Raw genomic sequence first — 57,216 nt, 5'->3', positions numbered from 1 at the left:
TGCAATTGAGCCAAAGGAGAAACAGTATCGGGTTGATGAAAAGCAAGAGAAGATTTCACTATATTCGTGCTTTCATTTTCAACAACACTTAGCATCATATATGCCGTTGTAAAGCGTCCGCTTTCTGGGACAAAACAGAATATTTTTTGTCCCGATCGCAGTTTCCCAGAATGAAATAATTCTTCCAGCATGAGATAAATAGAAGCACATCCCGTGTTTCCCCGAGTGTACAAATTGGTAAACCATTTCTCTTCTGGAATCATACAATCTGCTTTTTCTAAGAGTTCAACAATTTGACCGCGAAAGAAATGCGAGGAATAATGACACAATAACCAATCAATTTCTTGAGGATCGACTTTTCCTAATTCAATCAGTCGCAACCAGCCTTCTACTCCTAATTTAATTACATTATCCAAGAGGCGAATATTCTGCCGCAAATCCATTGCACCATCTCTTGCAGCATCAAGATAAGATGAATAATCTAACCAGCTTTTATTGGTGCTTTCTTTCTCAACTCCTGCATACATACAGAGAGGATAAGCATTAGCATGGGAAACCAGTTCTATCCATTCAATTTTAATACTAATTCCTGTTGTATTGGGGCGATCTTGAACTAAAAATGCTCCTGCACCATCGGAAAGCATCCAGCGCAAAAATTCTACATCAAAAGTAAGAGATTTATTATTTTTAATTGCCGTTTCGTCTGCAAATTTGGTATGCTTGAATAAGCGAGAGGGAAATTCTGAAGCCACTGCGATCGCCGTTTTTCGTTTCCCTAATTCGAGTTGAGAAACAGCATAGTTTAATGCCGAGATACCAGCACAACAAACTCCCTGAGTCGAAACAGTTTCCAATGGCAATAATTCCGATAATTCTCCATGTACCATACTGGCAAAACCTGGCACGAGAAGATCGGGCATTGTGGTTCCACAGGCTAATAAATCGATAGTTTGGGGGTCTAAATTTGTTTGTTTTAAAATGTCTCGAACTGCATTTGCAGCCATCTGACTGTTGGAATAACGAGTCTTTTGGTCGCGATCGATCGCATAGTATCGTTGCTGAATGCCATTGCTGTTGAGAATGCGTTTTCTGACCTTAGAAGGGCGAGAATTAACTTGTCCGAGGTATGCCTCCATTTGGTCGTTATCAATGGCTTCTCCAGGTAAAAACTTCCCGATCGAAGTGATGTAAGCGCTATTCATAAAATTGTAAATTCTCTACTCTTTACATCTTATTCTGAGCCTGACTTTGGCAATAGTTCCGAAATGCTTGACAGTTGTTCAACTGTCCAGATTGAGCTTTGGCGATCGCATTAGTATCGATAAGTACAAATAATGTAGAAAAGATATTCAGGTTTCGATTGAGTATTTTTGCAAAGCTGAGATGCACCCAAAATTCCGTTTATTCTTGATATTTGAGTTGAAAGGATTTATAATCGAGCAGTATAGGTAAATCTTGCCATTTTTGCAATATTGGTTAATACAGTACGATAAAACGATGAAAAAAACAGCTTTATTTTTACTTCTCCCTTGTACTCTCTCTTTCCTCCCTGCATTAGTTTTTCCCAATAAAGCCCAAACTCAAGCCCAAACTCAAGCCCAAATCGAGACTGAAACCCAAAGAAAAATTTCCCCAGAGATGGAAATTGATGTCGGAATTGTACAGCGTTTTGGCGATGAAGCTGGCGATCGCCTCACTCTCTCCAGTACCGAAGGAGACACCCTAACCGTAAAATTTCAGGACGGAAACGGACAGCTAAAAACAGAAAATGTTAGCAATATTGTCTTAGAAATTGCCCCTAAATCAGTAGAATCCCCTCTCCTACAAGAATGGATAGTCTTGAGCGATGTAGCGACCTTTGAAACCGCAGAAAATAGCGCTCTAGAATGGCAAGAAAAAGGCATTGAAGTTGAAGTGGTACAACCTGGACGCTGGCAAGTTTGGGCCAAGCGAGAAACTTATAATACTCCCATTCTGCGACGAATGCTGTTAGAGAATTTACAAGAACGAGGAGAAACTAATCCTTATTTACAGTCGGAAGTTTTAAATACTGTTCCGATTGTCTCTTTTGTTATTAATGGTTTTCGCTATAATCGCAGTAACTTAGAAATTACCAGTAATAAAAATTTAATCCGCGTCAAAGAGAAAGATAATACAATTCTTTTTGGCGGGAGTTTGCGAGTGCAACCCAATTCTTACGGTAACTTTACCCTCGTCAATGAAGTTCCCATCGAAGTCTATTTGCGAGGAGTTGTACCTCACGAAATTGGACCCAATGCCCCTTATAATTCCGTGGAAGCGCAAACCGTAATTGCTCGTACTTATGCTCTCAGAAACTTGCGCCGTTTTCAAGCAGATAATTACGAACTTTGCGCGACAGTTCACTGTCAAGTTTATAAGGGTTTAACTGGAACAGTTGCGAATGCCGATCGCGCGATTCAAGCCACGCGAGGATTAGTTCTTACCCACAATGATGAGCTAGTGGATGCCCTTTATTCTGCCCATACAGGGGGAGTAACGGCACAGTTTGAAGATATTTGGGATGGGAAACCCCGACCTTATTTGCGAGCAAGAATTGACGGCGCAAATCCGCAATGGAATCTCGCTCAACAGCCTTTAAATAATGAAGCGAATTTCCGTCGCTTTATTAGCTCAAAACAAGGATTTAATGGGACAGAAAGTCCAGTTTTTCGCTGGAATCGGCAAAGTAGTATTGCTCAACTCACTGAAGATTTGAATAAGTATTTAGAGAAAACCAAACATCCTTTAGCAGGGATCAAAAAAATACTGCGTATGGCAGTGACAGAGCGATCGCCATCGGGAAGAATTCTTCTTTTTACCATTGAAACCGATCGCGGTGTTGTAGAATTACAAAAAACAGAGGCTCGAAGTGCTTTTGGCCCCCCTCGCAGTACGCTATTTTACATCGATCCCATTCTTGATGCTAGTGGCAATTTAACGGGTTATAAGTTTATTGGTGGCGGTTTTGGTCACGGTGTCGGCTTAAATCAATATGGGTCTTATACCTTAGCAAACTTGGGCTGGAAATACGATCGCATTTTGCAATTTTACTATCCCGGAACTGTACTGCAACAACTGCGAGAAGGCATTGTTTTTTATCCAGAATCTTAGTTAATTAATTAAAAGCAGGCAAATTAAAAGAAAATGGAGAGAATTTTTATCGCGATCGCGGCAATTTTTGGCGGTTTAGCCGTCGCAGGAGGAGCCTTTGCATCCCATGCCCTTAAAGACAAATTAAGCACCAGTGCATTAGCCATATTTGAGACAGGAATCAAATATCAAATGTATCACGCCCTGGCTCTTTTATTGGTGGCCATTCTCCTCAGTCGCATGGATATGTCCCCAGGATTCCTGACAGCTACAGGAGTTGCTTTTATTGTAGGAATATTCATCTTTTCTGGCAGTTTATACACCCTCAGTTTAACTGGAATTAAATGGTTAGGAGCAATTACACCATTAGGAGGCGTTGCTTTTCTGGTAGGTTGGGGATGTCTGGTTGTAGCAGCTTTAAAGATGAAATGAAGAGGAGAAAATGATCGCGATCGGCACAATTCTGAATCTAGATTATTTCTCCTGCATTTTAGCTGATTAACTACGTTGTTGAAGTATTTTTTTCATTCCTGCTTTTGCGGCTTCAATTGCTTCTGGAGAAGGTGTTGTTTTTTGCCAACTTTCTCGCTGTTGTAATGTCTCGCACCATTTTGTAATTTTAGGATATTCTGACAAAGAAATCCCAAAGAAGAATAAAGTCGGAACAGTTGTTCCCGCAACAACATCAGCCAAAGTTAGGCGATCGCCTAGAAAATAGGGTTGATTTTCGTCGAGTTGGTCTTCAAAAAATTGTAAAACATTTGCAACCTGCTTTTGGGATTTTTCTAATTGTTCGTCAGGAACTTCAAAGTCTAAAATCTTTCGCATTAAGGGAAAAGTTGGGGGAATAAGTTCGTTTAGCGTAACCAATTCTATCATGCGAACTTTAGCAATACTTTCGGCATCTGTTGGCATGAGTTGAGGATGAGGATATTTGGCTTCTAGATAGTCAAGAATAGCCAGAGATTCAAACACTTTAAAGCCATCATCAATCAGAACGGGAATATGATGAAACGGATTAATTTCTAGAAATTCCGGTGTAAATTGTTCGCCTTTGTTAAGTTGGATAAATATCTCCTCAAATTCTAGATTTTTCTCAAGGAGTGCAACCCAAACGCGGCGAGTATTGGAGGAAATATGACTATTGTAAAGTTTTATCATTGCATTAAACTGAGAGAGTGGCTTTTATCTGTTATAATCGTCGATATTTGTGATAGAAAAGTAAATACTATCTAATGCCTATTCTAAGGTAATCTTTCACGTTTGACTATTTAACCCGAGTTGCTAGTTACAAATAGGATACGTTTCGATCCCCCCCAGCCCCCCTTGATAAGGGCAGGGACTATTCATCGGAGGAAGAAAAACTGTAACCCCCAACGTGCCAGCCCCCTAAATCCCCCAAGTTTGGGGGACTTTGACTCCGGTTCCCCCCAGATTTAGGGGGATCGAATCAATAACTAGCAAGTTGAGTTATTTAACTCATCATTCATAACCTGTAACTCATGCGCCTTCCTCTACCACAATTTACCAGTAGCGATCGCAATCCCGATCGCATTGCCGAAGTTATCGAAACAACAACGGTGGAAATTTTGGCACAGTGTTTGGATCCGGAAGATTTAAGTTTTCCCGTTATGCCTCCTTTTGGCAGTTGGGTTAAGTCCCAAGATGAGGAATCGGGAAATAAGGTTTTGGGGGTTGTAACTTACGTGAAAACCTCACCTATTGATTCCGTGCATCGCGCGAGGGCGTTGGGATTATCTTTGGAAGAATTGCGAGAACAACAGCCGCAGATTTTTGCCATGTTGAAAACAGAGTTTCAAGCAGCATTATTGGGCTTTGAAACCCCTTCTCGGGGCAATAATGGCAGCAGTCGGGGACAGATTTTTCAATATTTGCCACCGCGTCCTCCGCAAATTCACCAAGCGGTTTATCGCTGTGCGCCAGAAGAAATTATCGCATTTAGTGAGGAATTGGGATTTTTAAGAACTCTTTTGCAAGTGAGCAATGTTCCTTGTGAGGCTTTGGTTGCGGCTTCTTTACGAGAGATTTATCGATTCAGGAAAGGCGATCGCCCTTGGTTGGTCAAAGCGGGACGAGAGTTAAGTTTACTGTTGAAGGATGATTACGATCGACTGCGCTATATTCTCAGTCAAATTCATTGGTGATTTGTGTAGAACTTACGCAGCTAGGGAGCGAGACGCTCCCACTACCGTATCCTACTGTTATGGTAGTGCGGGCATCTTGCCCGTTAATGCGTAAGTCCTATTGCTTTGGGTTATGCGATCGCTGCCTCATTTTCCGTACACCGGGGGATATCATTATCCCTATTAGGGATTGAAACAATTCTGTTTTCGAGATTTTGTTGCAGAATGCAGCAGGTTTCAATTACACTTAATCCCTATTAGGAATTGAAGCACCATGACCACCATTAAAGAACAACTCCTCTCCGCGATCGCAACTGCACCAGACTCACTATTAGCAGAACTATTAGAATACATCCAAACTCGAACAACTACATCAACCCAGCAAAGAACATTTATTCCTAATCCACTGCGAGAAATGCAACCCTATTCCTATTTAGCCGATCCCAACGAACCTACAATGGTAACTGTAGATGATAAAATACTCGCTTATCCTCATGTCAAGAAAATCATGCCCTAGCTATCACGTCTCTGGTAAAAATATCAATCTTGAATGTATTCTTCTCCCTTAATTAAAGCCATTTCTGCACGCACGAATTCTCGTCCTAAATACAAAGCATGATCCAAATAAGATAAAGGACAAGGTTTCGTTTCTTCTGTAATTTTCATGCCAATTTCCTTTGCAGTTCTTCCCGTAAAAATCGCGGTGGGGGTTCTCTCAACTTTTCCACGTACTGGGATGGGTTTTCCTGTTTCTGGATCCACAGCTAAACCTTTTTCATTAATTTCATTGCTGTAATGTTTGGCACAGATCAGCCCATTTTCTCGATCTAAGTAAATAATAAAATAGCCAGCCGGATCGAGTTTGATAAACCGCTTAGAGAGTTTATTATCAATGGTAGCAAGTTCTTGTTGGGTAGGATTTTTCATGCTTCATTCTTTAGCTTTTTTTCATCGTAGAAACTGGCGATCGCCGCAATTCCCAGCCACCAGAGAACATTAATTTGGGGACGATACCAAACAGTATCAAATAAACCGTGAACTAAAAGCCCAACGGTAGAGGCGATCGCGGCCATCAGCCAAAATGCCTGTAAATTACGATTATCTCGTAACCGTGCCAATTGTTGCAAACCTTGGCCAAAAGTGCCGATAATGAACCAGAGAAAACTGATAAATCCCACGTAACCAATTTCCACAATATGCTCTAAAAACACCGAATAGGCACCGAGAGCATTATCATATCCGGACTGGGCATAGAGAGGGTAAATTTGCTTAAAAGCATCATTTCCCGGACCGATACCAACAAGGGGATAATCTTTAATCATCTTGAACACGGTTTCCCAAACATTAATGCGATAATTGTTGCTACTGTCTTCCCGTCCTGCAAAAATACTCATCACTCGCAAGCGCAAAGGTTCGACAAAAATAACCGCAGTAATAACTAAAGCCGCGATCGCCCCTATCATCAAAGGAAGAAACCAAAGTCGCCAAAATGTCGGTAAATATTTAGCCCACCAATAGCGCAGTAAAAGCGCAAAAACAAAAAAGAGTGCCATCATCGCGATCCAACCCCCGCGACTATCGGTATAAAATAGACAGGCTGTATTTGTGAGAAACATAATTGCGGCCAGTGTTTTTGGCAACCAACGCTTCCAGATGAAAAAAGCGGCTAAACTCAAAGCAACTGCGGGAATGAGATAACTCGCCAACAGATTGGGATTGCCTAAGTAACTGTAAACGCGGGTATCTTGAGCGAGTTTTGAGGTGGGATCGTTCCATGTGGCCAGTTGTTCGACTCCTTTAAATTCCCGGCGAATGCCGTAACCGCTTACCAGTAGGGAAATATGGAGAAAAACCGTCATTATTCCATTGCGAAGACGAGGCGATCGCAAGACTCGTGCCGCTAAAAGGAATAATAATAATAAGAGGCTAAATTTAATAAATCCCGATAAAGCGGCTTTTTTAACGGGAGAAAATGCCGTCGAAACCGCAGAAATTCCCCAATAAAGGCTGACCCAGAGATGAATAGGAGTCATGCCAATTTTGAGGTTATCAGCAAGGGTCAGTAATACCCAAAATGCACCGCAAGCAAACAATAATAAACCAATGAGGGAAGTAGAAGCAAAAGGCGAAATAACCAGAATAATACAAATGAGAAGTGCCGCGATCGCCTCTCCCCATTGTAGGAGAAAACTGCCATCCTGCCATCGTCCCAAAAGTCCAACTAATCGATGTAAATAACTGCTACTGCGCCAGCGAGAAAGAGGAAGATCAAAAAGCATTGTAAATTAGAAATAAATAACTATCAACTATTTTCTTGTTGTTGAGAAATTTGATAGGCAACAGCTTGAAGAATGACCATTGGATCGTCAGAATTGACCCCAACTTGTTGCGCGATCGCCTGCCTAAAATCAGCATCTTCTTTCAATTTTGCATGGAGTTCTTCTAAAGTAAAAACAACGGTTTGCGGTTCAGGTGTGACGGCATCCACAGCCAGATCGGGTCCATCATATTCCCAGACTTCTCCTTTTGCCACTTGTTGCGATAATTGTTGAGAAATTGCCAAAGAAACCACCCCAATTTCTACAATTTTGGGGAGATGTTGGGTTTGTCTGGCTAGTAAATCGAGCCTTCGTGCCAATTCGAGATCGGGTTGGGGAGCATAAACCTTTTGTCTGCCAAATTGTACCAACCAATTTACCCATTGTTCGAGGGTAATGCGATCTTCTGTTTGCTCAAAAAATTGTTTGATACGAGGTGCTTGCCAACCATGTGCTACTCCTTCTAAAACTTGATCGAAGAGAAACTCGTAATCGCGATCGCCTAAAACAGGAGAAGGGGTATTTTCAGGAGAATTACTAAGAGAAGAAGCGATCGCCTCCAGTTTGGCAGGCTCGGGACGAGGAGAAAATATTCCCACTAAATTTTTTAACCATTGCCATAATTTTTTAAACATAAGTAGAGCGATAATAAAAGATAAATTTGCCTGTTCTCTAATCCCTAATCATCATTTGTATAGTCCATCAATGATGACAGAGAATGACGCTTGCGGAGATCTAATTGTTCGAGAAGATTGCCATCATTTTGAGGAGAATCAAGAGGAGAAATAGCCTCCGGTGGCAATACGGTCACTCTGGGTTGCGTTTCCGCGACAATTGGTGTTTCATAGGGAACGGCTCCGAATTGGGTTTGAAACCGAGGGGTACTCGCAGAAGGCAAGTCCCGTGAGGTTTTGGTTGATTTTAAGCGCTTCACGGGAGTTTGAGAGAGGCTGAGAGACTTTAAGACTAAGGTGACAAAGAACGAACCCGCAGCACAACTCAAAGCGATGAATCCCATTAACCACAAGGGAAATAAGGTTTTGGGTTGAGACGGCGATCGGTCCCTATCTTGGAAATAAACCGCTTCTGGACTATTTTGAGGATCGACCTCAAACTCTCCTTCATCTCTGGTCTCGAGGGAATCTTCCCTTAAAGTTGGAGGGAGATCGAGGCTTTCTTGGGTTAGAAAAAGTTTGCCATGCAGGAGTCCAGCCGTTACTCCCACCGTTATCGATAGCGCGATCGTCCAGATTCCCCCCCAAAACAGCAGGGGATGGCTAGTAATCCAAGCGATCGCGGGATGAGTTGAGGGGCGATCGTGACCCCGATCTGATTCGTACATGAGCTAATTTATTAATCCTTTTGAGCAATGATTAAATCCTGACCTCATCACTCCAAACTTAAAACAATTAAATTACGATTTTTGAAATTTAGCTAACCCTATCATAATAATGAAAGATTGGACAGTTGAGGATAGTGAAAAACTCTATCAAATTCAGGGCTGGGGTCATCCTTATTTCGCTATCAATGCTGCGGGTCGCGTCTTGGTTTCCCCTCAAGGCGATCGCGGCAGTTCATTAGACCTTTATGAATTAGTGGTGTCCTTGGGTCAACGGGATCTCGACTTGCCGATACTCATCAGTTTTCCCGATATTCTTGCCGATCGCATCGACCGTTTAAATACTTGTTTTGCGCGGGCGATCGCTCATTATGGCTATCCTAACGTCTATCGCGGGGTTTATCCCATCAAGTGCAATCAACATCGCCATCTTGTGGAAGCCTTGGTTCAGTTTGGCAAACCCTATCAATTTGGTTTGGAGGTGGGGTCTAAACCCGAGCTTGCTATTGCTTTAGCGACCTTAGAAACCCGACAAAATCCTCAAAATGATTCCCAAGTCCCTTTATTGATTTGCAATGGTTATAAAGACCGAGAATACATTGAAATGGCCTTATTGTCAATGCGCTTGGGACATTGTTCTATTCTTGTGATCGAACAGGTGGAAGAGTTAGCGATCGCCATTGAAATGAGTAAAATTTTGGCAATTGAACCAATATTGGGAATTCGTGCCAAACTCGGAAGTAAGGGATCGGGACGATGGGGAAATTCTACGGGAGATCGTGCCAAATTTGGTTTAAGTGTGCCGCAAATTCTGGATGTTATTACTGAATTAACCCGTCAAGAAATGTTGTCTTGCTTGCAATTACTTCACTTTCATATCGGTTCGCAAATTTCCGCGATCGGTACGATTAAAGATGCCATTCGCGAAGCCAGTCAAATTTATGGAGAGTTGGTTAAATTAGGAGCAAATATGCAATATCTTGATGTTGGAGGCGGTTTAGCTGTCGATTATAATGGCTCAAAAACAAAGTTTCAAGCCTCCAAAAATTATAATATGCAAAACTATGCTAATGATATTGTAGCAGAAGTTAAAGAAGCCTGTGAAGAACGCAATATTTCTGCTCCTATTATTGTCAGTGAAAGTGGTCGGGCGATCGCTGCCCATCAAGGAGTATTGATTTTCGATATTCTCGGGACAAGTCAAGCAACAATGGCAGATATTTCTCAAATAGAAACACTGCCGGCGATCGCAGAACAAGAGCATCTCATTCTTCGCAATTTATGGGAAACTTACACGACAATTTCTACGGATAATTATCAAGAAGCATATCACGATGCTATTCAATTTAAGCAGGAAGCAATTAGCTTATTTAATTTTGGTTACTTGAGTTTGCAAGAACGAGGAAAAGCTGAGGAAATGTATTGGCAATGCTGCCAAAAAATCCTCGAAATTACTCGAAATCTCGGTGATATTCCTGACGATCTCGCAGATTTGGAGAAAACTATGGCAGCGATTTATTATGCGAATCTGTCTATTTTTCAATCAGCACCCGATACTTGGGCGATCGAACAGCTATTCCCAATTATGCCGATTCATCGTTTAGAAGAAGAACCGACAGAACGAGGAACTTTTGCAGATTTAACTTGTGATAGTGATGGTAAAATAGATCGTTTTATCGATAGACATGAAGGGAAAGAACTTTTAGAATTACATCATCTAAATACAAGGAAACTGACGACGGGAGAGAGGGCGATCGAGCCTTATTATTTAGGAATGTTTTTAGTTGGAGCATATCAGGAAATTATGGGCAATTTACATAATTTATTTGGGGATACCAATGTTGTTCATATTAAAATGACTTCCAAGGGATATCAAGTGGAACATATTGTGCGAGGAGATACGATAGCAGATGTAATTGGTTATGCTCAATATAATCCAGCAGATTTACTAGAAAAGATTCGCTGTCTTACCGAACAAGCAATACAAGATAATCGCATTACTTTGGAGGAGTCCCAGCGTTTATTGAAAAATTACAAACATAGTTTAAATAGCTATACTTATTTGAGTACAAATACCACCGAGATTCTCGATTGAGAAGAAATTTATTTAGCCATTTATCTAGAATTGTGTATAATTGAGATAATATTTGAGACAAGGAAAATGGCTAGTCAAACAGTAACAGATATTGAAGAACTGAGACAGTTAATTCTGGCTTTAGATACCAAGCTGGATAAACGGATAGATGATGTAGAGATGGCGATCGGTAAACGAATTGATACTGTAGAGATCGCGATCGGTAAACGAATTGATACTGTAGAGATCGCGATCGGTAAACGAATTGATAAATTAGACCAAACTGTTGCAGTTGGATTTACCGAAGTCAAAGGAAATATCAAAAGACTCGATGAAGGAATAAAGAACGTAGATAAAAGATTAGATGAAACTCGTTCAACTCTGGAAAAACAAATCGAGGCCACAAATTCACGTTTGAATACCATTACTATTGGCTTTTTTGGTATTGTGGGAATTTTAGTTACGGGAATTTTAACCGTATTGGGAAAGTTAGTGTTTTTCCCCAATTCTCTATCTTGAAAGAAGAAGCGCGATCGCAATATCTCGATCTGTGTCCCCTTTTTTTGCTATACTTATTAATAGTTTTTTTCATTTTTTAGCTTGTCCTAGCGTGAACAATCCAATCCAAAAATGGGAATATACCGTTATTCAGGAAACCATCTTCCCTCTCAACCCCTTGAGAATTACAGTAGAATCTGAAGACAAAGAATTAGTAGACGTTTTGCAAGGACGAACGGTTTTAGGTACTCTTAACTATCTCGGAGAAATGGGTTGGGAGTTGGTTACAGTGACAACGGGACTGGAGAAAAATTCTCAAGTTTTTTATTTTAAACGATTGATTACAACTCATTCCTAACTTATGCAAAGTCTTTATATTGCTATCACAAATCATGGATTTGGTCATGCAACTCGTGCTGCTTCTGTTGCAGGAATGGTCAAAAAACTTAATCCTGATATTCTACTTATTCTCGTAACAACGGCACCGAGATGGTTGCTTGAATCTTATATCGAAGGGGATTTTATTCATCGTCCCCGTGCTTTAGATGTGGGGGTAATTCAATCTGATAGTCTGACGATGAACAAACAGGAAACACTGACAAAATTAGAAGAAATTCGCACCGCACAATATCGCATTATTGCAGGAGAAGTTAACTTTATTCAGACTAATCGCATTAGTTTAATTTTAGGTGATATTCCTCCTCTCGCTGCTCCGATCGCCAAAACTGCGGGAATTCCTTGCTGGATGATGAGCAATTTTGGTTGGGATTTTATTTATCGCGACTGGGGAGAAGATTTTGCTGAAATTGCTGCTTGGATCGGAGAATGTTTTGGTCAATGCGATCGCCTTTTTCGCCTTCCTCTACACGAGTCCATGTCAGCATTTCCTCATATTTCTGATGTGGGACTCACGGGAGGGACTCCACGTTTCTCAGAAGAGGAAATCAGAACCACATTTAATCTTATTCAACCCCAAGAACGAACAATTTTATTAACATTTGGGGGGTTAGGATTGCAACAAATCCCCTATCATAAAGTCGAGGAGTTTCCCGATCGCCAATTTATCACCTTCGATCGCCATGCTCCAGATTTTAGCAATTTAATTAAGATTCGCGATCGCCAATATCGTCCTGTTGATTTTATGCCTTTTTGCGATCGGGTGGTTTCTAAGCCAGGTTTTAGCACCTTTTCTGAGGCTTTACGCTTAAATATTCCCATTGTTTCTTTAAGCCGAGAAGGGTTTGCAGAAGCGTCATTATTGGAGTCAGGATTAAGAAACTACGGACACCACCAAATTATCTCTCCTGATGCTTTCTTTCAAGGTAATTGGGAGTTTCTCTTGCGATCGCCAAATCCTCCTCAGCAAACCTCTACTCTAGCAACAGATGGAACCGAAACAATTGCTCGCGCGATCGTTGAGTATTTTGCTAAACTTATTCTCTGACCTTCCCAGTTAGATTTTGTATTCTTGTTTGCATTTCTCTCTCAAATTCTGGATGTCTGGACAAATTCAAATCTCGCAAAAGAATATTAATCGGAGTTTGAGAAACAGGAAAACGAAAAAATGCCGCGATCGCCACTCGTCTGATCTGCCAAGATAAGGGAAATTTTTTCAGAAATACTTGACCTGTTTTAGGAATAATTCCTAGCGATCGCTCTTTTCCTCCGCTTTTCAATTGCAGATCGTAGATAAAAATTTCCTCTATATCTTCCCAAGCGATCGCGCCAATTTTGGAAAAAAAGGTATTGTCCCAAATTCCTTTATCATCGATGGTTAAAACAGATTTATTTTGATATTTTAACAAATAGAGTGAGTAATGAAATGTTAAATAGCCAAAATAACAAGCCAGTAAACTTCCCACTACATAATCTAAAAATCTTGGTTCTTTATTGGCTAAAGAAACAACAACTAACCAGAAAGAAAATACCAGAGAAAGTGAGACTATCAGAAAGGCGATCGCGATTCTTTTCCTATTGGCATAAATTGTTAAGTTTTCTTGCTTCTTCTTGACAAAATCCATTTTACTATCCTTTTTCTTTACAATATTTCTAAAACTGCTTTCGGGGATAATTTATCTTTAAACCAAATAACTTTTGCGGGGACATCCTCCATTTTAATGCCAGACTTTTCTAAATTTAAACGCTCGGAAATTGCTAAAATTAAATTATCAACATCAGACTGACGAACTTGCGAGAACTTTTTGCGTAAATACTCAGGTCGCCAATAGCCAACAATTTCTAGAATATAATCTTTTCCGTCAGGATGTACCAAACGAAAATCAGGAATCATCACACTGCCTGGAATAGGAATCAGATTCACTTCTCTCTCTAAAACCCACTCAGTTTTTGTTTTTTCCCACCGTTTCGCAAAAGATTCTTCAATCATGCTATCATAAGGCTTTCCAGGAGGATAATGAGTGACTAAATTGCAGCGATCGTCCAATTCAAAAACCCCCTTCTTTTTTGCTCCCGTGTAAAAATCTTTATGCTGCAAAACAGCTTTTAAACTCCATTTCGTAACATGAAGAAGAGCAGGCAGCATTTTTGCAAAAGCTAATCCATAGCGCGTGCTAGACTTAAATAAACTGGTAGGTCCATCTAGGGTAATTGTAAATCCATGCTCTACATCTCCTTCAATATAAAACATGAGTTGAAACAGTTTTAAATAGCGGAATAAGAGTTTATATTCTCCAGGAACATTACGATGGGCATTGAGAGTGACTTCGCTGGCACGATAGAAAATACCTTGAACTTGAGACAAATTGTAACGATGCAGTAATGTATCCGGGGCAGGAGTTTCAAATTCAGTTAAAATACGATTTTCTTGTAGATCGGCGTAGAGTCCCTTTTGAATCTCAACCGGTAAAACTTCTCGATTCAGTTCTTTTGATAAAATACTGGATAAAGATTCTAAACTTGGGTTACGATTGTTAGGGAGAGGAGGAGTCGCTGCGGCATGAGAAAAAACACGCTGTCGTAATAATTGGGGTTCGAGAGGACTAACAATTTCAAAAGTTGAAAAACTATTTCTCAGGAGGTGAGCCAGTCCCCGCTTTACGCGATAATCAGGACTATCCCCTTCTAAGTCTCTAAGTTGGCGATCGAGTTCTCCTTGGGTTTTTCCCAGACAATTTTGAAAGCATTCAATTTGTTCTGCTGCAAGGGCGATCGCATTGGCATCTAGGTTTAAGCGTTTGGGGGCGATCGCTTCCCCATTCATACGATAACTAAGAAGGTCAGTTGGTAACATTGCTAACGGATTTTTAAAACAAGATCGGGTATCAACGATTAATTAGGATACTGCTTAAGGACTGCGATCGCGAATAAATCTTAAAAATAATGATGATGAATTATCCCAGCGAACGATTATTAGAAGCACAATTAGAACACTATCAACAGTGGTACGAACAGGCACGAGAACTGCACGATCGCAGTTATTATGAGGAGGCTTTAATTTATTATGATAAGGCATTAGAATATCAACCCGATGATTATTGGGTATGGTATCATCGTGGCGGGGTTTTGGAGAAAATGCGGTATTATGGAGAGGCCTTGGAGAGTTATCATAAAGCCTTGCAAATTAATTCTCATTCTTATTGGCCTTGGTATGAAATGGGCTGTATTGCTTTAGAGGAATTACAAGAATACGAACGGGCGATCGCTTATTTTCAGAGTGCCTTAGAAATCAGACCGGAAGATTATTGGAGTTATTACAAACAAGGAGAAGCCTGGCGCAAAAGCAAGCATTATGAAGATGCGATCGCCTGTTTTGAGAAAGCATTAACTATTCGTAGTGATGATTTTTGGTCGATTTATCGCCAAGGAGATGCCTATCAAGAAATTGGCAATTTAGAGCAAGCATTGTGCTTCTATGAACGTGCATTACACATTAAACCTAATGATTGTTGGTCATGGTATCAACGGGGAAATATTTTGCAAAAACAAGGATGTTTATATGCTGCTATATCGAGTTACCGTCGCGCTTTAGAGTTTGACTGTGAAAATGATATATTTTGGTACGAACAAGCAGTTTGTTATACTCTACTAGGAGATATTAATGGTGTCATCAGAACTTTAGAACAAGCAATTTTTCTGATTCCAGATAAATATATTACTCTAGTTGAATCCAAAATTATCTTTGCAAAAATGAGAGAAAAAGAAGAGTTTAAAAATTTCTTGCAAACCGCAAAAAATCTCTTATCATCGCCTAAGAATCAATAACAATCAATGAATTTTTAATATGAAACTGCTCTGTAATTATTCATGTACTGGGGTTGACAAAACCCTCGGTTTATGTATTCTGTAGGGGCGTTTCATGCAACGCCCCTACTCTTTCAACCAAGCAAATATCTCACCCAGCTTAAGCTGAAACACTCCAGCAAACTCTGGCATTGGTAACACTACATTTATATCCTCAAATACGCGCACCGATCGATCGATCCCATAGACAAAGATTAATGATTCTGCTGGGTCCAACAACCACCCCATTTCAGTCCCATGATCGAGACAATAGAGAATGTTGCGAATAACCTTGCTTTGGCTCTGCTGAGGCGATAAAATCTCAATAGTCCAATCTGGATGGAGATGGAATAAATTGGCCACTTGTCCATCGCGATCGCGGGGAATTCTTTCTGTACGAAAAACGGAAACATCTGGAACAATCGATCGCCCACCAAATGTACACCGTAATTCGGGAAATGCTTGGGCAATTTTTTCGGTTTTCAAGGCAAGTGTTAGCGCAAAACTCAATTCCCGTTGCAGAATACTGTGCTTTCCTTGAGGCATTGGTTTTTGAATGATTTCTCCGTTAATATATTCATTCGCAGGTTTTGTCTCTGGTATGTGCAAAAATTCTTCCAGTGACAATAATTTTGTTGGTATTTTCAACATGGAATTATCCTTTACTTTTAGAATTTTATGGGTTTCGGGTTGGGATAGTTTTATAATTGTATAATTGTGAAAGAGGTAAAATACTTGCCAACGACTCAACAGGCGTTCCAATGCTTTCAATTGTGCCAGAACCTCACCAATATGTATCTTTCTGTGGATATGGTTCGTTTGGATGCCAGAACGGGGAATGCTATCATTCTAACAGGAGAAGAAATTTTAATCGAGATTTATCCAAACGGAAATTGGAGGTTTGTCAATGAAATCTGACTTTCAAATAATGACAATGAAAGAACTAAAAAAGTATGTTCTAGACCATCGACACGATCAAACTGCATTTCAGGTATTAATGGAGCGTATTGATTGCCAACCTCAAGACAAAGTTTATGGGGAGGTAAATACCGAACAGTTTTCCGCACTACTCGAACAACATCGCCGTTTTCAGAAAGAGCGATATTATGAGTGAAAAATCGCCAAATTATTTTGATGCCATTCCTCCTAATTCACGAAACTTTTCAACAAACCATCCAAGGTGAAGGCTATTGGATCGGAACACCTTGCGACTTTATTCGCCTTTATGGATGTCCCGTAAAATGTCCTTGGTGCGATACGGGTTATGCTGACGGAGGAGGGGCGATCGCAGCCCAAAAAGTAGACATTGCCGATTTAATTGCCGAACTGAAAAGCGATCGCGTGGTTATTTCCGGAGGCGAACCTTTTTTTCAAACCAATCTTAAACCTTTAACCGAGGCAATTCTGAAAACAGGCAAAAAAATCTCCATCGAAACCTCGGGATCTCGCTGGCAGTTACTATCAGAAACAGTGTGGATAACCCTAAGCCCTAAAGAACATCTTAACCCTGAATTTCCTGTTATTTCTGAATTTTGGCAGCGTGCCAATGAAATTAAAATTGTTATTAGTGACGGCAAAGAACCTTATTTTTATCAACAGTATTTGCAAGCAGAATCTCCTCTCTTTTTTCAACCCGAATGGAACGATCGCGATCGCACCATTCCTCTCACCCTAAATTTATTAAGAGAATTTCCCCACGCTCGATTATCCCCCCAATTGCACAAATACTTGCATATTTTCTAAGTTAATTCCATCTTTTAAATGTAAGGCATTTCTAAAGGAATTTGTCCCATAATACCCTTGCGAAAATCATTTAAAAGCAGAACAGCCACCCTTTCTACGTCACCGTGATAGCGATCGCCCCCCAACTGATAAATATATTCTTCTCCTGTCCTATCCGTCGGATCGAGGCCGTAGCGAGAAGTCAGCACTTCACCATAGTCACTCGCCTTTAAAAGATCGACTAAAGTTGCAGCAACCCATTGATTTTCATAAGATGCCTCGCCAATATCCTCACAAATGGCTAATTTTAGCGCATCTTCTTGATTATCCAAACGCCAAGGAATAATTCCAGGTGCGTCTAGAAGCTCGATTTCTTCGGAAATTCGCACCCATTGTAACTGCCTGGTCACCCCCGCACGCCTGGCACTTTTCACCGCTTTACGCCCCACCAAACGGTTAATGAGAGCAGATTTGCCCACATTAGGAAACCCGATCGCCACCGCACGAACGGGACGAGGTTTCATGCCGCGATCGCGCCGTCGTTGGTTAACCCCCGTCTCCATTTTTTGGGCAGCTTTGGCGATCGCATTAACGCCTTTTCCCTGTTTGGCATCCGTAAGATAAAGAGTTTCGCCCCGCTCCTCAAACCACTTGCGCCAAGTATGATGTAAGGAAGCAGGAATCATATCCATACGATTGAGAATGAGGAGACGGGGTTTATGCTGAATCCATTCTTTCACCTGGGGATGTTGCGTCGCTAAGGGAATTCTCGCATCGAGGACTTCTAAAACCACATCCACGCGCTTGAGATTTTCTTTCAGTTGTCGCTCGGCTTTGGCGATGTGACCGGGATACCATTGAATAGCAGGACTCATGTTTTCAATTTTCAACGATCGACAGTTGGGTTAAACGTTGCAAGTTCGTTGTTCCGTCCCCCAACCTTAATTCTCAACTCTTCCTAAAATAACAATCGAGGTATAATCATTAAGATTTGTTGCAAAAACAAACCAAATAACCCGAAAAATAACCTCTTGTCTTGAGGTTCAACCGATATATGGCTGAGTCTTCAACGGAAAAATTCAATGATTGGCAAACAAAAAACGTTGTTAGAAGTATTGCCTCCCGATCTCGATCGCGATCGCCTGCCCAAGCACGTTGCTGCCATTATGGATGGCAATGGTCGCTGGGCTAAACGCAAAGGAATGCCTCGCATTATGGGACACCGACAAGGAGTATACGCCCTCAAGGATTTATTGCGGTGCTGCAAAGATTGGGGCATTCCGGCTCTAACCGTATATGCGTTTTCTACGGAAAATTGGGGTCGTCCCATTGAAGAAGTGGAATTCCTTATGACCCTATTTGAGAAGGTTTTGCGGCGCGAATTGGCGGAAATGATGGCGGAAAACGTTCGCATTCGTTTTGTGGGGAATTTGGAGGCATTACCCCCTTCTCTGCAAGAGGAAATTGCGCGATCGATGGAAGATACCAAGAACAATCAAGATGTTGAATTTACCGTCGCCACTAATTATGGGGGACGACAGGAAATTATCCAAGCCTGTCGGGAAATCGCCAAGAAGGTCAAAACAGGAGAGATCGAACCCGAGGCGATCGACGAACAAATATTTGAGGAACACCTTTATACTCACGATCTCTCTAACCCCGATCTCCTCATTCGCACCAGTGGAGAAATGCGGATCAGTAATTTTCTCCTCTGGCAAATGGCCTATGCTGAAATTTACGTGACGGAAACCCCCTGGCCTGCTTTTGATCGAGAGGCATTTCATCAAGCCTTAATTGATTATCAGCAAAGAGAACGGCGTTTTGGTAAGGTTGGCAAAAAGATTTAAAAAAGAATGTTCAGACCTTCAATTAATCGGAGGATCGCCGTTTTCTGGAAAAGAATGATCCTGGCGATCGCCTTGGTCCTTTGTCTTTCAATCCTTCCGGTTTGGGCCAATGTGGAAACTAAAGTTCCTGTCGTCCTCAATGGCCGCGTGGTCTTTGAAGTGGGAGCATTTGAAGAGTTCAAAGCCAGCGATCGCGCTCAGTCTATTAGCGATCGCCTACAAGAAATCGCCGAATCCCAGAAAGCCCCCAAAATTGTGATTGAGAACCAAAATAAATCAATCGTCGTCCGAGTCAACGATCTTTATCTCCTAACGGTAACAGAGCAAGATTTACGAGAAGGAAGAACCCCTCGAGAACAAGCAGAATTTTGGACGCAACGACTTCGACAAGTTCTGCGAGAAGCACAAAAGGAAAAACAACCGGATTATTTGCGAAATCGCGGCATTTTTGGGGGGGCGATCTTGTTAGTGGCGATCGCTTTGCACTGGGGAATTGGTCGGGTCTGGCATTATCTTCGCGATCGGTTTATCGCGAAACGAGAGGAAGAAGACATATCCCAGGGTCCTCCCTCCAATTCAACTTTATTTTTTAAATTAATGCTTCTCCTAACTCGAACTTGGTTATGGGGAAGTGTTGTTTTCTTTATTGCCGATTTATTTCCCTTATCTCGTCAGTGGAGTTATGAAATTCGCGAAATTTTGCGGGTGAGTTTTACTTCTTCTTTCGTGACATTAGGCGATCGGGCTTATTCCATTATCGATCTAGCGCTCTTATTATTGATGCTTTGGGGGACATTTGTTGCCGTTGGCATTGCAATGAAATTCTTGCGAACGCGCCTACTACAATTAACGCGGATTGAACGAGGAGCCCAAGAGGTAATTTCGGTTCTCCTGCGCTATAGTTTGCTCCTAATCTCGACTATTATCGTTTTACAAATCTGGGGCATTAATTTGAGTTCCTTAGCTCTATTTGGTAGTGCTATTGGGGTGGGTATCGGCTTAGGTTTTCAAGATATTGCTAAGAACTTTGCCAGCGGCCTCGTCTTACTATTTGAAGGTTCGATTCAAGTCGGAGATTTTATTGAATTGAAGGAGCAAATGGGAATAGTTGAAAAAGTTGGCGCTCGCAGTATTATCTTACAAACTTTAGACAAAATTTCCATTATTGTTCCTAACTCTCGCTTACTGGAAGATGAAGTGATTAATTGGACGCATTCTAATCCTATTTCTCGCTTGCATCTTCCCGTTGGTATTGCTTATGGTAGTAATATAAGCACGGTTAAAAATATTTTATTACAAGCGGCACGGGAACATTTAGAAATTCTTTCTTCTCCACCACCTAGCGTTATTTTTATTGGCTTTGGGGATGGTTCTTTGGATTTTGAATTATTAGTGTGGAGTGCCAATCCCAATCGTCAAGTTCTACTTAAAAGCGATTTATATTTCCGCGTTGAAGAATTATTGACTCAAGAAGGAATTGAAATTCCTTTTCCGCAACGAGATTTGAATTTGCGATCGCAGCATATTCCGATTCAATTATCTCCTCAACTCGAAGCAGGAATTTTAAAGTTTTTGGAGGGGCGATCGAATTCGACTGGCGATCGCCCTAACTCAATATCCCAGGAAGATGAGTCAAACATTGATTGAGTTCTGATCCTCAAGTCTTAGCTTATTACGAAGGGCGAGATAATCCTCACGATTTGACAAAGGTACAGGAAAAATTATACACTAATTTATCAAGATGTGCGATTTTTGTTACAGATATTAATAAGAAAAATGTAAATAATCTTCAGCAGCAAAACCCGACAATCCAGAAACAAAAGTCAGTTCAAATATCTACACAATTGGCGATCGCCTCTCCCCACTTTTTTCTACAGTAGAGAAAGAAAAAAATAACTTATCCACTCAAGACTAGGGTAAATTCAATCATGTCCCGTCCCCACCAATTATCCATACTTGCTTCCAGTTTAACAGTCACGTTGCTTGTAATTGCAGCTTGCACCCAGCAACCCACGAAAGTAACGTCCGAGTCTGTCCCTCCCGTTAGCGAATCAACCCAAAATGAGACAACCTCTCAGTCAACAGATACACCTCCTGTAGCGCAAGCCAACCAAAGTGCAAAAAACACCTATCGCGTGCAAGTTTATTACCCTAAAAATGGTAGTATAGAACCTGTTTGGCGAGAAACAAATAGTCAAGGTTTAGCTAAATTTGCGATCGCGCAGTTGGTGGAAGGTCCCGCAGAAAATGAAAAACAAAATGGTTTGACCCAGGCGATCGCATTGCAAGGAAAATCGAATTGTGGGGAAGACTTTGCGATCGCGATCGAAGAGAAAGTTGCTAAATTAAAATTCTGTCGCGAGGTTGTTGTAGAAGATAACGCACCCATTAATAAGGCGATCGAAGCAACATTGAAGCAATTCCCCACCGTAGACAAAGTAGCCATTTTAGATCGAGAAGGAAAGTGTTTGGGGACAGAAGATAGTTCTTGTTTGGAACAAATACAACCTCCCAATAAATTAACCTTAACAGGATTGGGTGGGGTAGAAATTGGCATGACCATTACAGAAGCCAGCCAAAAAACAGGAATTGAATTTGTAAATGAATCGAGTGGTGGGGAAGAAGGGGGCTGTTTTTATTATAAGGCAGCCAAAGAACCTCAAGATGTTTACTATATGGTAACAGAGGGAAAAATTGCCCGCATTGAAGTTAATACAAAGAATATTACAACCTTAAGCGGGGCAAAAGTTGGCGATACAGAAGAGCGCATTAAAGCCCTCTATCCCGGTAAAATTGAGGAGGAGGGTCATGAATATGTTCCCGGTGGGAAATATTTAATTTTTGTGCCGGAAGATGCCTCCAATCAAAATTATCGCGTTCTATTTGAGACCAATGAAAAAGGCATTGTTACGCAGATGAGAAGCGGGAAACTCCCAGAAGTTACTTGGATAGAAGGCTGTGTTTAATACAATTTTTTTGGCATTAACAAACTAGAGTCTTCACTAACTTTTCCACTCGCTTTTTAACTTCTTCTCGCACTCTAGGAAATATCTCTGGTTGTTCCGCAGGATCGTCTAATTGCCAATCCTCAAATATTTCACGAGTTAACCATTCTGGAGGTAAATTGACCCCACAACCGCACAAGGAAATCACAATATCAAAATCTTCTGCTTTAAACTCATTCAGTGCATTAGAAGTTTGCTTACTAATATCAATACCAACAGCAGACATTGCTTTAACAGCATGAGAATTCACTTCACTTGCTTCTAAACCAGAACTAAAAACTTCGAGTTTTCCTGAACCTAATTGTTTTGCAAAGCCTTCAGCCATTTGCGAACGAGAGGAATTTTTTCTGCAAACAAACATTACTTTTTTCACGATATTTCTCCAGAATGGGTTGATTTTCAGACAGATTCAATACAGGATAATTCAACGCAGAGAATTTAGACAACGAGGATCGGGTAAAGTTGCTTTTTCCGGTTCTCGCGGAAACCAAAAAGCAGTTCTCTTGCAAAATTCTACCAGCATTAACATTACCGGAACCTCAATTAATACTCCCACAACTGTTGCTAATGCCGCACCGGAATTTAAACCAAATAATGTTACACTGGTGGCGATCGCGACCTCAAAATGATTACTAGCACCAATTAAAGCAGCAGGTGCAGCATCTTCATAGGATAGTTTGAGTTTCAAACCTGCAAGATAGGTAATCAGAAAAATAAAATTAGTTTGCAAGAATAATGGAACTGCAATGAGAAAGATATGCAAAGGATGATTAACAATTAACTCTCCTTTAAAAGAAAATAACAAAACTAAAGTCAATAACAAGGCACTCACAGCGACAGGAGAAAGCGCATTTAAAAAAATACTTTCAAACCATTGCTTTCCCTTATATTTTAAAATCCAATAACGGCTATATATTCCAGCCATTAAAGGTAAACCGACATAGATTAATACTGATAAAACAATCGTTTGCCAAGGGACAATTAAATTATTGGCTGATAGTAACCATTTACCCAAAGGAGCATATAAAAACAACATGGCAAGAGAATTTACTGCTACCATAACCAAGGTATGCCCTTGATTGCTATAAGATAAATATCCCCACATCAAAACCATTGCCGTACAAGGAGCAATTCCTAATAAAATAGCACCCGCAATATAAGAACTTCCTAGACTAATTTCTACCCCGCGAATGATTTCTGTTGAATTTAAAAGAGGAGCAAATAAAAACCCTAAAAAGAATTGAGCAAAAACAACCATTGTAAAGGGTTTAATCAGCCAATTGATGACTAAAGTTAGAACAACAGGCTTGGGCGTTTTCGCTGCTTTTACTGCTTGAGAAAAATCAATTTTGACCATGATGGGATACATCATGAAAAATAAACAGATTGCAATGGGAATAGAGACATTATAAACACTCATGTCATCTAACTTTTGCGCGATCCACGGAAATAAACGACCTAAGCCAATTCCCAGCAAAATACATAAAAATACCCAAAAAGTAAGGTATTTTTCAAATAAGTTGAGGTTTCCTCCGGCCTTAACAGCTTTGGGATTAATATCCCGACTCGAATCACTCATGATTTACCTCTAGATATATCAGCGAAAATTAGATCGGAGGGTTTGGAGACCAAACCCCTACGTGAAATTTTAATGCAAAAATCAGATTATTTAATAACATTTTGTTAGCTTAGATATGAGGGCTGAAAATAATTTTCCTCCTCCTTCCCAACCGCCGACAAACCAGACTAAACCATCCCCAAAAATGGGAAGATGTCCTACGGGAGCATTGAGACTAAAATCAATTTCATCATAGCGTAACCAAGCATTTCCACGATACCAGCCAACTTTTGCCCCAAATTTATGCCAAGTTTTCGAGTGAATAAAGCGCGTTCCTCCTAAACTCATATATAAGTCTTTTTGGATGCTTAAACCAAACTTGCCATCTGTTGCTTCTAACCAGAGGCGATCGATTTTTTTAAGACTATCACAAGGAAATCGATCTAAATCGGCTTCTGCCAAAAATCCTTGTTTTTCCCGTTGCGCGATCGCGATCGCCAATCTTGCTGTTTCCCCATCAGCCTCTTTCCAATCTCTTTCAGCCAATAACGTCTCTAAAAGCGCGTAATTGACCAAAATTTCCTCTTCTACATTAGGAGAAGAGATCGTTGTTTCTACAAGAGAATTTTGAGCCGGAAAATCTTGAGAGAATTGAGCAATTTGCTGAGAAAGTTCAACTCTTTCTTTTGATGCTTGTTGTAAATCGGCTTGAATTTCTTGTAATATCAACTCGAGTTGAGAATAAGATTGTAACTGCATCCAGATTCGTCTTCCCCAAGCTAGGCGATCGCGTTCTTTTGGAGACAGTTGTTCCAGGGGAGAAGAAACTGCCGCTAAATACCAACCGCAGGTTGTACAATAGCGAATCTCTCCTTCAGTATATTCAGCTTGACAAATCGGACATTGAGACAAGATTGCTAGTCTCCTGTAGACGCATCCTCAGTTATCCTAGCAAACTTAAGAGAACCTGCGATCGATATTGAGAATTGAAAACTGGAAATTGCAAATTGAGATAAAATGCCCTTGATACCAAAATGACCCATTGTACGATCGCTAGGACTTGAATTGGCGATCGTAACCATCAATTTTTCTAAAAATGGGTTTGTCCCATCAACAACGAGTTACTTTATGAGCTATAAATTCACAGCAGAATTACCCGATCTTTTAGAACCCTTACGAGAGAAAATCGAAGCAACCCTTCAACCTTACATCGCGATCGAACCAGAATTTGTTTCCGAAACTACTTGGACGCAAAGCAAATTTGGTGGGCTTCCCTATCTTCCCAAAGCGGTTGAATATCCCAAAACTCCCGAGGGAGATTATCTTTTTTTACTCGCTCAAATTAACTTTGCAGAAGTTCCAACCTTGGAAAATTTACCCAACCAAGGAATTCTGCAATTTTATATTGCCAGTGACGATCTTTATGGGATGAATTTTGAAAATATGAATCGTCAAGCGGGGTTTCGCGTTCTCTATTTTCCTGATGTTAGCGATCGCAGCGACGATCTCGTGACAGACTTCAGTTTTTTACCAGAACCCGACGATCTTCCTATGGAAAAAGGAATTACTGCTCGACTTCAATTTACCTCAAAAATTGCACCAATCAGTGTTGGTGATTACCAATTTCCAGTAATTTTTAAACCAGAATTTGCAGAGGGTGAAGAAGAAAGTTATTGGGAATTTTTGGAAGAATATGAAGAGTTTTTTGAACCTGGAAGTCATCAATTAGGAGGTTATCCTTATTTTACGCAATCCGATCCCCGCGAAAATATCGATACAGAAGAAGCCTATCGCTTACTCCTACAAATTGACTCGACAGATGACGATAAAATTATGTGGGGAGATGTCGGAATTGGCAACTTTTTCATTAAAACTTCGGCTTTGAAAAAACTGGACTTTACTGATGTTCTTTACAACTGGGATTGCGGTTGATCCCTTTTTAAGACTCCTCATACCAAATCGATCGCCAGGCAATTTCAGCCTCTGCGATCGCTTTTTCTCGTTGTAATTTTTCATAATATTTGTAAAGTTTTTTAACTTTCTTTCCTAACTCGCGAATACGATTGCGTTCCACAGATAAAGACGGTTCGGCAAATTCAATTTCACTCAACCGCAAGCGCACGGCTGTTACCTGCATAACCATAGACTCTTTAGATGATCTTTCATTTTCCGCTTCAATTAATAAATTGAGGGTATTGGGAGAATTACCCACGGCTGAACCGGAACCATCTGCCTCAATTGCAGCCTCTAAAACTTGCGGAGGTAACTTAGAAGAAAAAATCTTCGATGCTTGTAATAACTGATTTGTTTGATTAGAAAGCTCCTGTAAAATGTTAACTAATACTTGTTCAACTCGTTTCACAAAATTAACGAGATGGATAGGATGATGGGGATCTTGAATCGGATTTACATCTTCATCATCACCTTCATTGCGATCGTCATCATCTTCATTATCAATCTCCAAAATTTCATCCTCATCATCAATCTCTAGAATTTCATCTTCATCATCTCCGAGCATATTTAGACTTTTATGCTGAAAATTTTCCTTATCTTCTTTCTTTTCTTCGTCTGACTCATCTTTCACGCTTTGAAATAATCGTTCGCGCAGCATTTTTAATTGTTCTTCTGTAATGGGCAACTTTTTGAGAATTGTTTCTCGTATATCGTTGGTCGCAGAAGGCAACTTTAAATGTTCGGCACGCTCGAGAGCAGAACTAAAATCTTCACATCCTCGATCGCCGATCGCTCTTATTTTCTTTTGTAATTCTTGCCGTTCCTGAACTGTTAGCTTTAAAAACAAATGGGGATAAGTTTGCGTACAAATTTGATAAACAACCATTGACAAGTGCTTTTTGAGGGAATTACCCAAAACATCAAGATAACGAACATAGCGATCGCTCAGTTCCTTTTTAACTTCCTCAACCTGTTCTGAGAGTATTTTCAGTTCTTGCTCAATTTTTTGTAATGATTTGGTCATGGGTAATCATTGCTATAAAATATGACAAAAAGGCAGAAAGCAGAAGAATCAATAATTCCTTGCTTTTGCCCCTTTAATTTTTAATTTGCTTTAATTGCATCCAATTTGCATCCAAGACAGTTTAAACGATCTACTAACGATCTACTTTTGACCGGCTTGTGCTGCGACTTCCTCAGCAAAATTGCTTTCTTCTTTTTCAATTCCTTCTCCGAGAACAAAACGACTGAAGCGACGCACTTGGATATTTTCGCCAATTTTGGCGATCGTTTGCTTCACTAATTCTTCAACCGTAATACTTTGATCTTTAATATACGGTTGATCTAGCAGCGTAATTTCTTTTAATCGCTTGCTAATGCGTCCTTCAACTATTGTTTCTCGAATATTTTCCGGCTTGTTCGCTAAGTCTTCTCGACCCATTTCAATCGATTTTTCCTTCTTGATGAAATCTTTGTCAACTTCATCAACACTAACGTATTCAACATTAGGACAAGCTGCAATTTGCATGGCAACATTGCGAACTAATTCTTGGAATTCTTCTCGACGAGCCACAAAATCTGTTTCGCAATTGACTTCCACCAAAACGCCAACGCGACCGCCAGTATGAATGTAACTGCCGACTAATCCCTCTGCTGTTACCCGTCCTGATTTTTTGCCAGCAGAAATCATGCCTTTTTTCCGCAGCCACTCTGCCGCTTTTTCGGGATCGCTGTCACTCTCAATGAGAGCTTTTTTACAATCCATCATCCCAGCACCCGTTGTTTCCCGGAGTTCTTTAATTAACTTGGGAGATATCTTAGATTTCGTTTCCGATTTCTCTGACTTTGCGGTTGGAGCAGATTCTTCCTTCGCAGGTGCAGGGGTTTCCACTTCCACTTTAGGCGCAGATTCTTCCTTCACAGGTGCAGGAGTTTCCGCTTCCACTTTAGGCGCAGATTCTTCCTTCACGGGTGCAGGAGTTTCCACTTCCACTTTAGGCGCAGATTCTTCCTCCACGGGTGCAGGAGTTTCCGCTTCTACTTTAGGAGTAGATTCTTCCTTCGCAGGTGCAGGAGGTTTAGATTTAGCAACAGTTGTTGTTTTCTTGGGATTTTTCTTTTTCTTGTTTTTTGACATGATTCTAATACAATCGAAATATTCTTTAACTATTGTGACAGGTCTGAGAAATTAGAGGGGAGTCAGCGATCGCCACCTTTCTCTAACAGGACTTACGCAGCCAGGGAGCGAGACGCTCCCACTTCCGTATTCTATTGTTACGGTAGTGCGGGCATCTTGCCCGCTAATGCGTAAGTTCTATCTAACTATTATTCTTCACTATCGTCGTTGCTGTTGTCTTCTGCTGCGCTTTCTTCGACAATCTCCTCTTCTTCCTCATCATCATCCTCAAAATCTTCCTCGTCCGCATCTTCGAGAACTTCCTCAAAATCCTCGTAGTCCTCGTCGCTTTCAAGTTGACCGTGGCGACCTTCATAGATAGCATCTGCCAAGCGACCGACAATCAATTTAATTGAGCGAATAGCATCATCGTTCGCTGGAATGGGAATATCAACTACATCGGGATCGCAGTTGGTATCCAACAAGGAAACAATGGGAAGCCCTAACTTTTGACATTCAAGAATCGCATTATATTCCCGACGCTGATCCACGATCAAGACGATATCGGGAGGACGACGCATAGTTTTGATACCACCGAGATACTTTTGTAATTTATTCAGTTCTCGACGCATGACGGCCCCCTCCTTTTTGGGACGTTTAGCAATATTGCCACTCTCTTCAAGGTGTTCTAATTCCTTGAGACGTTCGATGCGATTTTTGATGGTTTCCCAGTTGGTGAGCATTCCACCCAACCAGCGCTGGTTGACGTAGTAAGCACCGCAACGACTGGCTTCTTGCGCTACAATGCCTGCTGCTTGGCGTTTCGTGCCGACAAAAAGAAAGCGCTTGCCCTGTTCGGAAGCAATCCGCATATACTCGTAAGCATCTTCCATTAAGTGAGCGGTTTGCACCAAGTCAATAATGTGAACGCCATTGCGAGCGGTATAAATGTAGGTATCCATTTTAGGATTCCAACGGCGAGTTTGGTGGCCGAAGTGAACCCCGGACTCTAGCAGACTGGCTAGGGAAACAACGGGCATATTCTTTTATCTCCTGTATTCGGGTTTATCCTCCACCGGGGGAAGTTTCTCGAGGGAAACACCCGAAAGTCCCGGTGTGCGATTTTTGACAACTTTTCTAGGATAACACGAATTTCGTTTAATTAATTTGTTGGTTGTTTACATTCATTTTCGGTGCGTCCAATTCTCACAGATCCTAATAAAGTTTCGATTTCAAGACAGCGCAATGTCGAGGCGATCGGTTCGCCAGTACTTGAGTTTTTAACCCCTACACGAATCATCAAATTAGTCTGTGGGGCAACTCCATCAATTTCTCTTAATTCTCCAGTATGATCGAAGGTTATGCCACTCCATTCTGTATCGTTATCAGCTATTGCTGTAAAAGGCGTATTAGGAGCAACGCCGGCTAGTTGATTATAATTTGCAAGGTTAGTTTGTAAAACAATTTGATTGGGCTTTAAGCCAATTTCGTTTCCTAAATCTCCGGCTTCCCAATAACTATCAATATTGGAATTAGTCGGAGGATTAGGGTTGAGATTCGCCGGATGAACGGCAATTTGAGGAATATTATTTTCACTTCTAAAACTTACACTATAAGCTCGTTTTTCTTTTCGGGCATTATTTTTTGCTTTTTGTATAGCTTGTAAAATTACATCATTCGCACTATTAACCCGACGGCTATTCATAAAACCAATCCATCCTGGGGCGGCGATCGCGCCTAAAATACCAATAAGGACAACGACAACAATCAGTTCAATCATTGTAAAACCAGCATTATGCGGAGGAATTGTCTTCGGGTGAAGTCTATTTTTAAACTTGCTTGTCCCATTTTTGAAAGTTGTAAAATTCATGACTATTTCTCCTGATTTTGTTTATTGAACTAATGCGCCAATTGACTTTACTTCGGTTTTTGTGCTGGGAAAATAAGAGGAGTTATTATCGCTATATGTGGGAGGATTGTTTTCAGAACGAATTCGGGCTAAAGCATTACCTCGCAAATAAATAATTACGGCACTATCTCGATTATTAATACAAGCATAAAAACTATTAGGAAACTCTGCTGGAGCAGTTTCAGGACTCTGGGACCAAGCTGGCTGGCTATTTGCATCTTGGTCTGTTGGACAAGTTTGTTTTGCGGGTGGTACATTTGGGGCGGCTTGATTAGCAGGTGTTTGATCGACGTAATCAATTAATACCTGCATGGAGTTAGCAGTATAATTTTCACCAGTTTTTTTAGTCCAGCGATTCATTTTTCCTGCCAAGTCTGAACCACCTAAACTCAAATCAAACATCGCAAATCCCTTACTGGGATCGACAAGAAAATCACTCGTATCATCGGGATCGACAACCCCATTAGCAATTTCAAATCTGGCAATTCTGGCACTGTTTGACCAAGCTGCACTCGTAGCATCATTATTTTTAATTAAGTAATAAGCAACAAGGGCAAAGACAAAAGTATCGTCACATTTATTTGCATTATTTCCATCACAGTTCGCTACATTATCTTTAGGTATAACCTCTTTAAAAGGTTTGCGTTTCCAAAAGACTAAAATCGGCTGACAGTTAGTTTCATCAACACAACCGGAAAGCCCACCGGTTATAGGAGGAAGTTGATTTTTGATGCCCGATGAACTTGCTGTAGTGCTATTATTGGTTTCTAAGGCAGCCGCGTCGTAAATATAAACAGCTTGTTTCAAGTCTCGTGCCATAAAATCTGCTGCTGATTGCAGTTCGTCTTCTGACGTGGCTTTTGCTTGTTCTTGGCGATCGGTTTGTAGTAGGTTTACGGCTAATCCTAATAGGGGACTAATAACGAGAACGGCGATGATCATCGCTACCAAGAGTTCGATGAGGGTAAAACCTTGGCTTGATATTTTTTTCCTTGGGCTGGGGAGTTGGGTCAGCAGAAAGAATTTTAACTGTGTTAAATATTTTGGGTTTTGAGTGTTTTTCTTAAACATAATTTTCCCGAAGAAAAAGTGCAATATTACTGCCAGATTATTATTCCGAAAATTGATGGAAATGCAAAATATTCAAATTATTGGAATTGATTTTTTAAGTTTTGATAGGTGGTATCGGAACCAATAATTTCGGTGATGGTGATGAGAACTGGGGCTTTACGATCGCCTAAACCACCCGAAAATGTTTTAGCCTGTTCGTCGGTTTTCAAAGCCACTGAGTCGGCAAAACCATCGGCGCGATAGACGCGAATGCCTAAGAAATAGCCCCGTTTTGCGTTGGCAGTTGTGGAGTCATTTTGCACCCCAGAAGCCTGAATGACAAAATCTTTCAGGTTATCCTTTGTACAAACCCCATCGTTATTTCCGTCCACACAATACAAGGCGTATTGTCCCGATGTTGGTGTAGTACAGTAGCCACTTTCTTTCTCGGTATAAGGAACATCATCACCGTTATTTTTTTTTCTCGAGCTACGAACTTCGCAAGTGAGAGAACCGGCGGTGGGTGCAGCAATATCTTTTAACTTTTCGATGTATTTATTTTTTTTACGATCGCCTATGGTTTGTATGGGAGGTGGGGCGATCGTATCACTGCGAACCCCGTCGAGGTAGGCTCGGGCGGCTTGGGTTGCCCAGTCTACTCGCCTCGCTTGTATCCGCGTGGCGGCGGAGAGGGCGATAACGGGGCCGATCGCCACGATCAAGATGCCGACGACGATAACAGCCAGGAGAGATTCGATAATGGTGAAGCCGGCTTCACTGTTGGCGCGGGGAATGAGAGGAGGTTTGGTTTTCATGGTTTTTTAAGGGAATGGCGATCGGGCAAACTTAGGGATTTTCTGGGCAGCTACTCGGGCGATAATTAGTGTTGACGGGTTGTTTTCCTCCGATTTTTTGGCCGTTGGTATTGCTGAAGGTGCCACAGAGTAGGTTTTGAATCCAATCATCGTCGCGGCTAACTTCGCGATAGTATTCGTTGGGATCGTCTGTGGGAGGCAGGGTAAAGCGTTGGGAGAAGAGGTCAGGCAGTTGAGAAAGAATACCAACATCAAAACCCCAGTTCCGAGTCGGTGCCTCGTAAATGTTATTCCGCTTGACGTTCAGGCTGTAGATTTGGGGATAGCCAAAGAAGCTACCGGAATTATTGGCGATCTCGAAACCTGCATTATCGTGCAGGAGTTGCCAATAAGGGGCGGTTGCATAGGTGCTGCGTTTGAGTTGGATGAAGGAACCGAGAATGGTGATTGGTTTTTGGTCATACCAGTTTTCCAGAAGTCGCGTTAGATTACCGAAGGAACCATTCGACTCGAGAACCAGTGGATTACCGGAACGATAGCGGGAAGGACTGTCTCCTGTTGCCATAACGAAGTTAAATGTGCCATCTTCCGCATTCGCATTGGTATCTCTTGCTTTCTGCAACCAGTTAGAAGCAACAAGATGATTCCGTCGGGTGTTTACGTTGTAGTTGATGGGAGTCCGATTTGTTTCTTTAGGAATGCTCAGTTGTAGGACGGGGACGAGGAGAGGTTGGTGGGAGGTGGTGATGGCGTTGAAGATTAGTTCTTGATCTTCAATATTGAGTTCACTTCGAGCAACTGTATTGAATTCATTGTAGAGAACAACCGATGGACTTACTGTTGTGTCAATTAACCCACTGCCATTGAAGCCTAGAAAGCGACCGCCATCAATTATGGTTTGAAACGGCTTACCAGTGGACAGAGGATCTGCGTTGATCTGAGGTTCTGTGAACGGGAAAGCACTTGCAACAAAGGTGTAATCTAATCTCTGTGTTATACCCGTATCAACAAAATAAGGTATTTGGTACTCAGTTTGTTTTTGAGGAATATTTTGATCGACAAAATCGAATAGTAAGGGGGCAGTATTGAGAGCGACAAAATTTCCTGCAAGACGGTTCTCTCCGGAAAAAATCATACCGGCTTCCGAAACCCAGAAAATATTGTTGGGATTAACTCCATCTAAAATCAGTCTGACGTTTTGGAACAATAATGGATGGGGCAGATTATTTACTGGTAAAGGGGGACCTCCTTGGGGTTCAAAGATGAAGATTGTATCTTGGTCGCCCTTTAAGGTGATTTGAGCGGGGTTTAGCGGATCATTAGAGCCAAGATAGTTAAATGTTGTAAAAGGTGTTGGGTTAACTACCGTTGGGTTTGGGTTTTCAGCAATATATGTTGGGGCAGTCGGGCTACTGCTTGTCGTACTGAAATGGTAAACATAAACCGAACTGTTTATACTGCTTGGGCTGTCGGTTAGTCGAGGTAACGCAAGCGAACCTGTTGTGATTCTGTTGACACCACTGGGTATGGATGGTGTGCCTGTAATTGCAAGTGGTGGATTATTACCTGGAGGGGCAGGAAAAGGTACACTTCTCAAGTCAGATACCGTAGTGTTAATTGCTGTACCGACTCCACTTGGACAAGTTCCACTAATTGCATTGATGCTAACTAGATTAGCAGGAGGACTGGTAGCGCCATTCCCGGCACTCCCTTGAATGCAAACCGCGTAGTCAGTAGGAAAATCACTATTGTTAATAGGACTTGATGGAACAGAACCATTAAACCGATTCTTTACATTCAGAACTGCTGGAATTGTAAGATTCCTTGCACTCGTGGCAAAATCCGGTAAGAGCCAATCGTCCTGTTCGCCTTGATATCCGGCAATGTAAGCCGTGCGTTGTTGTGCAGCAGTACCACTAGGCTCGGCAAAAGGCTGTTCATAAGAGAGCCAGCGATTAGTACTCGTATAATCGTGACTACTCCAAAGTTGTCCTTCATTATCATTTGAACCTCTGAACCAGAGGGAGTTATTCGTCGTTCGCGGCACTTTTGTGCCATTGGCGGGATTTATCGATCCATCGTAAGGAAAAGTTTGAACTGTATTGCTGCTGTTCATTCCTAAAGGAATGGGTTGTAATTGATTATTGAAAGAAGTCAGCACCATATTGCCGTAATTTCGCTTGAAGGCAACACGACGGGGATAATGTTGGTCTTGAGTTTGGAATGGAGGTTCGACGGTTGTACCTGCACCTAGTCGGTTTGCTGCCATCTCATTCCACGGCGATCCAGTAGTTTTATCTAGAGCCTCCTTAATGCGTAATAATTCTTCAGCAGTAATTTCGCTTTCTATCAAGTTTAAAGTTGGATCGTCGAAGACTCCATCCCCATTAATGTCAACGGTAATGTTGGAAGCAGTAAAAGGTGATCTTAAGTGCGGGACAACAAAAACTTTCAGTTGTTCTTCTGAGAAATTGTCAGTGAGAAGACTATTGCTGATAAAATTGTAGCCAACGACCCAATCTTTCGGCGTACATTCAGAAACAGGCAATTTCCGACAGATTTCCATCACATATTCCGGTGCATCTTTCCGTCGCTGAATGGGTAGTACGCCATTATTGAAATAAGAACTACCTAAAGCGGTTTGATTGGGTTCCGCGTAGTTGAAATCGGTGTACCCCGTACTTGTCCCAAAAGCTGTTGCATTATTGCTCGATAGTCCATTGGTGACGAAAGTATTATCCCAAAATCCATTCTCTCGACGAGCCTTGTCGATGTCTTGACTGGATTTAACAAGGATATTGGTATTCGCCGGATCGGGAGTGAGGGTACTGGTGGTGATATTCCGGAAAAGGTTATCAGTTTGGTTATTTCGCAGATCGAAATCCCCATCGCTGCGGAAACCGAAGCGGAAATCATGGGTTAGTAATGTGATGGTATCTGACAAAATTGTTGCTTGTCGCCATAGATCGCCAGTCAAACATTTGTCGGGTGGAAGGCGATCGTCGTTGGTCCGACAGGCAAAATTATCATTGAATCCCGAGCCGTTTGTCCCAGCAGACCGAGTGTAGAAATTACCCCAATCGGTACTTCTTTTCTCGTCAAATTCTTCGCCACTTCCCCCGGTGTGCAGGTTAAATCCTGGCGTACCATCACCCGGATCTCCAGCCCTGATATACAAAGGGTTATTGGAAACAAAAATTAAGCCCTTTTCTTCTTCTCGGAAATCGTTATTATTGTTACGACCGAGGGAACTGCCATTAATAAGCATAATTCCATTCGGGCGGCGGGTGGGATCGAGCCAGAAGTCCGTGGCACTGACTTTCTCAAACTTGTCAAGTTCTTGGTTGTAAAGCGTTGTATATCCCGCTTGCTGTGGATCGGCAGGGCGATCGCTGGCATCGGGTAAGGCATCATCTCGCGAGGCATAGATTACACCACTATCAGGAAAGAGATATTCTGGATCGGGTCCATTCGTTGATGCTGGTGTTGTTTGTCGTCGCAAGATATCGAGATCGATCGCCGTAGCGCGAACTTCCAAAGGCTGACGCATTTCTATCGCTAGGTCATATTGAGAGATGCGATATTTGACATTATTATCAAAATTAGTTGTATCCGCAGAGCGTCCAGTAGTGGACGGCTGGCGATCGTAACTGTTATCTTGACTAGGATTGGTGCCACTGCTATCGAGGCAACTGTCACCTCGGGTAAAGCCGCAAGTATTGGCATTTCCTTCAATGGCTTTAATTTCCCGACCGTCGAGGAAAGCGACCTCTTGAATCGTGCCATGAGGGATGGTATAACCCCCTGGTAGACTCGTTGAGGGTGAGATTGCCCCAAACCCGGGGACGCTGACTCCATCACTGGCTAAAATCTGTAAGGCACAGAGTGCTGAATCAATAGCAGCGCGATCGGAGTTGGAAAGATTGCTAATTCCACCACCAGCCAGCTTGATTAAGGCTTGGGCGAGTTGCGGATTAACTAAACGTCCGTTCGGATAAACCAATTCCGCTTGATAGCGCAGAATATTATTGTTTGCCAAACCCGTGTCAATACTTTGGGGAGGACTATAAGTAATCCCATTATTCGAGTTGGGGGTACTTCCCGTTACAAGTGTTCGAGTCAAATTGGGGGGATTTTCCCAAGCCAAATCGCCGCTAATACTCGTCAGTCCGCTTCGATTTTGTGCCGTTGTACTATCTGTGGGGTCATAAAAACTACTGATACAAGCAATGGGAGGAGCGGGAGTATCTTCGCTGCCATCATCATCTTTGGTATAGTGATAAACCGCCGTCGCCCGCATTCTTAGGAAAGGACGAGGATCGCCGCTTTCATCATCAAGAAAATCTGGGTTGCTGTTACTGTTTGTATCTTCTGCATTCCTTAACCAATCTGGGTTAGTCGCTGTTGTGCTGTAGGTTGTATGATTCGCCGTGTAAGGTATCACGGGCATCGTATCCGGCCAAATCACGCGAGAAACGGTGTTATTAATGGGATTATTGAGGTCTAAGTTAGTGATTTGCCCCAGATTAATATCCAAAGGTAAATATATTCCCGCCCCCGTCACAACCCGCAGCCCTCCATAACCATCTAAAGTATTTTCAGGGAGTTTCGCCGCCGCTTTTTCCCAGAATCCATCTCGGCTGATATCCCCCAGATCGGCGAGGGCGCTAATACGAGTTTGGCGATAGCGTTGTACGTTGGTTCCCGTCCAGTTTTCGCCATTGATTAATTGTTGGCTTTCCTCTGTGGCAAAACTACCTGTAGTCGGATCGAACCATTTTTCCGGTAAATTATTGCCTACCAAAACGCGATCGCCGATTTGTAGTTCTGAAGCGCCCAGTTCATCGGGATTAGTTGCGTCTAGTTTATTCGATTTCAACGCCAAACCAGGAATTGTACTGGTTTTTCCATTATTTTGATTAACGGGATAGTGCCATTCGTCGATAGGACGGAGAAAATCAGTATTGTTAGCTGTGAGAACATTACCAACTGTTTTATTGCCTATCCCAGAATCCCCAAAAGGAACTTCAGAAAAGGGAACTCGCCGAGTTCTTTCCCTGAACCATGTTTGATATTCTTCTTCAAGCAATTCAGCTTGTGTTTTCGTGTTACCCGGTTCAGCCAAACGATTGTCAACTTCTTTTGTCACTGCTTCGGGAGGCGTTCCTACCTGGGCGATCGCCGCCTGAACCAAAAAAGCAATGCGTTCTTCGTATGCTTGAGTATTGTAGGCGACTAAACTCGCATTCTGATTGGTGGATTTTTCCGTGTTATTAATTTTTTGAGAGCCAGGATCGGCTCCCTCTGTATAAAGATCGACATTAATATCATTCTGACTAGCAGTGCTGCCGACAACACCATTGGAAACATTACCCCCGACAAAAATCTTGCCGTTTTCAGTTTCGTAGAAGCAGGATTCATCGCTGCTGACTTGATATAAACCAACAGGACCACTGCCTCGTCCTGAGTGAAAATTACTATTAGCAATGATGCGGCCATTCAGGTTCAATTGGGTAGAACCGGTAAAGATTTCTAAGTCATCTTCATAAACAACGGCATTATTACCGAGAGGAATGCGGCTGCGATCTTGCTGATATTCGATCGCGCTAAAACCTCGATTACCGGCATAAACTTCATATAAATTTGCGGCACTATAATCTCCACCACTGGGCAAAATATTACCGGTTACTTCCACAATCGGAACCGTTAAGGTATAAACATAAAACCCTTTTTTCAGTTTGCCACCGACCTTATACCAGCCATCTGACCCTGTTAAACTAGCGCTAGTCCCTAAAGCTACGGCACAAGCCTGACTCGTAGCGCTGTCATCTTGGGGAGGGGTTCTCGCTTCAATTTCAGACCTGGGGCGATCGTCCCCGCTACTGGGGGATCGAAAGTAAATACCATAAAGAGTAAAACTATCAAATTTCCCATTGTTATCGGTATCCACGGGAAAGCGCCATGCAGTCGTCATGACTTCATCTCGTGTCGGGCTGACGCTTGCATTCGCATTATCATATCTTGTTTCAATAGCATTATTACCGCTAATATCTGCCGCCAATCGCAAGCGAACTTCGTCTCCCAAATCATATTGCGAATCGTTAAAAGCGTTGAGGAGTGCCGTATCTGCCGGGGTTCCTTGGGGGAGAGTCGGATCGGCAAAAACAGCATCAATTTTCTTTTTCGCCCGTTCGATCGCCGGGAGTGCGGCATTAAGCACCACTTGGTTTACCCGCACGTTACTGGCATTTTTAGCGCGATCGAAGGAACGAAAGACAATAGTGGTTGTTAATAGTGTTACTACTAAAATCACCATCACTACCGTGGGCAGAATAAAACCAGCTTGAGAGGCATTACGAGGAGAACGCAAAAACTGCCGACTCAGCCAACGGTTTAATCTGAGAGGTAATAACAGGAGTTCTTGCAGTAGAACTTGAAAACTTTTAACGATTCGTTTGAGAATTGACATGGCGACTTGTAGACACAATTAACACTAAGGATTTGAGCAAGAGGAAGAACCAAATAAGACTGGTAATATCTAAATAATTTCAAAAAATATAGCTCACTTTTTAGGCTGAGGGATGGACTGATTCCCTTGTCAACCGTAAAGTCCGCATTTTTGAACTTGAATAAAGTTCTTTTTGCGAGGATGTTTGGGGATTTCTCCGGAAAAATACGCTAAGGGGATGTACTTAATTAGGGCTTACACATTAGCGGGAATTAGGGCTTACACATTAGCGGGCAAGATGCCCGCACTACCATAACAATAGAATACGGGAGTGGGAGCGTCTCGCTCCCTGGCTGCGTAAGTCCTATTAATATCCTAACTTTGCTCGTTTATATAGCAATGGGTGGGAGTGACTTCAACGCCATTTTAGAGATTTCCGCATAATAAAATAATTTTTTCTCTCAGAAAGCAAAAAATATTCTCTTTTGCAGCAGCCGAGGTAATATCCACGCCCACTTATCCCTAGAGTACCCATTTGCCCAAGGAAAGCGATCGCGGATATTACGGGTTATTTGTCTGGAATTTGGGGGACTTTCCCCCAATTTTGGGGGGCCAGGGGGCGAAATATTATTGAATTGCGATCGCCTTCAAGGGTCAAAGATAAGGAGGGGGGCGATCGCATTCTGTTAAGATTATCGAGGTGTTGGCGTTCTTTAATCATTTTATGAATGTACTCTCTGAGACTCTAAAATCAATCCTACGGGGGGTCGTTAAAGTTTCCTCCCTCGGACAAAAACGCGGAGCGCATATTACTCGATTCTATATGTACAAGCACCTGCAAAACGTTACCGCAGGGCTGAAGCGAGAGGGCAAAATTCTGGCGATCGGTAATTCTCGAGGATTTTGTGAAATCTTAAATTTTGAGACTGCACAAATTGTCGAAGCTAATTATCCTGAATATAATATTTTAGCTTTACCGTTTGCAGATAATGAGTTTGATTTTGTCTGTAGCGATCAAGTTTTAGAGCATATTGAAGGCAACCCACAAATTGCGATCGATGAAAGTTATCGTATTTTAAAGCCTGGAGGAATTGCTATTCATACGACTTGTTTTATCAATCCCATTCATAAAGAACCTGGAGATTTCTGGCGATTTACTCCTGATGCGTTAAATTTACTATGCCATAAGTTCTCAAAAATAATTGATGTCGATGGTTGGGGCAATAAATATATTTGGGCGATCGAGTCTATTGGTTTGAGATTTGAACCTATCCCAGAATCATCTTGGCATCCCCTCTATAAGTTAGCCATGAAAAATCGCAAGGATTGGCCGATTGTGACTTGGATTGTTGCTCAAAAATAAGGTAAATATTTAATAGATCGGGAATCGATCGATCCGAAATATATTATGGATATTACAATCGCAATTCCTACCTATAATGGTGAGAATCGTCTCCCTTTAGTTTTAGACCGTTTACGCAGCCAAATCAAAACAGAAGAAATTGCTTGGGAAGTTATCATTATTGATAATAACAGTCGTGATGAAACTGGTAAAATTGTGCAACAGTATCAAAAAGACTGGGGAAATTTAGTTTCCTTAGAATATTTTTTTGAGGCTCAACAAGGATTAGCTTTTGCGCGAGAACGGGCAATTCAAGAAGCAAAAGGAGATTTAATTGGATTTCTAGATGATGATAATATTCCTGCTTTAGATTGGGTATATCATGCAGTCCAATTTGCGAGAGAACATCCTCAAGCTGGTGCCTATGGTGGACAAATTCATGCAGATTTTGAGATCGATCCTCCTCTAAATATTGACAAGATTATCGGTTTTTTTGCGATTAGAGAAAGAGGTGAAATACCTAATCAATATCGACCTGAAGTGATAAGTTTACCTCCTGGTGCAGGCTTGGTTGTACGTCGCAAAGTTTGGCAAGATTGTTTCTCTCAATCTTCAAGTTTTGTTGGTCGAGTTGGTAATTCAATGTTAAGCGGAGAAGATGCAGAAGTGCTTTTGTATATGTACAAACAAGGCTGGGAAATATGGTATAATCCTAATATGCACTTAGATCATAAAATTCCCGCTAAACGTTTAGAAAAAGAGTATTTACTTGCTCTCATTCATGGGTCTTGTTTACCTCTATTTCCTTTAAAAATGATTGTGGCTAAAAATTGGGAGAAACCTGCGATCGCCTTTAAAACGGTCTTCGGAAATCTTTATAATGCACTAAAGTATAAAATTAAATACCGGGAACAATTACAACAAGATAATATTATTTCTCAATGTGAATTGCAAATTTATGTCAGTCGCATTGCGAGTTTTTTCTATTATCTTAACCAAAAGCTCAAACCCGTTAAAAAACTATTTTAATTATTTTTGGATAAATTCTCATTACCCAAAACTGTGAGAAATATGCCCTTAATGAAAAGAATAAAAAACAATTTAATTCCTGAAAATGTCAAGGACTCATAACGGAAATATTGCCAACTAAAATAAAGCGACAATCTACCATTTTTTCGATTCGCTGAAATTGAAAAAACTTTGCAGGCTAAGTATTTATAAAGAAGAGATAAACTTTTCTTTTTCAGAGGTTGAAGTAATTCTGGATTGCGCTTTAAAGCCCATTCTATAACTAACAAACTTTGGGAGTGATGACGTTGTAAGTTAGTCGAAAAAGAAGTATCGGAAATACGATAAAAAATCTGCGATCGCGACACGGGGACAAAGTGATAGCGATCGGCTAATCGTAAATAAAAATCCCAATCTTGTGCAGAAGTTAAAGAAGTTTCAAAATCACCGATGCGATCGATCGCTTCTCGACGGACCAAAAGATTAGAGCCATTTTCAAGGAAATTACACAGGAATAAGTCAGGTAAAACATTTCCTTGGGGACTCAAATGTAAACCCGATCGCACCCAGTTTCCGCGATCGTCAATATAATCCGTCCAACTATAAGCAACTGCTGCTTCGGGATTGTTTTCTAATGCTTGTAGTTGTGCTTCTAACTTATCAGAAGACCAAAGATCGTCAGCATCTAAAAAAGAAATATATGCACCGATCGCAATCTTTATTCCTCGGTTGCGACTCTCGGAAAGACCCGCATTAACATCAGAAATAATGCGAATGCGGGGATCGGAGATAGCTGTAACAATTTCTAAAGTGCGATCGCTAGACCCATCATTACTGATAATGAGTTCCCAGTCTTGAAAAGTTTGAGCGAAAACCGAGTCAATTGTTTCTCGAATTGTCTTTTCCCCATTGTAGACAGGGATAATAATCGAAATTTTGGGCATGGTTAGACAAAAAATAGGCTATGCTGGAAAAACAGGAAGGATACAAATTATGACAAACACGAATTCTTTAAGCGATCGCCAAATCATCCAAGAGAATGAATACGAATACCCCTATCATTATATTCCCAGATGGGACGGTGTTCATTTCTCCCAGACACAATCATTATCTTGGGGTTACGAATATATTTCCTATCTCTATTTTATTTTAGAGAAAGCAGAGAAAATTGGCTTTGAATCTTTACTCGATCTCGGTTGTGGAGATGGCCGCTTTCTTAGGGAAATAACTAAAAAAAGTTCTGGAAAACAGGTCATTGGACTAGATTACTCGCAACGTGCAATCGATTTTGCAAGGATCATGAATCCTAATATTGAATGGAGATGTGGGGATATTAGTGAAGAAAATTTATTTGATTTTAAGTTTGATATTATTACTTTAATTGAAACATTGGAGCATATTGAACCCAGTGCGATCGCGAGTTTTTTACAGGGTGCATCTCATTATCTCAAAGATAATGGTTATTTTCTGCTTACAGTTCCTAGCAAAAATATTAAAGTCGAAGATAAACATTATCAACATTTCGATTTAGATGCTTTAGAAAATGTTTTAAGTCCATTTTTTAAGATCGAAGAGGCTAACTACCTCAATCATAAAACTTCTCGTCCTTTGAGACTGATGCAGCGTTTTTTATACAATCGTTTCTTCATTTTAAATCATGAAATACTCTTACAAAAGCTATACAATTATTATCGTAATAATTTGTTATTAACCGATGAGAAAAATTGTCGTCGTATTGCTCTAGTTTGCCAAAAAACTACTTAAATAAACAGGTAATTAGAAAAAAGATGAAAAAAATATTTCTCTTTTGCAGTATTTTGCTAATGTCAGCTTTTGGTTTTGCAGTATTGTCTCCGTCAATGCGATCGCAAGCCCAAAATTTTAATCAACCAAAGATTAAAGTTTTTATCCTAGCTGGACAATCTAATATGGTCGGTGCAACTTCTGATTGTAGCCAGATTTCTGAGGAATTCAAAAAGACGCAAGAAGAGGTATTATGGTACGCTGAAAATAATATTTGGACTGAATTAGACCCTCCTACAGAGCCTTTACCTTTTAGTGGAATGGGAAAGCGAGAAAAGTTTGCTTGCGGTCCCGAAGTTTCCCTCGGTTTGCGACTCCATAAAGTTCTGGGAGAGCAAGTTGCACTGGTTAAATATGCTCGTGATGGAACGAATTTAAGGGAAGAATGGAAAGTCGGTGCATCTCTTTATAATAATGCGATCGCACGATTCAAGCAATCTATTTTTGACCTGCAAGAATTGGGGTATAATACACAAATTGCTGGTTTTTTCTGGATGCAAGGAGAATCAGATGCTCGCGATCGCATTGGGGGTGAAAGTTACGAGGCTAATTTAAGGCACTTTATCGATGGAATTCGCCGAGAATTAGACAATTCTCATCTTCCCTTTATTCTGGCTAAAATTCCCCTTACCAGCGCACAAATTACCACCAGAGGAAGTTTTCCTTATGGCGATCGCGTCAGAAATGCTCAACTTAGAGTTGCCCAAAATACACCTTATACAGCAGTATTTGATACTCTCGATTTACCTCGTCAGGAAGATAATGTACACTTAACAGCAGAAGGATATATTTTGCTAGGCGATCGCTTTGCTCGAGTTTGGTTACTCCATTTCTTCCCTCAACCTTTTCGTTTCAACTTTTCTTTTAATTTGTTGGACATATTCCACTAAATCGGGATTTTTGGCTGTCCAGGTTTCTTGCTCTTTTCGCAGATTCACAAGATGAGATTCTATATTAGTCGGCGAAATTAGCACCCCAAAATCATTAGATGTATTAGTTTCATTCCCTTGTAAAATACGCTGTAAAACTAAATCTCCAACTTTTTTGGTGTAGTGAGAACTATCCAGATAATTTTTCATTTTATTATCGATCTGTTCTGTGGTAATATTGTTATAGCCAGAAAAATCCCAAACAGGTGTAATACGAACTAAATCTTGCTTCCATTCTTCAAACTCCGGCCAAAGTCCAGCGACTTGAATAGCTTCCCATTGTAAAGCGTGAGCAGGAGAAATAAAAGTAATACATTCTATCTTTTTTTCTTGACAAACTCGGATAATTTTTTGCATATCTTCCAATCTTTCGGGAGATAATGTATAATTGCCGTAAAGTGTCGGATCGCTTAAAAAGCGAGTTAAAGAGCGATCGAATTCCTTTGTTATTGAAGTGTTTTTGAGAACATATTTCAAAAAATAAGCAGTATCAGACATCCCGTTTAAAAAATAGGGACTTAGGCGATCGGGACTTTGATTGAAAGAAATGGTCTGAAAACTTTCATTTAAAGCATTAGTAGATAAAGTAGAGTCAACAAAATCGGATATAATCAAATGTTTTTTTAGCAAACGTTTTTGCTTAAAACCTGGTTTATCATCTCTATTTGTATTGAACATAAAAAAATCGAGACCGATAATAACTCTTTGTATGTTATCTTGATTAACAAGAGCGTGTTCAAAATAATATCTTAATTCAGAAGAATTAACTCCCAGAATACCTAAATTATAGATAGGAGGATAGGCTTTTAATAAAGGATAATTGGGGTCTAATCCTAAATCTGTTCGCGATGAACCCAGTAAAATAGTTTTAGGTTTTAAATTAATAATGTCGATCGCTTTAAACAGTCGAGGATTTTTGATTTTACTTGGCTTTTCTTGATTAAAATTTTCTAGGGTTATCAATTGGAAGATTCCATAAGGATCGACAAGGAGATTAAATCCCACAATTATCAAAGACTGCAAGCTAATAAATATAGCGAGAATTTGGAGATAGTAAAAATATCTTCTGTTCATTGTTAAAACTGAAAATAAAGAAATTCAGAAACCTGATTGAGAGAAATTAGACAAAAAGTAGCTAATAAACCTATACAAAAAGCTACTGGTAAAGTTGGTTTAAAACGTTCCATTATTTCTTGTGTATTTGGTAAGAATACAACCCCGAAAATCAAGCAAAATATCACTAAAATACTTTTTTGAAAGCCAATATCGGGGAAATGGGAAAATTGACTCCATCCTTGATATTGAAAAGAGGTAAAAGGAAAGATAAACTCGACAATAGTTTGATAAGAACTTGGTAATATTATAGAATTAATTCCTAACATAGTTTGGATAATTTCTATGGCATCTTTTAGATTTGAAGCCCGAAAAATAACCCAACCTAAAACAACTATGAAAAATGTTAAAAACCAGCCTAAAATTCTAGAAAATTGCCATTGAGAACCTCTCCAAATATTATTAATTACTAATAAAGAGCCATGTAGTCCTCCCCAAATAATAAAAGTCCAACCTGCACCATGCCATAATCCTCCTAGTAACATTGTAATCATCAAATTAAGATATTGTCTAATTTTTCCGAGACGATTTCCACCGAGAGGAATATAAAGATAATCGCGCAAAAAATGAGATAAAGTAATATGCCAACGTCGCCAAAAATCAATAATAGAAATAGCTTTATAAGGAGAATTAAAGTTAATAGGTAAATGAATATTAAACAACCAACCTAAACCAATGGCCATGTCTGAATAACCGGAGAAGTCAAAATAAAGCTGTAAAGTATAAGCTAAGGAACCAAGCCATGCTTCTAGAATTGTAATGTCATTAGGATTCTGAAAAATATTAGCAACCCAAGGTGACAAATTATCTGCGATCGCCACTTTTTTAGATAATCCTAAAATAAACAGAGTCAGTCCCATCGCGATGTTTTTCTGAGACAATATAAAAAGTTGCGATTTTTGAAACTGCGGTACCAGTTCGTTATAACGTAGAATTGGACCAGCAATGAGTTGAGGAAAAAAAGAAATAAATAAACTATAAGATAAAAGATTATAGTGGTGAACTTTAGTTTGACCTCGATACGCATCCACTAGATAGGCAATTTGGGTAAAGCTGTAAAAAGAAATCGCTAAAGGTAAAATAATATTAACTTCAGGAACTTGAAAATTAAAGACTTGATGAAAAGAATCGAGAAAAAATTGGCTATACTTAAAATATCCCAATAATCCTAAATTAAATATAATCCCCAAGACCAGAAAAAATCGGGAATTCTGAACTCTTTCTATTGTTTTTCCTAGAGTATAATTAATGCTAATTGAAATGATAAAAAGTGGTAAATAGGAAACATTCCAGTAACCATAAAAAAATAAAGAGGTAAAAGCAAGCCAAAGGAAAGCAATTTTTTGCAAATGGAAACGAGAGAGTGCGAAAAAACCGATCGCGGCGATCGGTAGAAAACAAAAGATGAAGATGTAAGAGTTAAATAACACGAGAAAAAATGATTAGACTCACGAAGAGAGTAACAATTTAAAGACATTTTTAAGGGCGTTGCATACAACGCCCCTACAGGATACATAAATCGTAGATTTTGTCAACCCTAGACCTGATTATAGTTACTAATTAACTCGCTTTAAGCATTTTCTTGATTTCTTCTCCCGTACTAAAACCGTCAGATTTCGTGAGTGTACCGATCGCCTCTTTATTTTGGTTAATACAGCCAGCTTTTTTAGCATACTGACACACTCTGGCATAAAGACGGGCGCGGGTTCCGGGTTGGCCAGAAGAAAAATATACTTTGTCATCATGGGCAATCTTAACACGACAAATTGGACAAGTTTGACAATTATCTGGGGTGGTGGTTTTCATGATTCACTCCTCAATCAGAATAGGTTCTCGCGTTAAACGGGAACTTTATAACGTTTTATTACAAAAGATTGACTTTTTGCGTGTCTAATCATACAAAAACCAAATTTTAATTAAATTGACTCTCAGAGATAATTCAGGGAATTGCGTTAAATTGTGAAGCGATCGCCCTCCTAGAGTCTCTTTCAGCCATGTCCGCTAGTGTATTCGATTTCTCCTCGCTTCCCCCCAACAAAACCGATCCAGATGCGCCCACAGATGCCCAAATGCCCTCATTAAACAAGATTTTGGTCATTATCCCCGTCTGCAACGAAGAAGCTACGATCGCGGCAGTCATTGAGGATTTGCAGGCGATCGGCTTGAGTCGCATTCGCGTGGTGGATAATGGCAGTCGCGATCGCAGTGCCGCGATCGCCCGATCTGCGGGGGCTGAAGTGATTTACGAACCGATCGCTGGGTATGGCTGTGCCTGTTGGCGAGGGTTACAGGATATCCCCCCAGAGATCGAGTGGATTTTATTTTGCGATGGAGATGGTAGCGACGCGATCGCACAACTCCCGCAATTTTTTGCCCGATGCGATCGCCATGATTTCATCCTCGGCGATCGGGGGGCGACGGCACAGGGACGAGAAAACCTCACTTCTGTGCAGCGCTTCGGCAATCGACTAGCAACATTTTTAATTCAACTGGGTTGGGGCTATTGTTATCGAGATTTGGGTCCCTTGCGTTTGATGCGTCGATCTGCCTTAGAAGCCCTAAAAATGCAGGATCGGGGCTTTGGTTGGACGGTGGAAATGCAGGTGAAGGCGGTAGAACAGCAATTACATATTTGTGAGATTCCCGTTCATTATTATCCCAGACAAGGGGGGCGATCGAAGATTTCTGGGACGATCGCGGGGAGTTTGAAAGCGGGAACAATTATTCTCAGTACCTTGGGAAATTTATATTTTCAACGCAACTTAAAACGTTTTACTCCTCCGCAGTTTCTTCTCCTTTGGGCGAGTGTATTATTGCTGGCGATCGGGACTATTTTTATCCTTCCTTATGGCGATTTTCGGCAAGTTGAAGCCGTGCCAAAATTTTGGGGGGGAATTGGTCTTATGAGTGTCGGATTTGTCTTTTCTTGGAGACTGCGATCGCTAAAAGGAACTTGGTTTTGGGGAGTTGCGATCGCCTTGCGCTTGCTTTTACTGTTTATGTATCCAGGAGATGATATTTGGCGCTATTTATGGGAGGGATATCTACAAAATATTGGCTTTAGTCCTTACGATCTCCCACCGGAAGCCGCAGAATTAATTCCCTATCGTACTGATTGGTGGGAACTCATTAACTTAAAACATTTCTCAGCGATTTATCCTCCCATTACTCAATTTGGTTTTCGGATTTTAGCGAGTATTTCTCCCAGTGTTATTCTCTTTAAGTTAAGTTTTATTATCTCAGATTTATTGATTTGTGGGTTACTCAGTCGAAAATTTGGCTATGTTCAAACCATTGTCTATGCTTGGAATCCTTTGATTTTATATTCTTTTGCAGGAGGCGGACATTATGATAGTTGGTTTATTTTACCTTTAGTGGCGGCGTGGTTGTTATTTGACGCGAATGCAAACAATAAAAATTATCTCGGTACGGCACTTTTATTAGGGGTTAGTATTGCCATTAAATGGACTTCTCTGCCGATTTTAGGCTTTCTTCTCTGGCAGGCATTGAAACGAAAAGGAATGCAAAAAGCGATCGCGGTTTTAGCTTGCGGTTTTCTCCCTTTACTCATCAGTGGAATTCCTTTTTGTTTTGGCGATCGCTGTCCTATTTTGCCCTATAGTGCTGGTAATTCAGATTTTGTGGTTCATGGTCGTAGTGCAGATTTCCTGCCTTATTTTTTGCAGAAATGGGGATTTCTTTTGACAGATAATTCGAGTTTAGCGCTTCCTCTCTTGGCGATCGGGCTGATTATGCTGTGGAGAATTAAAAGTTTTCGTAATTTTACAGAAACATACTTTTTTACGTTATTTATCTTTTCTCCTATCATTCATGCTTGGTATTTTAGTTGGCTCGTTCCTTTTGCCGTAGCAAGTCGTAATTTAGGGACAAAACTGATTAGCATGACAGTATTTATTTATTTTATTTTACAATACCGTGCCGCATTAGGAATCTATGATTGGTGGATGAATGAATCAGCACGATTATTTTTATGGTTGCCTTTTGTTGGGGGATGGTTTTGGACGACGATCGCCAACTTCCAGCGCGATCGCCAGTCCCTTAAGAACAAAGGAGAAAAGGCGATCGTATTGGAAGATCGCATTTAATTTATTCTAGATTAGCAGCAATTTTGGGGAGGGTATGCGGTTCGCTATTAAACCACTGACGATAAAGCTCTTCATAGGTTCGATCGACGATTAATTCTTCTAAGATATCGTTGATTGGCTCTAGATATTCTGAATCTTTGGGCAGTGCAATACCATAATATTCCTGAGTTAATAATTCATCAATCACTTTTAATCCATCTAAATTGCCAATTTTAATTGCGTGTAATGTTAGAGCCGCATCGTTAAGAACTGCATCAATTGTTCCATTCTTTAATTGGTATAAAGCAATGGCAATAGAAGAAAACTTACTGACTTTTGCCCCTAATATTTTCTCTGCTTCTCTAGCTCCTTCTGTGCCAATTTCTACGGCAATTATTTTATTTTCCAGATCCTTTAATCCTTTAATTTTTTTATCTTCATCTCGGACAGCGATCGCCAGGCCGGAATGGAAATAGGGACGAGAAAAAGCAACAATTTCAGATCGCTTAGGCGTAATTTTCATACTACTCATAATTGCCTGAATCTGTCTTTTTTCTAGAGTGGGAATTAATTGGTCAAATGCTATATTTTTCCATTCAATTTTCATGTCATCTCTGTCGGCGATCGCCTGCATCAACTCGATTTCAAATCCAATCACTCGATTTTCATTCTCTTGCATTGCAAAAGGAGGAAAAGTGGGATCGACACCAATACTTAATGATACTTTTTTTTCTATGTTATCTGAGATTGCACTACAAGCGATCGCTAAACAACAAACAAAAAAAACAAACAAAATAGAGTGAAATCTCTTTAATCGTTTGTGTTTCACCATTTTACCAGTTATAGTTTAAAGTTCTACGTTTTGTTCTTCTCAGAATTCTAGCTGAAAAATCGCTTTTTTTGTGGAATACTGATGCTAATCAGCACAAAAAAATGAGGCTTTACTTCGAGAGTGCAGCCTCGTTATTTTAATAATGAGTTGGGGTATTACAACTCTAATATTTTTCCCAAAACTACCACAATCCTTGAATTGGAACGGGTGTTGTTGCAGGACCAGGAATTGTTGCTGGGGTTGAGTCGAAAGGTAAAGAAACCGTGGAAGGACTGGGACTGCGATCGAGGGAACGTTCGTAGTCAGACCAAAGCGATTGAATGCGGCTACTAAAGTTACTAGAACGCGGAGGAACTGGGAGGCTATGAGGAGCCAAAGAGACAATTTTGTTTCCTTCTAGGAAAACCGGAGTCCCTCCCATCAAATTCAGCGACCCCAGTTGCGCTTGAGGAACGCCAACCCAGAGAAATTGATCTTGGGCGCGATCGAGTTCGACGAGAACTTGGGTTCCAACAACGCTCTTAACCACACCTCTAACTTTGGGTTCGCGAGGAGTAGTTCTTTGTGCCAGCAGGATAGGCTCGTTAAAGGATTCAACCATAGACTCGGCTCGAGCCGTTTCTGTCGCGATCGCTCCCAGCAATAGCGTGAATACTGTCACAAGCAGGCTCAGTTTTTTAACGTGCATCTTACAATCTAGTATCGTGGGATGATTTACTTATGAAGTATAATATTGATTTGAGAGCATAATTGAAAGTCTTTGCTTAATATTCATTTTTGATCGGCTGGGGTTGGCAGTCATTCGGTTTTTTTGACTAGAATGGGAGGATCGCTGCAACTTATATTCTTTGTGGGGTGATATGGGGAAAAATGCAGCTTGGGGCAAAGAAGCCGAAATCATGACTTTTGCCAATTTAGCGTATATTGCGATCGCCCAACACTATTGGAAAACAATCTCCTATGAAGCGGGGGTTCTCGCCGATCGCGATTCGGAAGAACTCCATCAGATGAGGGTCAGTATGCGCCGTTTGCGAACAGCATTGGTTGGGTTTGCCCCCATCCTATCCCTGCCGGCGATCGCCACGGAAAAGGCCGTGGGACGAGTGGCGAAGGTATTGGGAAAGTTACGAGATATTGACGTACTTGAAGCCACCCTGAAAACAGAATATCGTCCCCAGTTACCCAAAGCAGAACGCCAGAAACTCGATCGCCTCCTGAAAAGGTTAGCCAAGGACCGCAAAAAAGCCTTTAAAGCGGTGAAAAAGACTTTAAAGGGGAAAACCTACCTCCACTTGAAGAATGGCTTTACATCTTGGCTGGAGAAGCCGCACTATTCCTCTCTGGCTTGCCTTCCCCTAGAACTAATTTTACCGGATTTACTGTTGCCGCAATTTAGTCAACTTCTCCTGCATCCGGGATGGTGGGTTGAAGCCGGCGATCGCGGGGAAATTCCTTCAGTCAAAGATAGCGCTCCTGATACAATCTGTAACATTTTGGTGCAGCAGGAAAAAAAGCTCCACAGTTTGCGAAAATCCGCCAAACGCACGCGCTATCAAATGGAACTGTTCGAGCAGTTTTATGGCAAGGAATACGAGATATATCTCAAGCAAATCAAAACAGTGCAAAGTATTCTCGGCGATCTTCAAGATAGCTTTGTGTTGCAAGAATTTCTCAATCGTTTTTTTGCCAAATCTTTCCAGACTGAACTACCTCACCTTGCCCAACACCTGCAAGAAATTCGTCAGCAAAAATGGCAGGCTTGGCAAGACTTGCAGCAAAAATTCTCCTGCCTCGAAACGCGACAATCCTTCCGGGCGATCGCGCAATCTCCCCATTTTGTTCGTGAATAATAATTATTAATTTTCTTTACAAGAAGCTAGAAAAATAGGACAATATCCCATAGCGAGTAGAACCCAAGTCTACGTGATGAATCGTTCTAGTACGGAGAGATCCCGGCAAGTAAGAAACAACGGTTAAATCATTCTAACGACAGTATGACTACACCACTGCGAGCAATGGCAGAGCGAGGAGCGTACCAAACTGGCTGAGTGATGGACGTTTGAAAGTATAAAACCCAAAAGTAAACGCAATGTATGTGGCTATGGTCAGCATATTTGAGCGTATAGAGGCACTTTGACTATGCCTTTAAGAGTTCATAGCTACTTATGAATCTCCGTATCTTTAGAGCGGAGAGAAGTCAACTTAAAGATTTATCTTGAGATGAGAGGATGAAAATTGTTTAACTTTTAATCTTTAACTTTTTATTTGTGAAAGAGATATTATGCTGCTGACTCCTCAACCCATCGATCTCCTCTCCCCAGAAGAATCCCCAGAAAATCGGCGCTTACATCTCTATCATCGAGGCGAAAATATTCCCTTAGATGAAGGGGGGGTTTGGCAAGTTTATCGCGGTTTAGTACAAGTGAGTACTGCTCATGCCAGTGGCGAAGAAGTCATATTAGGATGGGCAACTCCAGCAACATTTTTCGGTCTTTGGTTGACTCGTTTGGAGTTTTATGAAGCAAACGCACTATCGGATGTTTACTTGCGCTGGTTTCCCCTCAGTGAAATACAAAACTCTCCTTCCTTGACTCAGACTGTTTCCGATAGCGTGACTCGACGACTGCGACAAACTGAAGCAATTTTGGCGATCGCCGGATATCGTCGCGTTGAAGATCGCCTCACCCGCTTACTATCCCTTCTTAAGGCAGATCTGGGACAAGTTACAGAAGCAGGAATTCGCTTACCAGTGCGGTTCACCCATCAAAATCTTGCGAATGCTATTGGCACGACTCGGGTCACTGTAACGCGATTATTAGGCAAGCTACAGCGATCGGGCTGCATTCAAATCGATCGCGATCGCCACATTATTATTCACAATCACTAATTCTGCCGCAATTGTGAAACAAATCCCTCAACAAATTTTCCACAAGGCTATTCACATTTTAAATGAGATTGAATCTTTAGTGGGCTGAGTCTTGGGCATATTTTGAGGGACAGGCTGAGGAATAATCGGTTGTTCCACAGGATCGGTATTGGATTCTAAATGAGGACGCGATCGCCTCGCATTAGAGGCGATCGCCAATAAAATACCCAGGCCAATATAAACGGGTAAAGGAATTTCCATTGCTTGCAACCATTGATAAAACTCGACACTGCCAAAGAATAAGATAAAACCAAACGCCCAAATTCTCATAATGACCGACCCCAAACCTAAAATTATTTTACCAATTATCGATTATCAACCCAAAAAAACTGAGGCGCGATCGATATGCGCCTCAAATAGAACTCAATCAGCATCTTTTACGAGCATCTTTTACGTCAGTCCTGAGCCTTTGTACTACACCGTTGCCGTTGCAGCAACCTTGTTTTCAACTTCGGGACGAGTTAAGCGTTCGTAGGCTTCCCGCATTTTTAACCCGACCAAAACTTGGAAAAGTCCAGTACCGTTATTAGAACCGGGATAATCCTTATGTTTGAGTAACAATTCAGTCATTTCGCCATAATAGCGAGTTGAAGTACTGCTCAAATGACTTTCAACGTAAATCATCTCCTCAAGATTATCAAATTGACCGTCTACCTCTAGAAGAGAGACTTCATGCCCCATAAAACTATCGGGACCATAGTACATTTTAATCCCAGGATAAGTACAAGTCAGCTTGCGCCCGCAAGGTCGCCAATCAATGGTAGAACCCTCATCAAACAGATATACTGGCTCAAAATTAGCAATCCCCTCTTTTTGAACCAAGCGAACGCGCAGGTATTTACTTTCCTTATCGTCGATTAACTTGGTGGGTAAAACTTGAATAACCACATCGGCATATTCTTTCTGCGGCTCAATATAGTCTTTAAAATCAGGTTTTCTGGCATTGATCGAAGCGAGAACGTCTTCGTAGGTATGACCCCGCTCTGCCATATCTCTCTGGATCTTCCAGTTAATTTTTACCTCATCACTGATATCGAGATAAACCCCAAAATCAATCAATCCGCGAACCCGTTCGTCGTAGAGAGGATGCAAGCCTTCAATCACGATCACTTTATTGGGTTCAATGCGCTCTGGAGGGTCAAGTTCACCCGTCTCATGATTGTAAATGGGTTTATCAATAGCCTTTCCTTCTTTAAGGGCTTTGATTTGCTCGTACATCAAATCAAAATTATTGGCTTTGGGATTTAAAGCCGTTACCCCCGCCGTTTTTCTGCCTTTGCGATCGAGACTGTGATAGTCATCCAAACAGATGACCGTCATAAACTCTTCGCCAAATAAATCGGTCAAACGGCGCAAAAAGGTTGATTTCCCGCATCCCGAGTCTCCGGCGACTCCTATGAGAACCACACGATCCGATTGTGCGATCATACCTTCCCTCTAATACAAAACAATTTTTTAACAAGATTAAGCAAGCTGAACCTGGAACCTCAACAGGAGAGTCTCCACAAGGTCAAACAGGAATACAGACAGCCCACCTAGTTCTTATGCTAAGGTAGCGCGGGCATTTTTGTTAAAGAAAAAGTAAAAAAGATGCCATCTTAACAATATTCTGCTCTCGAAGAGATTATTTTAAGGATGAGTGTCCGCAAATCAGTTGGGACATTTGGTTTGTTCATTGCGACGAGGTACTCCCCGGATCTGAACTCAGGGGCGATCGCGATCGCCTCTGAAGCCCCAGGCTATTGTACGAGGTTCTTGCAATGCTAGGCTGAATATTATCGGCAAAAAACCCTTGCCTCTTTTTTGAGGGCAGAGTTTTTTGACCACGCAATATATAGTTTCGATCGCGAAGTTGGGAGATATTGAATCGAATGTACAAACCTGGAAGCCGCAAATTTGTTTATGAAGTCGAAGGTCTAGCCTCGGACAATCGACCGAATTATTCCGTTCGCAGTAGCGGAACGGTTTTTATTACCGTAACCTACGACCGGATGCAAGATGAAATGCGGCGCATTAATCGACTGGGAGGCAAAATTCTCAGTATCAAGCCTTTAACTTCTGAAACCTTAACAGGAGCTAAAGTGATTGCCGAAACTGCACCTGCAACGCCCAATCATAAACCTATGACTCAAGCTAAAGCTAAAGTTGATATTCCTATCAACCTCTACAGACCTAAAAACCCCTATATTGGCAAGTGTGTAGAAAACACGGAATTGGTTCGCGAGGGGGGAACGGGAACAGTTCGTCACCTGAAATTTGACATTTCTGGAGGCGATCTGCGCTATTTGGAAGGTCAAAGTATTGGCATTATTCCACCGGGAACCGATGAGAAGGGAAAATCGCACAAATTGCGCCTTTATTCTATTGCTTCGACTCGTCACGGGGATGATATTGACGATAAAACCGTCTCGTTGTGCGTGCGCGAACTGGAGTACAAGCATCCGGAAACAGGAGAAACTGTTTATGGGGTTTGCTCGAGTTATTTGTGTAACTTAGACACTGGTGCCGATGTTGCCATTACGGGCCCTGTGGGCAAGGAGATGCTCTTACCCGATGATGAGGATGCAACTATTATCATGCTGGCAACAGGTACGGGTATTGCTCCTTTCCGAGCCTTCTTATGGCGGATGTTTAAGGAACAACACGAAGATTATAAGTTTAAGGGGTTGGCTTGGCTAATTTTCGGTATTCCCTATACGGCGAATATTCTCTACAAAGAGGAGTTGGAAGCGCTGGCCGCAGAATATCCCGACAATTTCCGCCTAACTTATGCTATTAGTCGCGAGCAAAAAGGTGAGGACGGTAGCAAGATGTACGTGCAAAGCCGGGTGAGCGAATATGCGGGAGAAATCTTCGACATGATTCAAAAACCCAATACTCACGTTTATATGTGTGGATTGAAGGGGATGGAACCGCCGATCGCGGAAACTTTCACCCGAGAAGCAGAAAAAATTGGTATGGACTGGGATGCGAAGCGCAAGGAGTTGAAAAAAGCTCATCGCTGGCACGTCGAAGTTTATTAAGTTCTACTGTTTCCTGTGAATTTTTTCTTCCCGAGTCCTTTGACTCGGGAATTTTTTAATCGCGAGAATAGAATTGCGATCGCTTACCTCTCAAAAATGCCTCAACTCATTACCCCCCAAGAAATCACCCTCCGCATCCTCAAACAGACTACCGGGCTGCAGCCCTCACCCTCACGGCAATTCTTCCCCGAATGGACGCAAGAATGCCCCTCCCTTAGCGATCGCGATCGCGAAACCCTCGATCGCGTTAAAACCAACTTTTCCGAGCTAATGGAAGACCCGCCCATGCTTGAAAATAGTGTTAAAATGGTCGTTCTCGCCCCCCTCCTCGATCTTGCCGGATTCTACCGCCGCCCCTTCCGCCTCGAAACCGAAACCAGTATAGCGATCGAACTCCAAGACCAAGACATTCTCATTCAAGGACGAATCGATATTCTTGTCCTCAAAGATCGACTGTGGCTTGCCGTCATTGAATCCAAACGCAGCGACTTCGCGGCAACTCGCGCCCTTCCTCAAACTCTCGCCTATATGCTGGGCAACCCAGACAAAGAACACCCCACTTTCGGCATGATTACCAATGGTAGTGAATTCTTATTCCTCAAAACCCACTATACCCCCAACCCTCAATATGCTACCTCCCGATTGTTATCCCTCATCAATCCCGAAAACGAACTCTATGAAGTTCTCGCCATTCTCAAACATTTAGCACGACTTTAGGCTCGATAAAGCGCCTTTTTCACTTCTTCATGATGGCGAAGGTTAAGTTAATATAGCACTACGCATTAAAGGTTAGGACATCTCTAACTGCTAAAACCCAGTCATCGCTTACTGTTGCCTGTTGCCTGTTGCCTAGCGCGTAGCGCTATAATATTTGTGTAAAAAGGCTTCTGCATCAGCGCGATCGCCAACAATTCCATCTAGAGTTGCCGAGAAAAGGTCGTCAAGAATTTGCTTATATTGCGGTCCGGGTTGATAGCCGAGTTGTTTGAGATCGTTGCCATTGAGAGGGGAAACTATTTGCGACCAACAGGTTAAATAGCGCCAGATTTTACGGCGGATGTTTCTCGGAGTTTGCACCACTAGCAGTGCCAACATCGGGGTTTTATAGTGGCGTAAAATCTTCACGATCGCGCTGGGACGATCGCCAGATAAGTCGGTGAGATCGGCAATAATTTGCTGTTTGACTGAGGTAAAACGGCTCAAGCGTTGTAGGCTGTCGGCAGTTAATTGTAAATTTTCTGCAACTTGCGCGGCTGCGGGAGAAGGTAAATTAGAAAGTAGCATTTCCAAGCGCATTTGCCAGTGAATGAGATGATTTTCTGGGTCAAAACGACCCAAAGCGCGATCGAGAAAACGAATTTGCCACCATAAAGCCCGATCTAATTTTAAGGTCGGATGCAAACAGCGTAAGGCTCCCAGGGAGGCAATTAATTTTAAAGCGGGATACCAATAGGGGGCTTGGAGAATATATTTAAGTTCGGTTTTTAAGCGGGTTGTAAGGGCGGGAACTTTGCGATCGCTATTGCGGCGATCGTACACTCCACTCTCCAGGGCATAGCGAATATAGTCTTCGGTTTGAGATTCAATGGTAAATCCTAACCGAACTGCAAAACGGACAGCGCGATAAATGCGCGTTGGATCTTCAATAAAACTATTCGCGTGAAGGACGCGAATTTGCCGCGATCGCAGGTCCTGCAAACCGCCAAAAAAATCTAATAATTCTTGCGATCGCGGCTTAGTTAAGCGCAATGCAAGGGCATTAATTGTAAAATCCCGGCGATACAAGTCTTGGCGCAGATCGCTGGCTTCAACTTCGGGATTAGCAGCCGGGTAAGGGTAAAATTCAGTTCTAGCTGTAGCAATATCCATCGCCAGAGAGCCATATTCCGGGTCTTTATGCCAAAGCAGGGCAGCCGTCTGGAATGCCCCATGAATCTCTAAACGCGCAGCAGGATAGCGCTGTTGTAGGACTTTCCCCAAGGTAACACCAGCCCCTGCTTCTGCTGTCT

Annotated in this window: 55 protein-coding genes and 1 pseudogene; 26 read left to right on the top strand and 30 right to left on the bottom strand. The window is 41.4% G+C overall.

The genetic code is table 11. From position 1 onward, the window contains the following. Positions 1-1,202: beta-ketoacyl-ACP synthase III (locus tag VB714_RS07965; protein WP_323222875.1), on the bottom strand; the 1,202-nt coding region annotated here is incomplete at its 3' end. Between the two features lie 295 nt (positions 1,203-1,497). On the opposite strand from VB714_RS07965, the gene VB714_RS07960 reads away from it, so the two are divergent. Both VB714_RS07960 and VB714_RS07955 read left to right on the top strand, forming a co-directional pair. Continuing rightward, positions 1,498-3,132, top strand: coding sequence for a SpoIID/LytB domain-containing protein (locus VB714_RS07960; protein WP_323222872.1), 1,635 nt, complete (start codon positions 1,498-1,500; stop codon positions 3,130-3,132). A gap of 33 nt (positions 3,133-3,165) precedes the next feature. Continuing rightward, positions 3,166-3,543, top strand: coding sequence for a DUF423 domain-containing protein (locus VB714_RS07955; protein WP_323222869.1), 378 nt, complete (start codon positions 3,166-3,168; stop codon positions 3,541-3,543). A 66-nt stretch (positions 3,544-3,609) separates the two neighbouring features. Here VB714_RS07955 and VB714_RS07950 read toward each other — a convergent pair whose 3' ends face one another. Continuing rightward, positions 3,610-4,272: a glutathione S-transferase family protein gene (locus VB714_RS07950; RefSeq protein ID WP_323222867.1), complete on the bottom strand. Its 663-nt coding sequence runs from the start codon at positions 4,270-4,272 to the stop codon at positions 3,610-3,612. 341 nt (positions 4,273-4,613) lie between these two features. Between VB714_RS07950 and VB714_RS07945 the strand changes: the two genes are divergently transcribed. Together VB714_RS07945 and VB714_RS07940 are read left to right on the top strand one after the other, a co-directional pair. Beyond that, complete coding sequence (locus VB714_RS07945; RefSeq protein ID WP_323222865.1) at positions 4,614-5,276, top strand: HAS-barrel domain-containing protein; 663 nt, start codon at positions 4,614-4,616, stop codon at positions 5,274-5,276. A gap of 253 nt (positions 5,277-5,529) precedes the next feature. Next, positions 5,530-5,772 (top strand): hypothetical protein, encoded by a 243-nt coding sequence (locus VB714_RS07940; protein WP_323222863.1) that lies wholly within the window; start codon positions 5,530-5,532, stop codon positions 5,770-5,772. A gap of 23 nt (positions 5,773-5,795) precedes the next feature. Here the strand turns inward: VB714_RS07940 and VB714_RS07935 are convergent, their stop codons facing one another. The 4 genes from VB714_RS07935 to VB714_RS07920 are packed head-to-tail and all read right to left on the bottom strand — an operon-like array spanning position 5,796 to position 8,915. Next, positions 5,796-6,182: a DUF4346 domain-containing protein gene (locus VB714_RS07935; RefSeq protein ID WP_323222860.1), complete on the bottom strand. Its 387-nt coding sequence runs from the start codon at positions 6,180-6,182 to the stop codon at positions 5,796-5,798. Next, the gene (locus VB714_RS07930) at positions 6,179-7,534 is read right to left on the bottom strand and encodes an IctB family putative bicarbonate transporter (protein WP_323222858.1); all 1,356 of its coding nucleotides are present in this window, start codon (positions 7,532-7,534) and stop codon (positions 6,179-6,181) included. Before VB714_RS07930 ends, VB714_RS07935 begins: the two co-directional genes overlap by 4 nt. Positions 7,535-7,557: 23 nt before the next feature. Next, positions 7,558-8,208 (bottom strand): hypothetical protein, encoded by a 651-nt coding sequence (locus VB714_RS07925; RefSeq protein ID WP_323222855.1) that lies wholly within the window; start codon positions 8,206-8,208, stop codon positions 7,558-7,560. 44 nt (positions 8,209-8,252) lie between these two features. After that, a complete protein-coding gene (locus tag VB714_RS07920) occupies positions 8,253-8,915 on the bottom strand; it encodes a hypothetical protein (protein ID WP_323222853.1) in 663 nt (220 codons plus the stop codon). A 109-nt stretch (positions 8,916-9,024) separates the two neighbouring features. Here VB714_RS07920 and speA point away from each other — a divergent pair, with 109 nt between their 5' ends. The 4 genes from speA to VB714_RS07900 all read left to right on the top strand — a co-directional run bounded on the left by speA (position 9,025) and on the right by VB714_RS07900 (position 12,928). After that, positions 9,025-11,007 (top strand): biosynthetic arginine decarboxylase, encoded by a 1,983-nt coding sequence (speA, locus tag VB714_RS07915; protein WP_323222851.1) that lies wholly within the window; start codon positions 9,025-9,027, stop codon positions 11,005-11,007. A gap of 66 nt (positions 11,008-11,073) precedes the next feature. Continuing rightward, a complete protein-coding gene (locus tag VB714_RS07910) occupies positions 11,074-11,505 on the top strand; it encodes a hypothetical protein (RefSeq protein WP_323222848.1) in 432 nt (143 codons plus the stop codon). 91 nt (positions 11,506-11,596) lie between these two features. Continuing rightward, the gene (locus VB714_RS07905) at positions 11,597-11,842 is read left to right on the top strand and encodes a hypothetical protein (RefSeq protein WP_323222846.1); all 246 of its coding nucleotides are present in this window, start codon (positions 11,597-11,599) and stop codon (positions 11,840-11,842) included. 3 nt (positions 11,843-11,845) lie between these two features. Next, positions 11,846-12,928 carry a glycosyl transferase gene (locus VB714_RS07900; protein WP_323222844.1) on the top strand — a complete coding sequence of 361 codons (1,083 nt, stop codon included), beginning with the start codon at positions 11,846-11,848 and terminating at the stop codon, positions 12,926-12,928. On the opposite strand, the gene VB714_RS07895 is transcribed toward VB714_RS07900, so the two are convergent. Both VB714_RS07895 and VB714_RS07890 read right to left on the bottom strand, forming a co-directional pair. Further along, on the bottom strand, positions 12,918-13,505 hold the full coding sequence (locus tag VB714_RS07895) for an STM3941 family protein (RefSeq protein WP_323222841.1): 588 nt from the start codon (positions 13,503-13,505) through the stop codon (positions 12,918-12,920). The genes VB714_RS07900 and VB714_RS07895 overlap by 11 nt on opposite strands. Positions 13,506-13,522: 17 nt before the next feature. Then, positions 13,523-14,734, bottom strand: a complete 1,212-nt coding sequence (locus tag VB714_RS07890) for a DUF790 family protein (RefSeq protein WP_323222839.1) — start codon at positions 14,732-14,734, stop codon at positions 13,523-13,525. Positions 14,735-14,823: 89 nt separating this feature from the next. On the opposite strand from VB714_RS07890, the gene VB714_RS07885 reads away from it, so the two are divergent. Beyond that, the gene (locus VB714_RS07885) at positions 14,824-15,705 is read left to right on the top strand and encodes a tetratricopeptide repeat protein (protein ID WP_323222837.1); all 882 of its coding nucleotides are present in this window, start codon (positions 14,824-14,826) and stop codon (positions 15,703-15,705) included. Between the two features lie 105 nt (positions 15,706-15,810). Here the strand turns inward: VB714_RS07885 and VB714_RS07880 are convergent, their stop codons facing one another. After that, positions 15,811-16,374 (bottom strand): Uma2 family endonuclease, encoded by a 564-nt coding sequence (locus tag VB714_RS07880; protein WP_323222835.1) that lies wholly within the window; start codon positions 16,372-16,374, stop codon positions 15,811-15,813. A gap of 66 nt (positions 16,375-16,440) precedes the next feature. Here VB714_RS07880 and VB714_RS07875 point away from each other — a divergent pair, with 66 nt between their 5' ends. Genes VB714_RS07875 through VB714_RS07865 form a run of 3 tightly spaced genes read left to right on the top strand, consistent with a single transcriptional unit; the run spans position 16,441 to position 17,466 of the window. After that, complete coding sequence (locus VB714_RS07875; RefSeq protein WP_204104037.1) at positions 16,441-16,641, top strand: DUF6888 family protein; 201 nt, start codon at positions 16,441-16,443, stop codon at positions 16,639-16,641. Positions 16,642-16,657: 16 nt separating this feature from the next. Further along, the gene (locus tag VB714_RS07870; protein ID WP_323222833.1) at positions 16,658-16,837 is read left to right on the top strand and encodes a DUF6887 family protein; all 180 of its coding nucleotides are present in this window, start codon (positions 16,658-16,660) and stop codon (positions 16,835-16,837) included. Between the two features lie 20 nt (positions 16,838-16,857). Continuing rightward, complete coding sequence (locus tag VB714_RS07865) at positions 16,858-17,466, top strand: 7-carboxy-7-deazaguanine synthase QueE (RefSeq protein WP_416309633.1); 609 nt, start codon at positions 16,858-16,860, stop codon at positions 17,464-17,466. 14 nt (positions 17,467-17,480) lie between these two features. Here the strand turns inward: VB714_RS07865 and ylqF are convergent, their stop codons facing one another. Further along, entirely contained in the window at positions 17,481-18,320 is an 840-nt protein-coding gene (gene ylqF / locus VB714_RS07860) for a ribosome biogenesis GTPase YlqF (RefSeq protein ID WP_323222829.1), read from the bottom strand. A 207-nt stretch (positions 18,321-18,527) separates the two neighbouring features. On the opposite strand from ylqF, the gene uppS reads away from it, so the two are divergent. Genes uppS through VB714_RS07840 form a run of 4 tightly spaced genes read left to right on the top strand, consistent with a single transcriptional unit; the run spans position 18,528 to position 22,258 of the window. Further along, a complete protein-coding gene (gene uppS, locus VB714_RS07855; RefSeq protein WP_323222826.1) occupies positions 18,528-19,292 on the top strand; it encodes a polyprenyl diphosphate synthase in 765 nt (254 codons plus the stop codon). Positions 19,293-19,298: 6 nt separating this feature from the next. Next, positions 19,299-20,939, top strand: a complete 1,641-nt coding sequence (locus VB714_RS07850) for a mechanosensitive ion channel family protein (protein WP_323222823.1) — start codon at positions 19,299-19,301, stop codon at positions 20,937-20,939. Continuing rightward, on the top strand, positions 20,936-21,172 hold the full coding sequence (locus VB714_RS07845) for a hypothetical protein (RefSeq protein WP_323222820.1): 237 nt from the start codon (positions 20,936-20,938) through the stop codon (positions 21,170-21,172). Before VB714_RS07850 ends, VB714_RS07845 begins: the two co-directional genes overlap by 4 nt. A gap of 48 nt (positions 21,173-21,220) precedes the next feature. Further along, on the top strand, positions 21,221-22,258 hold the full coding sequence (locus VB714_RS07840; RefSeq protein WP_323222817.1) for a hypothetical protein: 1,038 nt from the start codon (positions 21,221-21,223) through the stop codon (positions 22,256-22,258). 16 nt (positions 22,259-22,274) lie between these two features. Here the strand turns inward: VB714_RS07840 and arsC are convergent, their stop codons facing one another. The 3 genes from arsC to VB714_RS07825 form a co-directional block, all read right to left on the bottom strand. Next, positions 22,275-22,670, bottom strand: coding sequence for an arsenate reductase, glutathione/glutaredoxin type (gene arsC / locus VB714_RS07835; protein ID WP_204106058.1), 396 nt, complete (start codon positions 22,668-22,670; stop codon positions 22,275-22,277). A 51-nt stretch (positions 22,671-22,721) separates the two neighbouring features. Beyond that, positions 22,722-23,876: an ACR3 family arsenite efflux transporter gene (arsB, locus tag VB714_RS07830; RefSeq protein ID WP_323222815.1), complete on the bottom strand. Its 1,155-nt coding sequence runs from the start codon at positions 23,874-23,876 to the stop codon at positions 22,722-22,724. Between the two features lie 90 nt (positions 23,877-23,966). Beyond that, positions 23,967-24,767 (bottom strand): GUN4 domain-containing protein, encoded by an 801-nt coding sequence (locus VB714_RS07825; protein ID WP_323222813.1) that lies wholly within the window; start codon positions 24,765-24,767, stop codon positions 23,967-23,969. A gap of 216 nt (positions 24,768-24,983) precedes the next feature. On the opposite strand from VB714_RS07825, the gene VB714_RS07820 reads away from it, so the two are divergent. Then, entirely contained in the window at positions 24,984-25,787 is an 804-nt protein-coding gene (locus VB714_RS07820; RefSeq protein WP_323222811.1) for a YwqG family protein, read from the top strand. A 7-nt stretch (positions 25,788-25,794) separates the two neighbouring features. Here VB714_RS07820 and VB714_RS07815 read toward each other — a convergent pair whose 3' ends face one another. The 8 genes from VB714_RS07815 to VB714_RS07780 all read right to left on the bottom strand — a co-directional run bounded on the left by VB714_RS07815 (position 25,795) and on the right by VB714_RS07780 (position 38,867). Continuing rightward, positions 25,795-26,832: a hypothetical protein gene (locus VB714_RS07815; RefSeq protein WP_323222810.1), complete on the bottom strand. Its 1,038-nt coding sequence runs from the start codon at positions 26,830-26,832 to the stop codon at positions 25,795-25,797. A 141-nt stretch (positions 26,833-26,973) separates the two neighbouring features. After that, on the bottom strand, positions 26,974-27,624 hold the full coding sequence (tsf, locus tag VB714_RS07810; protein WP_323222878.1) for a translation elongation factor Ts: 651 nt from the start codon (positions 27,622-27,624) through the stop codon (positions 26,974-26,976). Between the two features lie 509 nt (positions 27,625-28,133). Beyond that, positions 28,134-28,964: a 30S ribosomal protein S2 gene (rpsB, locus tag VB714_RS07805; RefSeq protein WP_323222808.1), complete on the bottom strand. Its 831-nt coding sequence runs from the start codon at positions 28,962-28,964 to the stop codon at positions 28,134-28,136. Positions 28,965-29,086: 122 nt separating this feature from the next. Then, a complete protein-coding gene (locus tag VB714_RS07800; RefSeq protein WP_323222806.1) occupies positions 29,087-29,794 on the bottom strand; it encodes a type II secretion system protein in 708 nt (235 codons plus the stop codon). A 21-nt stretch (positions 29,795-29,815) separates the two neighbouring features. Next, positions 29,816-30,904: a hormogonium polysaccharide secretion pseudopilin HpsC gene (hpsC, locus tag VB714_RS07795; RefSeq protein WP_323222804.1), complete on the bottom strand. Its 1,089-nt coding sequence runs from the start codon at positions 30,902-30,904 to the stop codon at positions 29,816-29,818. A gap of 77 nt (positions 30,905-30,981) precedes the next feature. Next, complete coding sequence (hpsB, locus tag VB714_RS07790) at positions 30,982-31,698, bottom strand: hormogonium polysaccharide secretion pseudopilin HpsB (protein ID WP_323222801.1); 717 nt, start codon at positions 31,696-31,698, stop codon at positions 30,982-30,984. Between the two features lie 31 nt (positions 31,699-31,729). After that, complete coding sequence (gene hpsA, locus VB714_RS07785) at positions 31,730-38,167, bottom strand: hormogonium polysaccharide biosynthesis protein HpsA (protein ID WP_323222799.1); 6,438 nt, start codon at positions 38,165-38,167, stop codon at positions 31,730-31,732. 547 nt (positions 38,168-38,714) lie between these two features. Next, the gene (locus tag VB714_RS07780; protein WP_323222797.1) at positions 38,715-38,867 is read right to left on the bottom strand and encodes a hypothetical protein; all 153 of its coding nucleotides are present in this window, start codon (positions 38,865-38,867) and stop codon (positions 38,715-38,717) included. A 3-nt stretch (positions 38,868-38,870) separates the two neighbouring features. Between VB714_RS07780 and VB714_RS07775 the strand changes: the two genes are divergently transcribed. After that, complete coding sequence (locus tag VB714_RS07775; protein ID WP_323222794.1) at positions 38,871-39,509, top strand: class I SAM-dependent methyltransferase; 639 nt, start codon at positions 38,871-38,873, stop codon at positions 39,507-39,509. A gap of 45 nt (positions 39,510-39,554) precedes the next feature. Beyond that, a complete protein-coding gene (gene hpsE / locus VB714_RS07770) occupies positions 39,555-40,517 on the top strand; it encodes a hormogonium polysaccharide biosynthesis glycosyltransferase HpsE (RefSeq protein WP_323222792.1) in 963 nt (320 codons plus the stop codon). On the opposite strand, the gene VB714_RS07765 is transcribed toward hpsE, so the two are convergent. Further along, complete coding sequence (locus tag VB714_RS07765; protein WP_323222791.1) at positions 40,514-41,440, bottom strand: glycosyltransferase family 2 protein; 927 nt, start codon at positions 41,438-41,440, stop codon at positions 40,514-40,516. The two genes, hpsE and VB714_RS07765, sit on opposite strands and share 4 nt — an antisense overlap. Before the next feature lie 49 nt (positions 41,441-41,489). Between VB714_RS07765 and VB714_RS07760 the strand changes: the two genes are divergently transcribed. After that, positions 41,490-42,260, top strand: coding sequence for a class I SAM-dependent methyltransferase (locus VB714_RS07760; protein ID WP_323222789.1), 771 nt, complete (start codon positions 41,490-41,492; stop codon positions 42,258-42,260). A gap of 23 nt (positions 42,261-42,283) precedes the next feature. Continuing rightward, positions 42,284-43,189 carry a sialate O-acetylesterase gene (locus VB714_RS07755; RefSeq protein WP_323222787.1) on the top strand — a complete coding sequence of 302 codons (906 nt, stop codon included), beginning with the start codon at positions 42,284-42,286 and terminating at the stop codon, positions 43,187-43,189. Here the strand turns inward: VB714_RS07755 and VB714_RS07750 are convergent. From VB714_RS07750 to VB714_RS07740, 3 genes are all read right to left on the bottom strand, one after another. Beyond that, positions 43,121-44,302 carry a hypothetical protein gene (locus VB714_RS07750; RefSeq protein WP_323222784.1) on the bottom strand — a complete coding sequence of 394 codons (1,182 nt, stop codon included), beginning with the start codon at positions 44,300-44,302 and terminating at the stop codon, positions 43,121-43,123. The two genes, VB714_RS07755 and VB714_RS07750, sit on opposite strands and share 69 nt — an antisense overlap. A gap of 2 nt (positions 44,303-44,304) precedes the next feature. Continuing rightward, the gene (locus VB714_RS07745) at positions 44,305-45,771 is read right to left on the bottom strand and encodes an MBOAT family O-acyltransferase (protein WP_323222782.1); all 1,467 of its coding nucleotides are present in this window, start codon (positions 45,769-45,771) and stop codon (positions 44,305-44,307) included. Between the two features lie 130 nt (positions 45,772-45,901). Beyond that, positions 45,902-46,147 (bottom strand): hypothetical protein, encoded by a 246-nt coding sequence (locus tag VB714_RS07740; protein WP_323222780.1) that lies wholly within the window; start codon positions 46,145-46,147, stop codon positions 45,902-45,904. Between the two features lie 188 nt (positions 46,148-46,335). Between VB714_RS07740 and VB714_RS07735 the strand changes: the two genes are divergently transcribed. Next, entirely contained in the window at positions 46,336-48,447 is a 2,112-nt protein-coding gene (locus VB714_RS07735; RefSeq protein ID WP_323222778.1) for a glycosyltransferase family 2 protein, read from the top strand. Between the two features lies 1 nt (position 48,448). Here VB714_RS07735 and VB714_RS07730 read toward each other — a convergent pair whose 3' ends face one another. Both VB714_RS07730 and VB714_RS07725 read right to left on the bottom strand, forming a co-directional pair. Then, positions 48,449-49,219 carry a basic amino acid ABC transporter substrate-binding protein gene (locus VB714_RS07730; RefSeq protein WP_323222776.1) on the bottom strand — a complete coding sequence of 257 codons (771 nt, stop codon included), beginning with the start codon at positions 49,217-49,219 and terminating at the stop codon, positions 48,449-48,451. Between the two features lie 220 nt (positions 49,220-49,439). Then, positions 49,440-49,946, bottom strand: a complete 507-nt coding sequence (locus tag VB714_RS07725) for a hypothetical protein (RefSeq protein ID WP_323222773.1) — start codon at positions 49,944-49,946, stop codon at positions 49,440-49,442. A 172-nt stretch (positions 49,947-50,118) separates the two neighbouring features. Here VB714_RS07725 and VB714_RS07720 point away from each other — a divergent pair, with 172 nt between their 5' ends. Both VB714_RS07720 and VB714_RS07715 read left to right on the top strand, forming a co-directional pair. Then, a complete protein-coding gene (locus tag VB714_RS07720) occupies positions 50,119-51,108 on the top strand; it encodes a CHAD domain-containing protein (RefSeq protein WP_323222772.1) in 990 nt (329 codons plus the stop codon). Positions 51,109-51,539: 431 nt separating this feature from the next. Beyond that, positions 51,540-52,145: a Crp/Fnr family transcriptional regulator gene (locus VB714_RS07715; protein WP_323222770.1), complete on the top strand. Its 606-nt coding sequence runs from the start codon at positions 51,540-51,542 to the stop codon at positions 52,143-52,145. Positions 52,146-52,196: 51 nt separating this feature from the next. Here VB714_RS07715 and VB714_RS07710 read toward each other — a convergent pair whose 3' ends face one another. Further along, positions 52,197-52,454 carry a hypothetical protein gene (locus VB714_RS07710; protein ID WP_323222768.1) on the bottom strand — a complete coding sequence of 86 codons (258 nt, stop codon included), beginning with the start codon at positions 52,452-52,454 and terminating at the stop codon, positions 52,197-52,199. Between the two features lie 144 nt (positions 52,455-52,598). Then, positions 52,599-53,612, bottom strand: coding sequence for a phosphoribulokinase (locus VB714_RS07705; RefSeq protein ID WP_323222765.1), 1,014 nt, complete (start codon positions 53,610-53,612; stop codon positions 52,599-52,601). 443 nt (positions 53,613-54,055) lie between these two features. Here VB714_RS07705 and petH point away from each other — a divergent pair, with 443 nt between their 5' ends. Together petH and VB714_RS07695 are read left to right on the top strand one after the other, a co-directional pair. Beyond that, a complete protein-coding gene (gene petH / locus VB714_RS07700) occupies positions 54,056-55,207 on the top strand; it encodes a ferredoxin--NADP reductase (RefSeq protein WP_323222763.1) in 1,152 nt (383 codons plus the stop codon). Positions 55,208-55,303: 96 nt separating this feature from the next. Further along, positions 55,304-55,924, top strand: a complete 621-nt coding sequence (locus VB714_RS07695) for a type I restriction endonuclease (protein ID WP_416309632.1) — start codon at positions 55,304-55,306, stop codon at positions 55,922-55,924. 132 nt (positions 55,925-56,056) lie between these two features. Here the strand turns inward: VB714_RS07695 and VB714_RS07690 are convergent. Next, positions 56,057-57,216, bottom strand: a pseudogene (locus tag VB714_RS07690) (CCA tRNA nucleotidyltransferase); the annotation flags it as partial.

The organism is Spirulina sp. 06S082 (assembly GCF_034932145.1).
GTDB lineage: Bacteria > Cyanobacteriota > Cyanobacteriia > Cyanobacteriales > Spirulinaceae > CCY15215.
The sequence above is the reverse complement of the archived record's forward strand: the minus strand, read 5'-3'. Positions and strand labels throughout refer to the sequence as shown.

Coding starts and splice junctions, on each gene's coding strand:
- VB714_RS07960 (WP_323222872.1), top strand. CDS start 1,498: ATGAAAAAAACAGCTTTATTTTTACTTCTCCCTTGTACTCTCTCTTTC.
- VB714_RS07955 (WP_323222869.1), top strand. CDS start 3,166: ATGGAGAGAATTTTTATCGCGATCGCGGCAATTTTTGGCGGTTTAGCC.
- VB714_RS07950 (WP_323222867.1), bottom strand. CDS start 4,272: ATGATAAAACTTTACAATAGTCATATTTCCTCCAATACTCGCCGCGTT.
- VB714_RS07945 (WP_323222865.1), top strand. CDS start 4,614: ATGCGCCTTCCTCTACCACAATTTACCAGTAGCGATCGCAATCCCGAT.
- VB714_RS07940 (WP_323222863.1), top strand. CDS start 5,530: ATGACCACCATTAAAGAACAACTCCTCTCCGCGATCGCAACTGCACCA.
- VB714_RS07935 (WP_323222860.1), bottom strand. CDS start 6,182: ATGAAAAATCCTACCCAACAAGAACTTGCTACCATTGATAATAAACTC.
- VB714_RS07930 (WP_323222858.1), bottom strand. CDS start 7,534: ATGCTTTTTGATCTTCCTCTTTCTCGCTGGCGCAGTAGCAGTTATTTA.
- VB714_RS07925 (WP_323222855.1), bottom strand. CDS start 8,208: ATGTTTAAAAAATTATGGCAATGGTTAAAAAATTTAGTGGGAATATTT.
- VB714_RS07920 (WP_323222853.1), bottom strand. CDS start 8,915: ATGTACGAATCAGATCGGGGTCACGATCGCCCCTCAACTCATCCCGCG.
- speA (WP_323222851.1), top strand. CDS start 9,025: ATGAAAGATTGGACAGTTGAGGATAGTGAAAAACTCTATCAAATTCAG.
- VB714_RS07910 (WP_323222848.1), top strand. CDS start 11,074: ATGGCTAGTCAAACAGTAACAGATATTGAAGAACTGAGACAGTTAATT.
- VB714_RS07900 (WP_323222844.1), top strand. CDS start 11,846: ATGCAAAGTCTTTATATTGCTATCACAAATCATGGATTTGGTCATGCA.
- VB714_RS07895 (WP_323222841.1), bottom strand. CDS start 13,505: ATGGATTTTGTCAAGAAGAAGCAAGAAAACTTAACAATTTATGCCAAT.
- VB714_RS07890 (WP_323222839.1), bottom strand. CDS start 14,734: ATGTTACCAACTGACCTTCTTAGTTATCGTATGAATGGGGAAGCGATC.
- VB714_RS07885 (WP_323222837.1), top strand. CDS start 14,824: ATGATGATGAATTATCCCAGCGAACGATTATTAGAAGCACAATTAGAA.
- VB714_RS07880 (WP_323222835.1), bottom strand. CDS start 16,374: ATGTTGAAAATACCAACAAAATTATTGTCACTGGAAGAATTTTTGCAC.
- VB714_RS07870 (WP_323222833.1), top strand. CDS start 16,658: ATGAAAGAACTAAAAAAGTATGTTCTAGACCATCGACACGATCAAACT.
- VB714_RS07865 (WP_416309633.1), top strand. CDS start 16,858: ATGCCATTCCTCCTAATTCACGAAACTTTTCAACAAACCATCCAAGGT.
- ylqF (WP_323222829.1), bottom strand. CDS start 18,320: ATGAGTCCTGCTATTCAATGGTATCCCGGTCACATCGCCAAAGCCGAG.
- uppS (WP_323222826.1), top strand. CDS start 18,528: ATGATTGGCAAACAAAAAACGTTGTTAGAAGTATTGCCTCCCGATCTC.
- VB714_RS07850 (WP_323222823.1), top strand. CDS start 19,299: ATGTTCAGACCTTCAATTAATCGGAGGATCGCCGTTTTCTGGAAAAGA.
- VB714_RS07840 (WP_323222817.1), top strand. CDS start 21,221: ATGTCCCGTCCCCACCAATTATCCATACTTGCTTCCAGTTTAACAGTC.
- arsB (WP_323222815.1), bottom strand. CDS start 23,876: ATGAGTGATTCGAGTCGGGATATTAATCCCAAAGCTGTTAAGGCCGGA.
- VB714_RS07820 (WP_323222811.1), top strand. CDS start 24,984: ATGAGCTATAAATTCACAGCAGAATTACCCGATCTTTTAGAACCCTTA.
- VB714_RS07815 (WP_323222810.1), bottom strand. CDS start 26,832: ATGACCAAATCATTACAAAAAATTGAGCAAGAACTGAAAATACTCTCA.
- rpsB (WP_323222808.1), bottom strand. CDS start 28,964: ATGCCCGTTGTTTCCCTAGCCAGTCTGCTAGAGTCCGGGGTTCACTTC.
- VB714_RS07800 (WP_323222806.1), bottom strand. CDS start 29,794: ATGAATTTTACAACTTTCAAAAATGGGACAAGCAAGTTTAAAAATAGA.
- hpsC (WP_323222804.1), bottom strand. CDS start 30,904: ATGTTTAAGAAAAACACTCAAAACCCAAAATATTTAACACAGTTAAAA.
- hpsB (WP_323222801.1), bottom strand. CDS start 31,698: ATGAAAACCAAACCTCCTCTCATTCCCCGCGCCAACAGTGAAGCCGGC.
- hpsA (WP_323222799.1), bottom strand. CDS start 38,167: ATGTCAATTCTCAAACGAATCGTTAAAAGTTTTCAAGTTCTACTGCAA.
- VB714_RS07780 (WP_323222797.1), bottom strand. CDS start 38,867: ATGATTAAAGAACGCCAACACCTCGATAATCTTAACAGAATGCGATCG.
- VB714_RS07775 (WP_323222794.1), top strand. CDS start 38,871: ATGAATGTACTCTCTGAGACTCTAAAATCAATCCTACGGGGGGTCGTT.
- hpsE (WP_323222792.1), top strand. CDS start 39,555: ATGGATATTACAATCGCAATTCCTACCTATAATGGTGAGAATCGTCTC.
- VB714_RS07765 (WP_323222791.1), bottom strand. CDS start 41,440: ATGCCCAAAATTTCGATTATTATCCCTGTCTACAATGGGGAAAAGACA.
- VB714_RS07760 (WP_323222789.1), top strand. CDS start 41,490: ATGACAAACACGAATTCTTTAAGCGATCGCCAAATCATCCAAGAGAAT.
- VB714_RS07755 (WP_323222787.1), top strand. CDS start 42,284: ATGAAAAAAATATTTCTCTTTTGCAGTATTTTGCTAATGTCAGCTTTT.
- VB714_RS07750 (WP_323222784.1), bottom strand. CDS start 44,302: ATGAACAGAAGATATTTTTACTATCTCCAAATTCTCGCTATATTTATT.
- VB714_RS07740 (WP_323222780.1), bottom strand. CDS start 46,147: ATGAAAACCACCACCCCAGATAATTGTCAAACTTGTCCAATTTGTCGT.
- VB714_RS07735 (WP_323222778.1), top strand. CDS start 46,336: ATGTCCGCTAGTGTATTCGATTTCTCCTCGCTTCCCCCCAACAAAACC.
- VB714_RS07725 (WP_323222773.1), bottom strand. CDS start 49,946: ATGCACGTTAAAAAACTGAGCCTGCTTGTGACAGTATTCACGCTATTG.
- VB714_RS07720 (WP_323222772.1), top strand. CDS start 50,119: ATGGGGAAAAATGCAGCTTGGGGCAAAGAAGCCGAAATCATGACTTTT.
- VB714_RS07715 (WP_323222770.1), top strand. CDS start 51,540: ATGCTGCTGACTCCTCAACCCATCGATCTCCTCTCCCCAGAAGAATCC.
- VB714_RS07710 (WP_323222768.1), bottom strand. CDS start 52,454: ATGAGAATTTGGGCGTTTGGTTTTATCTTATTCTTTGGCAGTGTCGAG.
- VB714_RS07705 (WP_323222765.1), bottom strand. CDS start 53,612: ATGATCGCACAATCGGATCGTGTGGTTCTCATAGGAGTCGCCGGAGAC.
- petH (WP_323222763.1), top strand. CDS start 54,056: ATGTACAAACCTGGAAGCCGCAAATTTGTTTATGAAGTCGAAGGTCTA.
- VB714_RS07695 (WP_416309632.1), top strand. CDS start 55,304: ATGCCTCAACTCATTACCCCCCAAGAAATCACCCTCCGCATCCTCAAA.